Annotated in this window: 53 protein-coding genes, 11 tRNA genes, 1 pseudogene and 2 riboswitches (1 of these 67 running past the window's edge); of the genes and pseudogenes, 51 read left to right on the top strand and 14 right to left on the bottom strand. The window is 27.8% G+C overall.

All coding sequences use genetic code 11. The annotated features are described in order from the left end of the window. Nucleotides 1-228: the 3' portion of a pyridoxamine 5'-phosphate oxidase family protein gene (locus tag BN6774_RS17650; protein WP_066896157.1), read on the top strand. 306 nt of this gene lie to the left of the window's left edge; 228 of the gene's 534 nt are visible here — the last part of the coding sequence; its start codon lies beyond the left edge, outside the window; the stop codon is at nucleotides 226-228. A 53-nt stretch (nucleotides 229-281) separates the two neighbouring features. Here the strand turns inward: BN6774_RS17650 and BN6774_RS17645 are convergent, their stop codons facing one another. Then, complete coding sequence (locus tag BN6774_RS17645; protein WP_066896154.1) at nucleotides 282-752, bottom strand: MarR family winged helix-turn-helix transcriptional regulator; 471 nt, start codon at nucleotides 750-752, stop codon at nucleotides 282-284. A gap of 165 nt (nucleotides 753-917) precedes the next feature. Here BN6774_RS17645 and bilR point away from each other — a divergent pair, with 165 nt between their 5' ends. The 4 genes from bilR to BN6774_RS17625 all read left to right on the top strand — a co-directional run bounded on the left by bilR (nucleotide 918) and on the right by BN6774_RS17625 (nucleotide 6,542). Further along, a complete protein-coding gene (gene bilR, locus BN6774_RS17640; RefSeq protein ID WP_066896151.1) occupies nucleotides 918-2,837 on the top strand; it encodes a bilirubin reductase, long form in 1,920 nt (639 codons plus the stop codon). A gap of 46 nt (nucleotides 2,838-2,883) precedes the next feature. Continuing rightward, a riboswitch (Fluoride riboswitch) is annotated at nucleotides 2,884-2,959 on the top strand. A gap of 69 nt (nucleotides 2,960-3,028) precedes the next feature. Further along, nucleotides 3,029-4,210, top strand: a complete 1,182-nt coding sequence (locus tag BN6774_RS17635; RefSeq protein ID WP_066896148.1) for a cation:proton antiporter domain-containing protein — start codon at nucleotides 3,029-3,031, stop codon at nucleotides 4,208-4,210. Between the two features lie 123 nt (nucleotides 4,211-4,333). Continuing rightward, nucleotides 4,334-5,848 carry a methyl-accepting chemotaxis protein gene (locus tag BN6774_RS17630; RefSeq protein ID WP_066896145.1) on the top strand — a complete coding sequence of 505 codons (1,515 nt, stop codon included), beginning with the start codon at nucleotides 4,334-4,336 and terminating at the stop codon, nucleotides 5,846-5,848. Nucleotides 5,849-6,134: 286 nt separating this feature from the next. Continuing rightward, nucleotides 6,135-6,542, top strand: coding sequence for a bacteriohemerythrin (locus tag BN6774_RS17625; protein ID WP_066896142.1), 408 nt, complete (start codon nucleotides 6,135-6,137; stop codon nucleotides 6,540-6,542). 122 nt (nucleotides 6,543-6,664) lie between these two features. Here BN6774_RS17625 and BN6774_RS17620 read toward each other — a convergent pair whose 3' ends face one another. Next, entirely contained in the window at nucleotides 6,665-6,874 is a 210-nt protein-coding gene (locus BN6774_RS17620; protein ID WP_066896139.1) for a cold-shock protein, read from the bottom strand. A 253-nt stretch (nucleotides 6,875-7,127) separates the two neighbouring features. Here BN6774_RS17620 and BN6774_RS17615 point away from each other — a divergent pair, with 253 nt between their 5' ends. The 10 genes from BN6774_RS17615 (at nucleotide 7,128) to BN6774_RS17570 (ending at nucleotide 19,829) form a co-directional block, all read left to right on the top strand. Next, complete coding sequence (locus tag BN6774_RS17615) at nucleotides 7,128-8,729, top strand: N-acyl-D-amino-acid deacylase family protein (protein WP_084767097.1); 1,602 nt, start codon at nucleotides 7,128-7,130, stop codon at nucleotides 8,727-8,729. 125 nt (nucleotides 8,730-8,854) lie between these two features. After that, nucleotides 8,855-9,038: riboswitch (Lysine riboswitch) on the top strand. Nucleotides 9,039-9,199: 161 nt separating this feature from the next. Continuing rightward, a complete protein-coding gene (locus tag BN6774_RS17610; protein ID WP_066896133.1) occupies nucleotides 9,200-10,030 on the top strand; it encodes a transporter substrate-binding domain-containing protein in 831 nt (276 codons plus the stop codon). A gap of 172 nt (nucleotides 10,031-10,202) precedes the next feature. Continuing rightward, entirely contained in the window at nucleotides 10,203-10,964 is a 762-nt protein-coding gene (locus BN6774_RS17605; protein ID WP_066896130.1) for an amino acid ABC transporter permease, read from the top strand. 20 nt (nucleotides 10,965-10,984) lie between these two features. Beyond that, complete coding sequence (locus BN6774_RS17600; RefSeq protein WP_066896127.1) at nucleotides 10,985-11,725, top strand: amino acid ABC transporter ATP-binding protein; 741 nt, start codon at nucleotides 10,985-10,987, stop codon at nucleotides 11,723-11,725. Nucleotides 11,726-11,891: 166 nt separating this feature from the next. Continuing rightward, nucleotides 11,892-13,910, top strand: coding sequence for a methyl-accepting chemotaxis protein (locus BN6774_RS17595; RefSeq protein ID WP_066896123.1), 2,019 nt, complete (start codon nucleotides 11,892-11,894; stop codon nucleotides 13,908-13,910). Nucleotides 13,911-14,056: 146 nt separating this feature from the next. Continuing rightward, the gene (dhaS, locus tag BN6774_RS17590) at nucleotides 14,057-14,623 is read left to right on the top strand and encodes a dihydroxyacetone kinase transcriptional activator DhaS (RefSeq protein WP_066896120.1); all 567 of its coding nucleotides are present in this window, start codon (nucleotides 14,057-14,059) and stop codon (nucleotides 14,621-14,623) included. A 166-nt stretch (nucleotides 14,624-14,789) separates the two neighbouring features. After that, nucleotides 14,790-15,242 (top strand): metal-dependent transcriptional regulator, encoded by a 453-nt coding sequence (locus BN6774_RS17585; protein WP_066896117.1) that lies wholly within the window; start codon nucleotides 14,790-14,792, stop codon nucleotides 15,240-15,242. A 33-nt stretch (nucleotides 15,243-15,275) separates the two neighbouring features. Next, the gene (locus BN6774_RS17580) at nucleotides 15,276-16,718 is read left to right on the top strand and encodes an FAD-dependent oxidoreductase (RefSeq protein ID WP_066896113.1); all 1,443 of its coding nucleotides are present in this window, start codon (nucleotides 15,276-15,278) and stop codon (nucleotides 16,716-16,718) included. After that, nucleotides 16,708-17,595, top strand: coding sequence for a tocopherol cyclase family protein (locus BN6774_RS17575; RefSeq protein WP_066896109.1), 888 nt, complete (start codon nucleotides 16,708-16,710; stop codon nucleotides 17,593-17,595). Before BN6774_RS17580 ends, BN6774_RS17575 begins: the two co-directional genes overlap by 11 nt. A gap of 227 nt (nucleotides 17,596-17,822) precedes the next feature. After that, a complete protein-coding gene (locus tag BN6774_RS17570) occupies nucleotides 17,823-19,829 on the top strand; it encodes a methyl-accepting chemotaxis protein (RefSeq protein ID WP_066896106.1) in 2,007 nt (668 codons plus the stop codon). Between the two features lie 44 nt (nucleotides 19,830-19,873). On the opposite strand, the gene pflB is transcribed toward BN6774_RS17570, so the two are convergent. Beyond that, nucleotides 19,874-22,105 carry a formate C-acetyltransferase gene (gene pflB, locus BN6774_RS17565; protein ID WP_066896104.1) on the bottom strand — a complete coding sequence of 744 codons (2,232 nt, stop codon included), beginning with the start codon at nucleotides 22,103-22,105 and terminating at the stop codon, nucleotides 19,874-19,876. Nucleotides 22,106-22,326: 221 nt separating this feature from the next. Here pflB and BN6774_RS17560 point away from each other — a divergent pair, with 221 nt between their 5' ends. The 7 genes from BN6774_RS17560 (at nucleotide 22,327) to BN6774_RS18690 (ending at nucleotide 27,346) form a co-directional block, all read left to right on the top strand. After that, entirely contained in the window at nucleotides 22,327-22,647 is a 321-nt protein-coding gene (locus tag BN6774_RS17560) for a (2Fe-2S)-binding protein (protein WP_066896101.1), read from the top strand. Nucleotides 22,648-22,956: 309 nt separating this feature from the next. Next, on the top strand, nucleotides 22,957-23,544 hold the full coding sequence (rbr, locus tag BN6774_RS17555) for a rubrerythrin (RefSeq protein ID WP_066896098.1): 588 nt from the start codon (nucleotides 22,957-22,959) through the stop codon (nucleotides 23,542-23,544). A gap of 150 nt (nucleotides 23,545-23,694) precedes the next feature. Further along, nucleotides 23,695-25,335 (top strand): sensor histidine kinase, encoded by a 1,641-nt coding sequence (locus BN6774_RS17550; protein WP_066896095.1) that lies wholly within the window; start codon nucleotides 23,695-23,697, stop codon nucleotides 25,333-25,335. Nucleotides 25,336-25,353: 18 nt separating this feature from the next. Beyond that, the gene (locus tag BN6774_RS17545; RefSeq protein WP_066896092.1) at nucleotides 25,354-25,941 is read left to right on the top strand and encodes a response regulator; all 588 of its coding nucleotides are present in this window, start codon (nucleotides 25,354-25,356) and stop codon (nucleotides 25,939-25,941) included. Nucleotides 25,942-26,029: 88 nt separating this feature from the next. Continuing rightward, nucleotides 26,030-26,470 carry a TerB family tellurite resistance protein gene (locus tag BN6774_RS17540; RefSeq protein WP_066896089.1) on the top strand — a complete coding sequence of 147 codons (441 nt, stop codon included), beginning with the start codon at nucleotides 26,030-26,032 and terminating at the stop codon, nucleotides 26,468-26,470. A 150-nt stretch (nucleotides 26,471-26,620) separates the two neighbouring features. Beyond that, nucleotides 26,621-26,899, top strand: a complete 279-nt coding sequence (locus BN6774_RS17535; RefSeq protein WP_066896789.1) for a DUF3892 domain-containing protein — start codon at nucleotides 26,621-26,623, stop codon at nucleotides 26,897-26,899. A 279-nt stretch (nucleotides 26,900-27,178) separates the two neighbouring features. Then, nucleotides 27,179-27,346: a hypothetical protein gene (locus tag BN6774_RS18690; protein ID WP_167349608.1), complete on the top strand. Its 168-nt coding sequence runs from the start codon at nucleotides 27,179-27,181 to the stop codon at nucleotides 27,344-27,346. Between the two features lie 92 nt (nucleotides 27,347-27,438). Here BN6774_RS18690 and BN6774_RS17530 read toward each other — a convergent pair whose 3' ends face one another. Both BN6774_RS17530 and BN6774_RS17525 read right to left on the bottom strand, forming a co-directional pair. Next, the gene (locus BN6774_RS17530) at nucleotides 27,439-28,407 is read right to left on the bottom strand and encodes a DUF4097 family beta strand repeat-containing protein (protein WP_066896086.1); all 969 of its coding nucleotides are present in this window, start codon (nucleotides 28,405-28,407) and stop codon (nucleotides 27,439-27,441) included. Between the two features lie 2 nt (nucleotides 28,408-28,409). Then, nucleotides 28,410-29,072, bottom strand: coding sequence for a DUF1700 domain-containing protein (locus BN6774_RS17525; RefSeq protein ID WP_066896082.1), 663 nt, complete (start codon nucleotides 29,070-29,072; stop codon nucleotides 28,410-28,412). 526 nt (nucleotides 29,073-29,598) lie between these two features. Between BN6774_RS17525 and sfsA the strand changes: the two genes are divergently transcribed. Together sfsA and BN6774_RS17515 are read left to right on the top strand one after the other, a co-directional pair. Then, the gene (gene sfsA / locus BN6774_RS17520; RefSeq protein WP_066896079.1) at nucleotides 29,599-30,294 is read left to right on the top strand and encodes a DNA/RNA nuclease SfsA; all 696 of its coding nucleotides are present in this window, start codon (nucleotides 29,599-29,601) and stop codon (nucleotides 30,292-30,294) included. 31 nt (nucleotides 30,295-30,325) lie between these two features. Further along, nucleotides 30,326-30,826: an NAD(+) diphosphatase gene (locus BN6774_RS17515; protein WP_066896076.1), complete on the top strand. Its 501-nt coding sequence runs from the start codon at nucleotides 30,326-30,328 to the stop codon at nucleotides 30,824-30,826. A 47-nt stretch (nucleotides 30,827-30,873) separates the two neighbouring features. Here the strand turns inward: BN6774_RS17515 and BN6774_RS17510 are convergent, their stop codons facing one another. Further along, nucleotides 30,874-31,218: a hypothetical protein gene (locus BN6774_RS17510; RefSeq protein WP_066896072.1), complete on the bottom strand. Its 345-nt coding sequence runs from the start codon at nucleotides 31,216-31,218 to the stop codon at nucleotides 30,874-30,876. A gap of 1 nt (nucleotide 31,219) precedes the next feature. After that, nucleotides 31,220-32,422, bottom strand: a complete 1,203-nt coding sequence (locus BN6774_RS17505; protein WP_066896069.1) for a DUF1576 domain-containing protein — start codon at nucleotides 32,420-32,422, stop codon at nucleotides 31,220-31,222. Between the two features lie 306 nt (nucleotides 32,423-32,728). On the opposite strand from BN6774_RS17505, the gene BN6774_RS17500 reads away from it, so the two are divergent. The 9 genes and pseudogenes from BN6774_RS17500 to BN6774_RS17460 all read left to right on the top strand — a co-directional run bounded on the left by BN6774_RS17500 (nucleotide 32,729) and on the right by BN6774_RS17460 (nucleotide 42,984). Then, on the top strand, nucleotides 32,729-33,406 hold the full coding sequence (locus BN6774_RS17500; protein WP_066896066.1) for a beta/alpha barrel domain-containing protein: 678 nt from the start codon (nucleotides 32,729-32,731) through the stop codon (nucleotides 33,404-33,406). 138 nt (nucleotides 33,407-33,544) lie between these two features. Next, the gene (gene lysA / locus BN6774_RS17495; protein ID WP_066896064.1) at nucleotides 33,545-34,837 is read left to right on the top strand and encodes a diaminopimelate decarboxylase; all 1,293 of its coding nucleotides are present in this window, start codon (nucleotides 33,545-33,547) and stop codon (nucleotides 34,835-34,837) included. A gap of 236 nt (nucleotides 34,838-35,073) precedes the next feature. Continuing rightward, nucleotides 35,074-35,298 carry a DUF3006 domain-containing protein gene (locus tag BN6774_RS17490; RefSeq protein WP_066896061.1) on the top strand — a complete coding sequence of 75 codons (225 nt, stop codon included), beginning with the start codon at nucleotides 35,074-35,076 and terminating at the stop codon, nucleotides 35,296-35,298. Further along, on the top strand, nucleotides 35,286-35,843 hold the full coding sequence (gene lepB, locus BN6774_RS17485; protein WP_407922094.1) for a signal peptidase I: 558 nt from the start codon (nucleotides 35,286-35,288) through the stop codon (nucleotides 35,841-35,843). Before BN6774_RS17490 ends, lepB begins: the two co-directional genes overlap by 13 nt. Before the next feature lie 21 nt (nucleotides 35,844-35,864). Continuing rightward, nucleotides 35,865-37,754 carry an ATP-dependent zinc metalloprotease FtsH gene (gene ftsH, locus BN6774_RS17480; protein ID WP_066896058.1) on the top strand — a complete coding sequence of 630 codons (1,890 nt, stop codon included), beginning with the start codon at nucleotides 35,865-35,867 and terminating at the stop codon, nucleotides 37,752-37,754. A gap of 710 nt (nucleotides 37,755-38,464) precedes the next feature. After that, nucleotides 38,465-38,836 (top strand): annotated as a pseudogene (gene arr / locus BN6774_RS19115) (NAD(+)--rifampin ADP-ribosyltransferase); the annotation flags it as partial. Between the two features lie 165 nt (nucleotides 38,837-39,001). Continuing rightward, on the top strand, nucleotides 39,002-41,101 hold the full coding sequence (locus BN6774_RS17470; protein WP_066896056.1) for a HelD family protein: 2,100 nt from the start codon (nucleotides 39,002-39,004) through the stop codon (nucleotides 41,099-41,101). Nucleotides 41,102-41,380: 279 nt separating this feature from the next. Then, nucleotides 41,381-41,854, top strand: coding sequence for a hypothetical protein (locus BN6774_RS17465; protein ID WP_066896054.1), 474 nt, complete (start codon nucleotides 41,381-41,383; stop codon nucleotides 41,852-41,854). 20 nt (nucleotides 41,855-41,874) lie between these two features. Then, nucleotides 41,875-42,984 carry an ABC transporter ATP-binding protein gene (locus BN6774_RS17460; protein ID WP_066896051.1) on the top strand — a complete coding sequence of 370 codons (1,110 nt, stop codon included), beginning with the start codon at nucleotides 41,875-41,877 and terminating at the stop codon, nucleotides 42,982-42,984. Nucleotides 42,985-43,022: 38 nt separating this feature from the next. Here BN6774_RS17460 and BN6774_RS17455 read toward each other — a convergent pair whose 3' ends face one another. Both BN6774_RS17455 and BN6774_RS17450 read right to left on the bottom strand, forming a co-directional pair. After that, the gene (locus BN6774_RS17455) at nucleotides 43,023-43,631 is read right to left on the bottom strand and encodes a superoxide dismutase (protein ID WP_066896048.1); all 609 of its coding nucleotides are present in this window, start codon (nucleotides 43,629-43,631) and stop codon (nucleotides 43,023-43,025) included. Between the two features lie 187 nt (nucleotides 43,632-43,818). Then, nucleotides 43,819-44,526 carry a superoxide dismutase gene (locus tag BN6774_RS17450; protein ID WP_084767093.1) on the bottom strand — a complete coding sequence of 236 codons (708 nt, stop codon included), beginning with the start codon at nucleotides 44,524-44,526 and terminating at the stop codon, nucleotides 43,819-43,821. Between the two features lie 101 nt (nucleotides 44,527-44,627). Here BN6774_RS17450 and BN6774_RS17445 point away from each other — a divergent pair, with 101 nt between their 5' ends. From BN6774_RS17445 to BN6774_RS17435, 3 genes are all read left to right on the top strand, one after another. Then, the gene (locus BN6774_RS17445; protein ID WP_066896045.1) at nucleotides 44,628-44,939 is read left to right on the top strand and encodes a thioredoxin family protein; all 312 of its coding nucleotides are present in this window, start codon (nucleotides 44,628-44,630) and stop codon (nucleotides 44,937-44,939) included. A 104-nt stretch (nucleotides 44,940-45,043) separates the two neighbouring features. Further along, on the top strand, nucleotides 45,044-45,742 hold the full coding sequence (locus BN6774_RS17440) for a response regulator transcription factor (protein ID WP_066896044.1): 699 nt from the start codon (nucleotides 45,044-45,046) through the stop codon (nucleotides 45,740-45,742). Then, nucleotides 45,717-47,870, top strand: a complete 2,154-nt coding sequence (locus tag BN6774_RS17435) for a sensor histidine kinase (RefSeq protein ID WP_066896041.1) — start codon at nucleotides 45,717-45,719, stop codon at nucleotides 47,868-47,870. Before BN6774_RS17440 ends, BN6774_RS17435 begins: the two co-directional genes overlap by 26 nt. 54 nt (nucleotides 47,871-47,924) lie before the next feature. Here BN6774_RS17435 and BN6774_RS17430 read toward each other — a convergent pair whose 3' ends face one another. After that, nucleotides 47,925-48,182 carry a Vpu gene (locus BN6774_RS17430; RefSeq protein ID WP_066896037.1) on the bottom strand — a complete coding sequence of 86 codons (258 nt, stop codon included), beginning with the start codon at nucleotides 48,180-48,182 and terminating at the stop codon, nucleotides 47,925-47,927. A 146-nt stretch (nucleotides 48,183-48,328) separates the two neighbouring features. Between BN6774_RS17430 and BN6774_RS17425 the strand changes: the two genes are divergently transcribed. Further along, the gene (locus tag BN6774_RS17425) at nucleotides 48,329-49,843 is read left to right on the top strand and encodes an ABC transporter substrate-binding protein (protein ID WP_066896032.1); all 1,515 of its coding nucleotides are present in this window, start codon (nucleotides 48,329-48,331) and stop codon (nucleotides 49,841-49,843) included. 118 nt (nucleotides 49,844-49,961) lie between these two features. Here BN6774_RS17425 and BN6774_RS17420 read toward each other — a convergent pair whose 3' ends face one another. The 4 genes from BN6774_RS17420 to BN6774_RS17410 all read right to left on the bottom strand — a co-directional run bounded on the left by BN6774_RS17420 (nucleotide 49,962) and on the right by BN6774_RS17410 (nucleotide 54,528). After that, entirely contained in the window at nucleotides 49,962-51,182 is a 1,221-nt protein-coding gene (locus BN6774_RS17420) for an IS256 family transposase (RefSeq protein WP_066894422.1), read from the bottom strand. A 124-nt stretch (nucleotides 51,183-51,306) separates the two neighbouring features. Further along, entirely contained in the window at nucleotides 51,307-51,477 is a 171-nt protein-coding gene (locus BN6774_RS18580) for a hypothetical protein (RefSeq protein WP_159426852.1), read from the bottom strand. A 182-nt stretch (nucleotides 51,478-51,659) separates the two neighbouring features. Continuing rightward, nucleotides 51,660-52,880: an IS256 family transposase gene (locus BN6774_RS17415; RefSeq protein WP_066894422.1), complete on the bottom strand. Its 1,221-nt coding sequence runs from the start codon at nucleotides 52,878-52,880 to the stop codon at nucleotides 51,660-51,662. Between the two features lie 124 nt (nucleotides 52,881-53,004). Next, the gene (locus tag BN6774_RS17410; RefSeq protein WP_235829617.1) at nucleotides 53,005-54,528 is read right to left on the bottom strand and encodes a hypothetical protein; all 1,524 of its coding nucleotides are present in this window, start codon (nucleotides 54,526-54,528) and stop codon (nucleotides 53,005-53,007) included. Nucleotides 54,529-54,652: 124 nt separating this feature from the next. On the opposite strand from BN6774_RS17410, the gene rph reads away from it, so the two are divergent. The 14 genes from rph (at nucleotide 54,653) to BN6774_RS17340 (ending at nucleotide 57,648) form a co-directional block, all read left to right on the top strand. After that, nucleotides 54,653-55,399 (top strand): ribonuclease PH, encoded by a 747-nt coding sequence (gene rph / locus BN6774_RS17405; RefSeq protein ID WP_066896028.1) that lies wholly within the window; start codon nucleotides 54,653-54,655, stop codon nucleotides 55,397-55,399. A 3-nt stretch (nucleotides 55,400-55,402) separates the two neighbouring features. Next, complete coding sequence (locus BN6774_RS17400; RefSeq protein ID WP_066896025.1) at nucleotides 55,403-56,014, top strand: XTP/dITP diphosphatase; 612 nt, start codon at nucleotides 55,403-55,405, stop codon at nucleotides 56,012-56,014. A 9-nt stretch (nucleotides 56,015-56,023) separates the two neighbouring features. Next, entirely contained in the window at nucleotides 56,024-56,500 is a 477-nt protein-coding gene (locus BN6774_RS17395; protein ID WP_066896022.1) for a YfcE family phosphodiesterase, read from the top strand. A gap of 152 nt (nucleotides 56,501-56,652) precedes the next feature. Beyond that, nucleotides 56,653-56,728, top strand: a tRNA-Pro gene (locus BN6774_RS17390). 16 nt (nucleotides 56,729-56,744) lie between these two features. Continuing rightward, nucleotides 56,745-56,818, top strand: a tRNA-Gly gene (locus tag BN6774_RS17385). Nucleotides 56,819-56,893: 75 nt separating this feature from the next. Further along, a tRNA-Arg gene (locus tag BN6774_RS17380) sits at nucleotides 56,894-56,970 on the top strand. Nucleotides 56,971-56,976: 6 nt separating this feature from the next. After that, nucleotides 56,977-57,052: transfer RNA gene (locus tag BN6774_RS17375), tRNA-Pro, on the top strand. A gap of 16 nt (nucleotides 57,053-57,068) precedes the next feature. Next, nucleotides 57,069-57,142 (top strand) — tRNA-Gly (locus BN6774_RS17370). Between the two features lie 13 nt (nucleotides 57,143-57,155). Then, nucleotides 57,156-57,232 (top strand) — tRNA-Arg (locus BN6774_RS17365). A 4-nt stretch (nucleotides 57,233-57,236) separates the two neighbouring features. Continuing rightward, nucleotides 57,237-57,312: transfer RNA gene (locus BN6774_RS17360), tRNA-Lys, on the top strand. A 5-nt stretch (nucleotides 57,313-57,317) separates the two neighbouring features. Next, nucleotides 57,318-57,393 (top strand) — tRNA-His (locus BN6774_RS17355). Nucleotides 57,394-57,401: 8 nt separating this feature from the next. After that, a tRNA-Gln gene (locus tag BN6774_RS17350) sits at nucleotides 57,402-57,476 on the top strand. 3 nt (nucleotides 57,477-57,479) lie between these two features. Beyond that, nucleotides 57,480-57,555 (top strand) — tRNA-Lys (locus BN6774_RS17345). A gap of 9 nt (nucleotides 57,556-57,564) precedes the next feature. Beyond that, nucleotides 57,565-57,648: transfer RNA gene (locus tag BN6774_RS17340), tRNA-Leu, on the top strand. Nucleotides 57,649-57,671 lie beyond the last annotated feature (23 nt).

The raw sequence follows: 57,671 nt of genomic DNA, 5'->3' as shown, positions 1-57,671 counted from the left end.
GAAAATCAAACTTTACAAAATTTAAAAAGAAATAAGATAGCAGTAGTTTCATTCTATCAATATGATGCAACAGCAACAGATAAATTTGAAAGAAATAAGGGTGCTAGGTTAGTTATAAAATTAGTTGAAGATAAAGATAAAATAGATGAATTAAAGAAAAAGACAGAAGGAAAATCAAATGAGAATACAACTTTCTTTGAAATAGTAGAAGTTAAACCATTAGGATAATAAGAAAGCTATCAATTAGAATTTATTTTAGATTCAGTTGATAGCTTTTTTTGTTAAATCTTTTCAATTGAGCAGTTAATTTTAGTTACTAATTTATCTAAAATGTTTTGCTCTTCCATAGTAAGTTCATCTATTAAGTTATCACATAATATTGGTAATATATCTGATACAATTTTTAAGGACATTTTTTCTAAATGATCCATTAACAAGATAAGTAAGTCGTGACCTTTTGAAGTTAAATTTATTAGTCTAACTCTATTATCATTTTTAGATGGATTTATATAAACTAAATCTTTTGATTCTAAACTTTTTACAACATAATTTGTTGTACTATGAGCAAATTCAAATGAAGAAGTAATATCTCCCATAGTACTTTCTCCATATTTATATAGATAGTATAAAACTATTTTTTCTTCTTTTTTTAAGGATATAATCTGATCATTAATATTAAAAGGTTTTCCAAACCAATCTTTATATTTTTTATTTTCATCAAAGTTCATGTCTATTAATCTATTTACTAGCATAATTACCCCTCCATAATGGATTTAAATATTTTATAAAAATTATAGCATAAAAGAATAATAAAAGATTAATAAATTTATTTCAATTATTGAAATAAATTTATTAAGGTGATATAATGATATTAATATTTCAGTTTTTGAAATAAAAGTTGAATAGGAGAGTGCTTTATGAATATTTTTACACCTATTAAAATTGGAAATGTGGAAATAAAAAATAGAATTATGTTTCCACCATTAACTACTTCTTTTGAAGAAAGAGGAGGTATTATTACTCCTAAAGCAATAGAATTTTATAGAGAAATAGCAAAGGGTGGAACTGGATTAATTGTAATTGGAGATGTTTCAGCAGTTGCAGCTTTTTCAAAAACTCCAACACTTCATCATGATGGATTAATAGAAGGACATAAAAGTTTAACAGATGCTGTGCATAAAGAAGGAAGTAAAATAGCAGCACAAATATTTTATCCAGAAGTAGATCCAGATATAATAATGAATGAAGCAAAAGTAAATGGAATGCCTTCAGCAATGAAGCTTCATCATAGATTATTTAATGAATTTGTAAATGAAGTTGATAAAGCTGGAATAGAAAAAATACAAAATTTAATTGTTGATGTAGCAGTAAGAGCTCAAAAGGCTGGATATGATATGTTACAACTACATGGAGATAGATTAATAGGTATGTTCTGTTCACCTATTTTAAATAAGAGAACAGATGAATATGGTGGTTCTTTTGAAAATAGAGCAAGATTTGTATTAGAAGTTATGGACAAGATAAGAGCTGTATTACCTGATATGGCAATAGATTATAAAATGTCTATTATTAGAATGAATCCAAGAAAAGGTTTTGGTGGTCCAACATTAGAAGAAGCTAAAATATTAGTTAAGTGGTTAGAAGAAAAGGGTGTTAATTCATTCCATGTAGCTCTTGCAAATCATGGAGCATTAATAAATACAATACCTTCAATGGGATTAGAACCTTATGGATGTTTCTTAGATTTAGCAGAAGAAATAAAATCAGTTGCAACAGTTCCAGTAAGTTGTGTTGGTAGAATATTAAGACCAGAAATGGTTAGAGATATATTAGATACTAATAAGGCTGATATAGTTGCGTTAGGAAGACAATTAATTGCAGATCCTAATTGGCCAATAAAGGTTTTAGAAGGAAAAGAAGATGAAATAAGATACTGTATTATGTGTAATAGAGGGTGTGCAGATAAATTACTTGCACATGGAAGTATAGCATGTTCAATTAATCCTATTAATGGTTTAGAAGAAGAAATTCTAATAACAGAAGCAGAAAAGAAAAAGAATATATTAGTAGTTGGTGCAGGGGTAGCAGGACTTGAAGCAGCATGCGTAGCAGCTGAAAGAGGACATAAGGTTACAGTATTAGAAAAAGAAGATAAACTATTTGGACAATTAAACATAGCTATGGCTCCTCCAAATAAATCTGAAATGGAAAGATTAATGGAATACTATTCAAAGCAAATAAAACGTCTTAATGTAGAAATTAAAACAGGTGTAGAAGCAACAGTAGAACTTATAAAAGAGTTTAATTGTGATGAAGTAATAATTGCTACAGGAGCAACTAGCATAGTTCCTAAATTTGATGGAATTGAAAATATGAGAGTTGTATCAGCTTGGGATGTTCTAAATGGAAGTGAAGAATTAGAAGGTAAAATTGCAATTATAGGAGCTGGATTTGTAGGTATTGAAACTGCAGAGTATATAGCAGAAAAGAATAAGGAAGCTTTTGTAGTTGAGCTAAGTGATAAAGTTTTAGGTGGCGAAAAAGCAACTAACATGGACATTATGTTTAAGAATCTTGCAGATCATAATGTAGAAATTTTTAAATCACATAAGCTTGTGTCAATAGAAAAAGATCATATAAAGGTTGAGCATGCTGATGAAATTAAAGAAATGTCATGTGATATGGTAGTAGTTGCAATTGGAGCAAAACCAGAAAATGAATTATCAAATAAATTAAATGAAGCAGGAATAGTACATCATTTAATAGGAGATTGTAAAACTGTAAGATTAATAGGAGATGCAGTAAGAGATGGATTTAATTTAGCTGTAACACTATAGCTAAAAAACTTGAATTAAAAATTTAAGTATGATAATATAAAGAAAATTATATGTAGGGAATGAAGTACTCCCTAAGTTTAAAACTTAAACCGCTTATTTAAGCTAATGACTTCTGTAATTATATTACGGAGTTATTAGCTTTTTATTATTTAGGAGTAGATTATTTTATATTTATTAAAAGGAGGATGAAGATGTTAACAAGTTTATCACTTATTTTTTTATTAGGTTTATTATTAGGATCTATTTTTAATAAACTGAAGTTACCTAGTTTGTTAGGAATGATATTCACTGGAATTATTTTAGGCCCTCATGTCTTAAATTTATTAGATGATTCTATTATAAGTATTTCTGCAGATTTAAGACAATTAGCATTAGTAATTATTCTAACCAGGGCTGGATTATCCTTAGATATTACAGATTTAAAAAAGGTAGGAAGACCAGCAATTTTAATGTGTTTTGTTCCAGCTTGTTTTGAAATCGTAGGAGTAATTTTAATAGCCCCTAAATTATTAGGTGTTACTTTACTTGAAGCGGCAATAATGGGATCAGTTATTGCAGCTGTATCTCCAGCAGTAATAGTTCCAAGAATGATAAAAATTATGGAAGAAGGATATGGTAAAGAAAAGAGCATTCCTCAATTAATTTTAGCCGGAGCATCTGTAGATGATATATTTGTGATTGTAATTTTTACTGCTTTAACAGGATTAGCAAGTGGAGAGTCGGTTTCAGGATTTAGATTATTAGAAATACCAATTTCAATATTATTAGGAATTATAATAGGTATAATTTGTGGTGCTTTGTTAATAAGGTTTTTTAAAAAGATTCATATGAGAGATTCTATAAAAATAATTATTTTATTAAGTATATCATTTTTATTAATTGAATTTGAACATAGGTTAGATGGTATTATACCAATATCAGGACTATTAGCAATAATGAGTATGGGTATTTTTATGAAACAAAGTTACTCTATATTAGCAAGTAGACTTTCAATAAAATATAATAAGCTTTGGGTTGCAGCAGAATTATTATTGTTCGTATTAGTAGGAGCTACCGTTGATATAAGCTATGCTTTATTAATGGGGGTATCAGCAATTATAATAGTTATATTAGCTTTAATTATTCGAATGATAGGGGTATTTATTTGTATGTTAAAAACAAATTTAAATATGAAAGAAAGATTTTTTTGTATGATAGCATATATGCCTAAGGCAACAGTTCAAGCTGCTATTGGTGGGATTCCATTAGCCATGGGATTAGCTTGTGGAGAAAAAGTATTAACAGTTGCAGTTCTTGCAATTTTAATAACTGCTCCTTTGGGTGCTTTCTTTGTAGATGGAATGTATAAAAGGTTACTGGTTAAGAATGAATAATATAATTAATTGTTTATTAAAAATATAAGTTTATTGACAAAGGTGCATTTCAAATATAATATTTTAATATGAAAATAATTCCATAAGAACAATTTAATTGATAAAAGATAGGGGAAGAGATTTATGGGGGAAGAAAAATTATACTTATATTCAAGTAAAGAAGAGCAAGTAAAAAAGGCAAATAAGTTTATTATACAAGGATATATGTTCTTTTACTTATTTGTAGCAATTATTGTAGTTGTTTCATTTTTAAGAGGAATACGTACACTACAGTACACCTTAGCTTTTTTATTTATTATATTTTTGATTACATTAATAACTAATATAATGTATAAGAGAAACCAGACAGATGGTAGAATAAAGTATATATCAAGTATAGGAGTTTTAATTTTAACATTTTTAGTTTCAATAGCTTTTAATAACTACTATTTAAGATTTATGGCGGCCATACCTTTTATAGCGAACATAGTTTTTTATGATAAGAAGTTCGCTAGAATTTCAGGATTATCTGTAGGTATTTTAAATATAATTACTACTAGTATTAAAGTTTTTGGAATGAAATCATATTTAGGCGAGGAAATAGTTGATCATTGGTGTGCAACACTAGGAATAATAGTTCTTATGGCATTTATATATTTTACTGTTGGTGTAGTAAAAAGATTTAATGAAGATGCTATGGGTAGTTTAGAGGAAGAAAAGAAGTATCAAGGAAATATATTAGATGATGTAATATCTGTAGCAAATGAGGTTAGAAAAGAAACGGAAAATGCCATGAATATTGTTAATGATCTTAATGAATCCACTAATGTTGTAAATTTATCAGTTAAAGATATTTCTAGTAGCACTAAGGTTACATCAGAAAATATTCAAACTCAAACTATAATGACAACAGATATTCAAAATTCAATTGAGAATACTCTTGAAAGATCAGAGAATATTGTACAAGCCACAAATAAGTCGGAAAAATTAAGTGTTGAAAATCTTAAGTTAATGAATGAATTAAAACATCACTCAGAAATAATAGGAGACATAAATTCAAAAGTAGTTGAATCAGTAAATAAACTTAAAGAAAGAACGAATGCAGTTAAAAGTATTGTGGATACAATTTTTGAAATATCAAATCAAACTAATCTTCTTGCATTAAACGCATCCATTGAAAGTGCTAGAGCTGGAGAGGCTGGGAGAGGTTTTGCAGTAGTAGCAGAAGAAATAAGGAAATTGGCAGAAAAAACAAATAATGAAACTAAAAATATTAGTATAATCCTTTCTGAATTATCAGAGGAAACTGAAGAAGTTGCAAATGAAGTTAATATATCTATTAATGCAACAGAAACCCAAAGTAAAATAATAAACAAATCATCAAATAGCTTTGACAATATGAGTAAAAATGTGAGTTATCTTATAGAGGATATTGCTGAAATTGATAAAATGTTAAATAAGCTTTCAGATGCTAATAATAGTATTGTTGAGAATATAATACAATTATCAGCAACAACAGAGGAAGTTACAGCATCAGCTATGGAATCAGAAGAAATTAGTGGTAGAAACCTAAAAAATGCAGATGAGGCTAGAAAAATCTTAAGTAATGTTTTAGAGGTTTCTTATAGGTTAGATAAATATTTAAACAAAAATTCTTAGTTTAAAGAAGAAAGTAGAAGATGCCGTATATTCTATTTTCTTCTTTTTTTAATATTATTTGTAAATAATAAGATTAGGCTATTGATATAAATATTATTGAACCGTATAATAATAAGGAATAAATTCTGGGGAGATTTTAAATAGATATAATCACTAAATATATTGGGGGATTTAAAATTAATATTTGGATCAAGGTTTGCTAGCGTAAGTTTTTATCTAACACTATTAAAGGGTAATAATATAAATAGGTTGGGTTATTTATAATTCTAAGAGGGGATTTGTAAATATGATTGAATGGAGCGATAAATATAAAACAGGAATAGCAATAATAGATAATCAACATAAAGAATTATTTAGATTATTTAATAGAATATATGATTTATATAATAATGAATTTTTAATAGACAAATATGATCATATAATAGAAGCTATAGAAGAACTTAAGGATTATACAAAGTATCATTTTAAAGCAGAAGAAGAATATATGCTTTCGATAAGATACAATAAATTTTTTGAACATAAATTAAAACATAAAGATTTCATCAATAAAATTGAGACTGTAGACTATAATCTAATTGATGATAATCAACAAACTTATTTACTTGATTTATTAAAGTTTGTAACTAACTGGCTAATAAATCATGTTATAACTGTAGACAAGCAGTTACCTGTAGATAATAAGCTAGATAAATAATATAAAATGTGACTTTTGTATACCTTTTATATCGGGATTTCCTCAGAGTTTAAATGTATATATTAATATAATTGAAAAAAAGTCTGTACTAGAAAGTGTTTAATCTTTCTAGTACAGGCTTTTTACATTTTTTGTACATTTATAGCCATTGGGCCTTTGTTACCTTCTTGAATATCAAAAGATATATTCTCTCCTTCATGTAAATCTTTTTCAGGACCCTTTTCTTTAATTTGAGAATGATGAACAAAAACATCATTGCCTTCATTGCATGAAATAAATCCATAACCCTTTTCCATACTATACCATTTAACTACTCCAGTATATTTAGACATAATGACCTCCATTAATTTAATTATCACTAGATAGTATTTATAAAAAAATAAATTTTACTCTTAAAAATCAAATATTTCTTTATATTAAGAGAAATATAGATTATTTAATATCTATATTCGAAATAAGGGAAAGTTTCCTAATTTATAGTGGAATATGAAGGGTAAATAAAATGAAGAATTATAAATAAAGGAATATAATAATAAGTGGATTTATAGTAAAATATTGAGAATTAGTTATAGGGAGATGTTAAAAGTGTTAGATATCTTAATAAAAAATGGATTGATAGTAGATGGTACTGGGAATCCAGCTAATAAAATGGATTTAGGAATCAAGGAAGGGAAAATAGTTAAAATTAAAGTAAATATAACTGAAAATGCAAATAAAGTTATAGATGCAGAGGGGCTTGTAGTTTCGCCAGGATTTATAGATGTTCACAGCCATAATGATTTAGTTCCTTTTATGGATGAAGATATACAAAATCTTAAAATAAGACAAGGTGTTACTACAGAGTTAGTTGGACAATGTGGATTAGGAGTAGTACCGTGTATAGAAGATGAAACAAAGCTTTGGAAAAATTACATAAAGGGAGTTGTAGGCTGTCCTAATATAAAATTTAATTTTAAGGATGTTAATAATTACTTTAAAAAGATAAAAGAAGATAAGATTAAAAATAATTACGCAGTACTTATTTCTCATGGTGCAATTAGAGCTAAGATAATGGGATTTAATCCATCAGAAGCATCAAATGATGAAATTAAAGAAATGTGTAATTTAGCTGAAGATGCCATGAAGCAAGGGGCTATAGGTATGTCATTGGGTCTTCAATATATGCCTGGGATTTATAGTAAGGGAAAAGAATTAATAGAGTTATGCAAGGTTATTAAAAAATATAATGGGATTGTTATGGTTCATGTAAGAAATCATGATAGAAATATAGTAAAAGCTATAAAGGAAGTAATTGATGTAGCAAGAGTTTCAGGGGCAAAGATTCATATATCTCATATGAGATCTTATGATTCAAAGGAGCTTGGATGTACAGCAGATAAATTAATTAATTTAGTTGATGAAGCTATAAAAGATGGAATAAATATTACTTTTGATGAGCATCTATATCTTTCAGGAAGTACTTTAATGACTCAACTTTTACCGCCTTGGATAACTGAAAAAGGAAATGAAGCTATGTTAAATATGCTTAAAGATAATAAGGTTATAGAAAGGGTAAAGAAGGAGCTTGAAGATCTAAATACTAATTATGTTGGATGGGACAACTATAGTTATATTGCTACTTGGGATGGAATATTAATAACATCATTAAACAAGGAAGAAAATTCAAAATATATAGGTAGAACAGTTGGTGAAATAGCTAAAGAAAAAAATATTCATCCATTAAATTTTGTTGCTGATTTACTAGTTTCTGAAGAAACTGGAGTTGGAATAGTAACTTTAAATATTTTTTCAGAAGAAGACACAATAAAGCTTATAAAGCATCCATTTCAAATGGTTGGATCAGATAGCATACCAGCTGGAGATCCACATCCAAGACTATATGGAAACTATCCATTATTTATAGGTAAATATGTTAGAGATAAAAAAGCATTAACTTTAGAAGAGTGTATTTATAAATGCACCTTATTACCAGCAAAAACTTTAGGACTAAAAGATATAGGGATTTTAAAAGAAGGAAAAAATGCAGATGTAACTATATTTGATTTAAAAGATATAGTAGGGTATGAGGACTATATTAATAAATCTAAGAGTCCTAAGGGCATAAAGTACGTAATAATTAATGGAAATATATCTATGGATAATGGAATAATAGTAGATAGTAAAAATGGTAATATAATAAAAAAATAGCTTGAAGTTTAATAGCGTATAATTTGAAATTTTAATATTCTGTGAATAAATTTAAGTATTTTCTATTGACATGTTAAGGTAAAAGTTGTAAGCTATATATAAAATTAAATAAATACCTCACTAACTTGTGAGGTAGAGGCGCAAAATTTAACAGTCTTTAGTGGAGCTTGAGAGTGCTGTGAAACTAAGGAGAAGGAAATTTTGCCGAAGCTTGTAATATTTCTCAATATTGCTTGCTGGGTCTGCAGTTAAGAACTGCAGGACTGTCTTAATAAACTTCCCGGTTTATTAAGTTGTGCTATCTCAAATGGGAAAGATGAGGGTAAAGTAACTATGAATATAACCTGAGCCCAACCGCTCAGTTATTTTTTTATAGTATCTTATCTGAATTATTTAGGATAGCACCAACCAAAATTAGGTTGGTATTTTTTATTTCAAAAATTATTTATAAGAAAGAGAGGATATGTACTATGAAGAAAAAACTATCATTATTAATTTTAGCTGTAGTAACAGCAGCATTAACTTTAACAGGTTGTGGATCAGCAAAAGATAAGGAGGCTGCAGCTGAAGATGTGTTTAGGGTAGGTATGGAAGCAGGCTATGCTCCTTTTAACTGGACTCAAACAGATGATTCAAATGGAGCAGTAAAGATAAATGGGGGAGCAGAATATGCAGGTGGATACGATGTTGAAATTGCTAAAAAGATAGCAGATTCATTAGGTAAGAAGTTAGTAATTGTTAAAACTGAATGGGACGGGCTAGTTCCGGCTTTAACATCTGGAAAGATAGATGCTATTATAGCAGGGATGTCTCCAACAGCAGAGCGTAAAGAAACTATAGATTTTACAGATATTTATTATAAGTCAGATTTAGTTATGCTTGTTAAAAAAGGTGGAGCTTATGAAAATGCAGAAACTTTAAAAGATTTTTCAGGAGCTAAGATAACAGGTCAATTAAATACATTCCACTATTCAGTAATAGATCAAATTCCTAATGTAAAGAAACAAACAGCAATGGACAACTTCCCAGCTATGAGAGTTGCATTAGAATCAGGAGTTATAGATGGATATGTAACAGAAAGACCAGAGGCTCTTAGTGCACAAATGGCAAATGAAAACTTTAAAATGGTAGAGTTTAAAGAAGGATTTGAAACTTCAGAAGAAGATACAGCTATTGCAGTTGGAGTTAAAAAAGATAGTGAATTAAAAGATAAGATAAATGAAATTCTAAAGGGAATTTCTGATACTGAAAGACTAGAAATAATGGATACTGCTATTAAAAATCAACCAGCAGCACAATAAATTAAATAAGAGTGAAGAAATTAAAATGAAGAATTAATGAAAAACTTATTTTAGAGTTTTGATAAAATAAAGTTTTTAGTAATTTGGGGCACATTACTTCTATGATTATTCATTCTTTATTATTAATTTTAATTTGACTATCATTATGATAGTCATGTAAGGAGAGTAGATTATGAGTTTAGATTGGATAATAACAATAGTTTCAAATAACTGGCAAATGTTTTTACGTGGGGCAGGGATTACGTTATTAATTTCAATAATAGGTACATTAATAGGAACATTTATTGGTCTTATAATAGGAGTTATTAGAACAATACCAGTACCAGAAAAGGGTATAAAAAGAATAATTTTAAAAGTAGTTAATATAATTTTATCTGCATATATAGAATTTTTCAGAGGAACTCCTATGATTGTTCAAGCCATGGTAATCTATTATGGTTCAGCAGCAGCTTTTGGTATAGATATTAATGCAATAGTTGCAGGTTTATTTATAGTTTCAATAAATACTGGAGCTTATATGGCGGAAATAGTAAGAGGGGGCATAGTTTCTATAGATAAAGGACAATTCGAAGCAGCTCAAGCTATTGGTATGAACCACTTTCAAACTATGGTTAATGTAGTATTACCACAAGTAATTAGAAATATATTACCAGCTACAGGAAATGAATTTGTTATTAATATTAAGGATACTTCAGTATTAAATGTAATTTCAGTATCTGAATTATTCTTCCAAACTAAATCAATAGCAGGAAATAACTTTAGATATTTCGAATCATTCTCAGTAGCATGTGTTCTTTATTTTGTAATGACATTTACTGTTACAAGAATATTAAGATATCTAGAAAAGAAGATAGATGGTCCAGAAAACTATATAATAGCTGGAAATCAAATGCAAGTTGCTAGACCAGAAGATATGGTTAATAAATCTGTGTAATGGCCTAAGGAGGAATTAATATGAAAAAAGTAATAGAAGTTAAACATTTAAGTAAAGCCTTTGGAAGTCATGAAGTTTTAAAGGACATAGACTTTTCAGTAAAAAAAGGAGAAGTTGTTTGTATAATAGGATCTTCTGGTTCTGGTAAATCTACATTATTAAGATGTATAAATCTTTTAGAAAAGCCATCAGGTGGAGAAATTATATATAATGGGGAAAATATTTTAGATGATAATCATGATATATACCAATATAGAACTAAGTTAGGAATGGTTTTCCAACAATTTAATTTGTTTAATAATCATAATGTTTTAAGCAATTGTGTTGTAGGACAAGTAAAAGTACTAGGAAGATCAAAAGAAGAAGCAGAAAAAGTTGCTATGAAGTATTTAGATATAGTAGGTATGGGGAACTATATAAATGCTAAACCAAAGCAATTGTCAGGTGGACAAAAGCAAAGAGTAGCTATAGCAAGAGCTTTATCAATGGAACCAGATGTTATATTATTTGATGAGCCAACCTCTGCTTTGGACCCTGAAATGGTAGGGGAAGTATTAAAGGTAATGAAGGAACTAGCAGAAACAGGACTTACTATGTTAGTTGTTACACATGAAATGGGATTTGCAAAAGAAGTTTCAGATAGAGTGGTATTTATGAACAATGGTGTTATTGAAGAAGAAGGCACTCCTGAGGAAATATTCAACAATCCTAAAAAAGAACGTACTCGTGAATTCTTAAAACGTACATTTAAATCTATATAAAAAATGGTACTATCATTAATTTGATAGTACCATTTTTTATATAAACTTAAAATAAAGCAAAGTGTAAATAAAAAGTAGTTTACGTCGAAAAATATGTTAATTATATTCTAATATATTCGATAAATATAATAGGATTATATTTTATACCATACATAAGGAGGGAAAAATGAAAAATAAAGAAACTAAAAAGAAAAAAATATCCTTGAAAAGAGAAATAGTTCAATTATTAGTTATTACTTCAATAATACCAATAATATTGATTGCAGTAGTAAATTTCTTTTCACTTAATAAAAATATTAATAAAGTGAATAACTCTGTAATTAAGGGGAATATGAGTCTAATAAAAGAAGCTTTGGCAGATGAACATTTAAGTAGTGATAAAGATGTTGAATATTTATCAAGAGATGAAAATGCAAAAGGTCTTAAGGAAAATAAGAATAATGAAAAAGCTTGGTTAGAAAAGTCATTAAATAATTATATCCAGTCGAATTTTAATGTTACTCACGCTTATATGGCAAGTGAAGATGGTAAACTTGTAATAGCTCCTTATGAAAATATGGGTAGTGATTTTGATGCTAAGGAAAGTAATTGGTATAAGGGTGCAATAAACAATCCTAATGAAGTTTTTGTATCAGAACCATATAAGGATACTGTAAATAACAAGGTCATAGTTACTTATTCTAAAGCTGTGTTTAATGATAAGGGAGATCTTCAAGGGGTAATTGCAATAGATAAAGATTTAGAAAAAATATCTACAATTGTGAAAAAAATAGATAAAAATAATAATGCATATGCAATTATTTTTAATAAAGATGGTAATATTATAGCAAGTGAAGATACGACTTTAATAGGAAAAAGTGTAAATGACTTACCATGGATTAAGGAAGTAGTTAATATTAATAATGATGGGAGCGAGCATTTACAAATAGAAGGCAAAAAGCTTTTAGTTAATAAGTCAAAAGAACAAAACAGTGGATATATAACTTGCGTATTCATACCAACAAATGACCTTATAATGTCATATATAAAAGATATAATATTTCCTATAATAATATTAATACTTGTAGTTATAATGGTTACTATTTCTTCTAAGATGTTTACATCTAAGCTAACAAATCCTATAAAAGAAATTATAAGAATATTAGATAAAATAAAAAATGGTGACTTTACAGAAAATGTAGATATAAAATTTTATTATAATGAAGAAGTTACTACTATGTTGGATGGATTAAACTCCCTTCTTCATGATATGAGAATACTTTTATCTGGTGTAAAGGAGGCTTCTGAAAAAGTTAATGAAGGAAGTAGTACACTATTTGAAATAATAACAGAGTCAAGTAATGTTGGAGAAGAAATAGCAAAATCAGTTCAAGAAATAGCTCAAGGAGCAACTAATCAAGCAGCACAATTAGATGATGGTGTGAAAATAGTTAGTGAATTAGAACAAGAAATAAATAAATCAATAGTAAGTTCCGATAAAATGATGAAGACCTCAAGTGAAGTGAAGGTTTCTTCAGGAGATGGTAGAAGAGCTATGGAAGTACTAAGTGAAAAATACTCTGTAAATAAAGAAGCAAATGATAATATAGTTAATAAGGTTAATATATTATCAGATAAATCAAATGAAATAGGAATTATTATAGAGGCAATTAAGTCAATTACTGAACAGACTAATTTATTAGCATTAAATGCAAGTATAGAAGCAGCAAGAGTGGGGGAAGCTGGTAAAGGGTTTGCAGTAGTTGCTGACGAAGTAAGAAAATTAGCAGAGGAATCAGCGAAATCAGCTACAGAAATAAATAGTGTTATAGATGAAGTGAATAGTAGTATCAGTGAACTTTATAGAGATATATTAAAAACTAGTGAGCTAAATGATGAAACAGGAAAAAGTCTTACTACAACTAAAGAAAAATTTGAGGTAATAGATAATATAATAAATGAATTAGAAGATGATATTAAAGATGTAACAAATTCTTTAGATAAAATAGCACTTGGTAAAGATAATGTAGTATTAAAAATATCTGAAGTTGCTGCAGTTGGCGAAGAAACTGCTGCAATTACTGAAGAAGTTAGTGCTGCATCAGAAGAGCAGTCTTCTGGCTTACAAGAAATGGCTAATCAGGCTGAAGGTTTAAAGGATAATGCAAGGAACTTAAATAATTTAATAAACAAATTTAAGATTTAATATAAAAGAATGGGCTGTTTTTAACAGCTCATTTTCTTGTATTAAGAAGATTACTTACCAAAAGTTGAAGGCAAATTAATACAATGTTATAATTTAAAAATATATAAGTAAGAATAATTATAAAGCTTTGGAGGGATTTAGATTTAATGTCAAGTTCCATTACAACTAAAAGATTATTGGCGGAATCATTAAAAAAAATAATGAAAACAAGACCATTAAGTAAAGTTTCAGTTAAGGATATAGTTAATGATTGTAATTTAAATAGGCAGACATTTTATTATCATTTTAAGGATATTTATGATCTTGTAGAATGGATATATAAAACAGAAGCAGTTGAAGGAATAGAAAATTACAAAAGCTATGAGACCTGGGCTGATGGATTTTATAAAATATTTTTATATATAGAAAATAATAAAGAGTTTTGTTATAATACATTAAATTCTTTGAGTAGAACTCATTTAGATATGTATTTATTTTCAGTTATAAACAATTTACTCATGGAAGTTATAGAGGAAATATCTATAAATATAAATGTTAAAGAATGTGATAAGAAATTTATAGCAGATTTTTATACTCATGCTTTTGCAGGTCTTGTAATACAATGGATGAAAGATGGCATGAAGGAGGAGCCGGAAGTATTAATAGAAAAATTAAAGTATTTGATAGAGGGAAGTTTTATAAGAGCATTAAATAAATATGAAACAATGACTTGATATTATATCAAGTCATTGTTTTTTATTATGAGTATATAGTGAGGATGTTATAAAATAAATAGTTATTCTTAATTTGGATACAAAATATAAAAGTGTAATGAATTTAATTACATAGAATTAAGTATAAATATAAGAGTAGAGTTTTTTAGTATAAGGGGAGGGAGTTATGCCAAAAGGATTTTATACTTTTAATAATTACTTAAAAATAAATTCAGGACTTATTACAGCATCTATGGAAGATTATATAGAAATGATTTATAGGATATCTAATGAAATAGGGTTTACTAGAGTTGGTGACTTATCTAGGGCATTAAATGTAAAGCCTGCTTCAATAACTAAAATGATAAAAAAACTAGATGAACTAAGCTTGGTTTCTTATGAAAAATATGGATATATAAAATTAACTGAAGATGGAAGAAGTTATGGTGAGTATTTATTATATAGGCATAATACTATAGAAAAGTTTTTAAAGATTATAGGAGTTACAAACAATATATTAGAAGAAACAGAGAAAATAGAACATGTACTAAATAAAGAAACTTTTCAAAGAATAGAAAAATTTATAGAAATTATTGATAATCACTCAATAATAAAAGAAGAATTAGGTAATAATAAATAATAATATTACTTATAGAAAAGGTGGAGTGGTTATATGAAATCAATTTGGAGTGAAAGTTATAATATAAAAAGTAAGGGAGAGTTACAAAATGTACAAGAAGCAGAAGTTGTTATTATAGGTGGGGGTATAGCTGGATTACTTACAGCTTATATGCTTAAAGAAAAAGGGTTAGATGCAGTAGTAATAGATCGAGGAAAAGTTTTACAAGGTAATACAATTAATACTACTGCGAAGATAACAATACAACATAATATTATATATGATAAATTAATTAAAGAATTTGGGAAAGAAAATGCAAGGAGATATGCATTAGCTAATAAACTGGCATTAGAAAATTATGAAGAAATAGTAAGAAAAAACAATATTGATTGCGAATTTGAAGTAGAAGATGCTTATATATACACTTTAGATAATCCAGAAAAAATAGAAAATGAATATAAAGCAGCTATAAGTATAGGTATAGATGCTGAATTAGTTGATGAAGTAGAACTTCCTTTTAGTATAAAAAAAGCAGTGAAGTTTAAGAATCAAGCTAATTTTAATCCTATTAAATTTTTAAACTTTATAGCTAAAGATTTGAATATATATGAAAATACAAAGGCTATAAATATTGAGAAAAATACAGTGATTACTGATAAAGGAAGGATTAAAGCTAATAGTATAGTAGTAGCAACACATTTTCCTATTATAAATGTCCCAGGCTATTATTTCTTAAGAATGCATCAAGAAAGAGAGTATGTTATTGCATTAAAAAATGCTGCAATTTTAAATGGAATGTATATAGATGAAAAAGATGGAGGCTACTCCTTTAGAAGGTATAAGGATTACTTAATTTTAGGTGGAGCAGCAGGAAGGACAGGAAGCAATGAGGAAGGTGGTTCATGGGATAAGCTGAGAGATTTAGCTAAAAAGCTTTATCCTGAAGCAGTAGAGGAGTATCATTGGTCAGCTCAAGATTGTATTACATCAGATGGAATTCCTTATATAGGGGTTTATTCTAAAGACATGCCAAATGTTTATGTAGCTACTGGATTTAATAAGTGGGGAATGACATCATCTATGGTTTCAGCAATTATAATTAGTGGAATGATTACAGGTAAGGAATATGATTTTAATGAAATTTTTTCTCCAAGTAGATTCGACATGACAGCATCTATAAAGAATCTAGTTAAAGATGGATTTGAAACTACATATAATTTTATAGCTGAAAAAATAAGATTACCTATGGAAACAATAGAAAATATAAAAAATGGTGAAGCTGGTATAGTTACATATGAAGGTAAGAAAGTTGGAGTATATAAGACTAAGGATGGAAAATCATATACAGTATCTACTAAATGCCCTCATTTAGGTTGTGAATTAAAGTGGAATGCTGATGATTTATCTTGGGATTGTCCTTGTCATGGATCTAGATTTGATTATCGCGGAAACTTTTTAGATTCTCCAGCTATAAAAGAGTTAAAATATGAAAAATAGAGATTTTTATAGTAAGAAAAAAGGATATTTTGAAGGGTGGTATTTTAAAAATCAATTTAAAGATAATATTATATCCTTCATACCAGGGATAAATATAAAGTCAGATGGACAGAAGTGTTCTTTTATTCAAATTATAACAAAAAATAAATCATATAATATTAATTACGATTTTAAAGATTTTTCTGTAAGTGAGGATAAATTAACCATAAAGATAAAGGATAATATATTTTCTACTAAAGGGATAATATTAAATATAAGAAATAAAGATATACACATTAAAGGAAGGCTTATTTATAGTAATATAACCTTAGTTAAAAATGATATAATGGGACCTTTTGCATATTTTCCATTTATGGAGTGTGTTCATGGTGTTTTAAGTTTAAATCATATAGTTAATGGAAGTATATATATAAATAATGAAGAAATGAAATTTATAGATGGAAAAGGATATATAGAAAAAGATTCTGGGAAATCATTTCCAAAAACATATTTATGGGTTCAAAGTAATGATTTTAATATAGAAGATACTAGTATAATGGTTTCAATAGCAGATATACCTTTCTTAGGATATGAGTTTAAGGGATGTATCGCAACAGTTTACTACAATGGAAAAGAGTATAGATTAGCCACTTATAATGGAGTTAAAATAGTTTCATGTAATGAAAAGGGATTGGTTATAAAGAAAGGAAAATACAAATTAGAAATAAACATAGATGCATTATCAGGTCAAAAATTATTAGCTCCTAATGGTGGAGAAATGATAAGAACTGTATATGAAAATATAAGTTGTAGTGCTAGATTTAAATTTTATAAAAAGAAAGAATTAATATTTGATTTAGTTAGTAATACAACTAGCTTTGAATATGTTAATAATTAAAAGGAAGCTAATTATTTTTAGCTTCTTTTTAATTGTATAATTATAGAAGTTTTGTACTTTTATAATATAATAATGAGGTTTTAAAACAATTTTAAAGTAAATTTTAGAAAAATTCCTAATTTTATGTTTGTTTTAGAATATTTTGCAAAAAATATCGAAATTAGTATTAATTTAAAGATAGCATTAACGATAAATTAAATGTAACTAATATTATAAAGGAGTATGAAATGAAAAAAGTACATAATAAAAAGAAAACCTTAAGAGATGATATAAGAAAATTGCTATTAAGAACATCTATAATCCCAATAGTATTAATTGCTACTCTTAATACTGTATCCTCAAATACAAAGAATGATAAAATTAATAAGGAAAGAAATACAGGAACTATTAATTTAGTAAAAGAAAAAATAGCAAGTGATGGTAGCAATATAGAAAAAGATATTGATTTCTTATTATTAAACAATAATATTAAGACAGTTAATAAAGATAAAGAAGATAAAGTTGTACAAGGTATATTGGATGATTATGTAAAAGTGAATAAAGATATAATATCTATATATGTGGGAACTGAAGAAGGGAAGTTTCTTTTATCCCCTTATGAGGAAATGGATAGTAGCTATGATGCAAGAAATAGAGATTGGTATAAGGAAGCAATAAAAAGTTCAGGGAAAATAGCTGTATCAAAGCCGTATAAGGATGCAACTAATAATAAAATACTTATTACATACTCTAAGGCAATCTTTAATGAAAATGGAGAACTTCAAGGAGTAATAGGAATAGATAAAAACTTTGATGGAATATTTAAAGAAGTATTAGGTTCAGATGACAAAAATGATTCATTTATATCAATAGTTAGTGAAGATGGTATTATAATATCTGATTCTAATTCTGACCTCATAGGAAAAAAAGCAGAAGATTTAAATTGGATAAAAAAGTCTATTGACAATAAAGAAAACAAAACTATTTATATGAAAGTTGATAATAGATATTATTCTATGACTAGATCCTTTGATGAAAATAATAAATTAAATATTATTCTATTTAAGCATGCAAAGGAAGTGTTTTTAGAATATGCTGTACAAGTATTACTTCCAGTAGTTATATTTACAATAATGCTTATAGTTATAATTAAAATGTCAAAGAAATTCACAAAGACATTAACAGAACCAATAAATAATGTAGTTAGGATTTTAAAGAAATTAGAATCTGGCGATTTTACAGAAAGTATAGAAGTTAAAAATACTTATAATGAAGAAGTAAATAGTATGATTAATGGAGTAAGATCTCTTATAGAGGATATGAGTATTTTATTATCAGGTGTTAAGGAGTCTTCTGAAAAAGTTAAAGATGGTGCAGTAACATTATTTGATATAATATCAGAATCAAGTAATGTTGGAGAAGAAATAGCTAAGTCTGTGCAAGAAATAGCAGGGGGAGCTACAAACCAGGCAGGGCAATTAGATGATGGAGTAAGAATAGTATCAGAATTAGAAGAAGAAATAAATAAATCTATAGATAGTTCAAATAGCATGTTAGATTCTTCAAGGGAAGTTAAAAAATCTTCAGAAGAAGGGTCATTAGCTATAGAGAACTTAAGTATAAAATATAATGAAAATATAGAAGCTAGTGATAATATAGCTAGAAAGGTTGATATATTAACAGAAAAATCTAATGAAGTTGGAACTATAATTGGTGCAATAAAATCAATTACAGAGCAAACAAATCTATTAGCATTAAATGCTAGTATAGAAGCTGCCAGAGCAGGAGAAGTTGGTAGAGGATTTGCTGTAGTAGCAGATGAAGTAAGAAAATTAGCAGAAGAATCATCTAAGTCTGCAATCCAAATAAATGAAGTATTAAACGAGATTAAGAGTAGCATAAACGAATTATACGAAGATACAATGATAACCAATAAAATAAACAAGGAAACTGGAGATAGTTTAAAAGTAACTAAAGAGAAATTTGAAGTTATAGATAATACTATTAGTTACCTTGAAGAAAGTATTAGGGAAGTAACTATATCATTAGATAGAATTAACGAAAGTAAAGATAAGGTTGTTAATAAGATTTCAGATGTAGCAGCAGTATCACAAGAAACAGCTGCAATTACTGAAGAAGTAAGTGCTGCATCTGAAGAGCAATCATCAGGATTACAAGAAATGTCATGTCAAGCAGAAACTCTTAAAGAGTATTCTGAAATACTAAATAAGTTAATTCAAAAATTTAAAGTTTAAATATAATAATAAAAGGTGCATACATATTGTATGCACCTTAATTATTACATTGATTTATGGAATGTTCTATTTATAACATCTAATTGTTGTTCTCTAGTTAACTTTATGAAGTTTACAGCATAACCTGAAACTCTTATAGTTAATTGAGGATATAATTCTGGATGTTCCATAGCATCTAATAAAGTTTCTCTGTCAAATACATTTACATTTAAGTGATGAGCATTTTGACCAAAATATCCATCCATTAATGAGCTTAAGTTCTTAATTCTATCTTCAGGATTTTTTCCTAAAGCATCTGGAATTATTGAGAAGGTATTTGAGATACCATCTTGTGAATGCTCATATGGTAATTTAGCAACTGAATTTAATGATGCTAATGAACCACTATTATCTCTTCCATGCATTGGGTTAGCACCTGGAGCAAATGGTTCTCCTGCTTTTCTTCCATCAGGAGTAGTACCAGTTTTCTTACCATAAACAACGTTTGAAGTTATAGTTAAAACTGATTGAGTGTGATATGCATTTCTATAAGTCTTGTTCTTTCTGATCTTGTTCATCATGTTTTCAACAAGATAAACAGCTATATCATCAACTCTGTCATCATCATTACCGTATTTAGGGAAGTCTCCTTCAATTTCGAAGTCGATAGCAATTCCTTCTTCATTTCTTATTGGCTTAACCTTAGCATACTTAATAGCTGAAAGTGAGTCAGCACAAACTGAAAGTCCAGCTATACCACAAGCCATTGTTCTGAATACATCTCTATCATGTAAAGCCATTTGTAATTTTTCATAAGAATATTTATCATGCATGTAGTGAATAACATTTAAAGTGTTAACATAAAGGTTAGCTAACCAATCTGTCATTATTTCAAATTTGTCCATTACTTCATCATAATTTAAATATTCGCTAGTAATTGGAGCTAGTTTTGGTCCAACTTGCATTCCATACTTTTCATCTTTACCTCCGTTTATAGCGTAAAGTAAAGTTTTAGCTAAGTTTACTCTAGCACCGAAGAATTGCATTTGCTTACCAACTCTCATAGCAGATACACAACAAGCAATTGCATAATCATCTCCCCAATATGGAGCCATTAAATCATCATTTTCGTATTGAACTGAGCTTGTATCAATAGAAACCTTTGAACAGAAATCTTTAAATCCTTGAGGTAATCTAGTTGACCAAAGAACAGTTAGGTTTGGTTCTGGTGATGGTCCTAAAGTATATAAAGTGTTAAGAATTCTAAATGAGTTCTTAGTAACTAAAGTTCTTCCATCTAATCCCATACCACCAATTGATTCAGTAACCCAAGTAGGGTCTCCAGAGAATAAATCATTATATTCTGGAGTTCTTAAGAATTTAACAAGTCTTAACTTCATAACGAAGTGATCAACTAATTCTTGAGCTTCTTCTTCAGTTATTAAACCAGCTTTTAAATCTCTTTCGATGTATATATCTAAGAATGTAGATGTTCTACCAAGAGACATAGCAGCACCGTTTTGGTCTTTTATAGCTCCTAAGAAACCAAAATACAACCATTGTATAGCTTCTTTAGCATTTTTAGCTGGACCAGATATATCAAGTCCGTAAGTTTCAGCTAATCCCTTTAATTCTTTTAATGCAACTATTTGATCAGAAATTTCTTCTCGTAATCTAATTACATCTTCATCTATACATCTAACTTCTAAGCTTTTCTTTTGATAGATTTTATCTTCTATTAATCTATCTACACCATATAGAGCAACTCTTCTGTAGTCACCTATTATTCTTCCTCTACCATAAGCATCTGGAAGACCAGTGATAACCCCAGATTTTCTAGCAAGTCTCATTTCATCTGTATAGGCATCGAAAACACCTTGATTATGAGTTTTTCTATATTTACTAAATATTTCAGAAATTTTAGGGCTTACTTCATAACCATAAGCTTTAGCTGCGTTTTCAGCCATTCTAATTCCACCAAAAGGCATTACAGCTCTTTTTAATGGAGCATCAGTTTGAACACCAACTATTTTTTCAAAAGCTTCATCTATATAGCCAGCTTTATATTCATTGATACCTGAAATAGTTTCAGTATCAACATCTAAAACACCGCCGTTTTCTCTTTCTTGCTTAAATAATTCGCTTACTTCTTCCCATAGCTTTTTAGTTGCTTCTGTAGCACCAGCTAAAAAACTATCATCGCCAGTGTATGGAGTATAATTTAGTTGAATAAAGTTTCTAACATCAATAGATTTAACCCATTGACCTTCTTTGAAGTTGTTCCATTCTTGCTTCATACATTGCACCCCTTTTTAATATTTTAACAAACATTATTATTATTGGAAATTATTATCAATAAAGAATATTTATCATTTACATTTTATCATTGAATAAGAATAATTGCAAGAAAAATGTTTAAAATTTAACAAAGTCTTCTATTAAATGAAATTTGTTGATTATAAAAATTAAGGTACTTATAATTATAAGGGATAATTATAAAAAATAGGAGGGTTTTTTTATGGCTGGGGATAGAAAAATTTGCAGATGTAGAAATGTTAGCTATTTAGAAATAAGGCATGCAATGAAAGTTGGAGCTAGAGATATAGAAGATATAATGGAAAGTACGGGAGCAGCAACTTGTTGCGGGGGATGTACTAGTGAAGTTATATCCATATTAGAATCTGTTTGTAGTTGCAATACTGTGTCTATAAAGGAAGTAGTTGATGCTGTTAACAATGGGGCAGATACAATAGATAAAGTAGGGGAAGTTACTAAAGCAGGAACTACTTGTGGTAGATGTAAATCTTTAATCGAAAATGTTATTGAGTTAAAAAGATAGACTAATTTAATATTTACATAAGAAAATAGATCTTATTTAGGAGTTAAATCTCTATTTTTTTATTTATTTTGATTGAAGGGAATTAATTATAAAATAGCCATAATATTATCTTATGGCTATTTTATAGTATATAGGGGAATTATTGGGGAGAAAATCGAAGAAAAATGAAGAATATCCATAATAGAAAGAGAATTAAATAAATAATAATTATTATTTACAAATGAAGTATTTGAATAAAAAAATTATATGTAATATAATATATACATAGGTAAATAAAGACAAAAAACTATATATAGGAGTGTGGTAAAAATGAAGAGTTTAAAAGGAACAAAAACAGCTGAAAATTTAATGAAATCTTTTGCTGGAGAATGTCAAGCTAGAACAAGATATACTTATTATGCAAGTGTTGCTAAAAAGGAAGGATATGTTCAAATTTCAAACATATTTATGGAAACAGCAGAACAAGAAAAGGAACATGCTAAGAGATTTTACAAATTCTTAAAAGAAGAATTTGCTGGTGAAGCTATTGAAATTAATGCAGGATATCCAGTAGCTTTATATGATGATACAGCTAGTAATTTAAAAGCAGCTGCAGCTGGAGAACATGAAGAATGGTCTAAAGACTATCCAGAGTTTGCAAGAGTTGCTAGAGAAGAAGGATTCCCAGCAGTTGCTGTAGCATATGAAAGAATTATTGAAGTAGAAAATATGCATGAAAGAAGATATAATAAACTACTTAAAAATGTAGAAGAAGGAAAAGTATTCAAGAAAGATGAAGTAGTTTTATGGAAATGTGGAAACTGCGGATATATATTTGAAGGAGAAGAAGCTCCAGAAGTATGTCCAGCATGCTTACATCCAAAAGCATACTTTGAAGTATTCTCTGAAAATTATTAATATACAAGCAGTAGTGCTGTAGAACAATTAAAAATTAATCATGTAAATTTAAGGAGCTGTCTTTGACAGCTCTTTTTTTATAAAATTAACTATTAGTTATTGTTATTTAATGTATAATTAATATATTAATAAGGCTGAGAGGGTAGTAATATGTTTAATTCCTTAAAGAAAAAATTTAAATTCATATATGTTTTTTTAGTGTTAATTATTTTATTTGTAGGAGGAATATCCACATTAAATACATATAGATTGAAAAATTCTATAAATGGATTACTTAGTAACAACTATAAAAGTATAAACTCAATAAATGAAATGATTAATTGTGTTAATAATCAGGATAAAGCAATATTGATTTATCTTCAGGGAAATAAAGAAGAAGCATTAGATATTTTTCATACAAATGATGATGAGTTTTATAAATGGTTTTATATAGAAAAAAGTAATATAACTGAGATTGGTGAGTCAGAGCTTGTAGATGAGATTAATTTCCAATATATAGAGTTTAGCAAGTTATTTTCATCACTTCAAGATACAAGTAATGGTCAGAATCATAGTGAGTTAGTTAAAATTTATCAGGAAAAAATATATCCACAAGTAAAAATTGTAATAGAAGATTTAAAAAAATTAAGTGAATTAAATGAAGATATGATGTTTAATAAAAAGGAATTACTTAGGAGCGAAACTGAGAATGCGATATATTTAATATTTTCACTGTCTTTATTAGGTGCTTTTATTGGTGGTGTGATAGCAATGATCTTAAGTAATAGATTTTTTAAGCCTATCAATTTATTGATAGATTCAATATCTGATCCAATTTTATTTTTAGATAAGAATTACAAAATTAAGTTTATAAATAATAATGGAAAAAGGTACTTTAATATAAGTGATAATTCATATGAAAATAGAAAACTTATAGATATTATAAAATTAGATGAAGTATATGAATTTATACAAGATTCAATTAATAAGAATATGACTTCAAAGGTTATAGAAATTTTATATAATGAAAAACGGTGTTATTTTAATTTAAATACATCTATAATTAAAGCTAAGGATGGTAGTCTAGAGGGTATAGTATTAGTGTTTAAGGATATAACAAATTTAAAAGAAGTAGAAACAGTAAAAAGAAATTTTATTGGAACTATTTCTCATGAGTTAAAAACTCCATTAACATCGATAATGATGGGGATAGGACTTATTAATAATGAAAATATAGGTATATTAAATAAAAGACAAAAGAACATAGTTGAGACTATATCTGAAGATGTTCAAAATTTAAGTGAATTAGTTTCTAATTTATTAAAAATATCAGAAATTCAAGCAAATAAGGATAATTTTAACATTAAGGCTAATGACATAAGTGAGATTATGAAAGAGGTTATAACTAATTTTGCTCCATTAGCAAAAGAAAAATGTATTTCATTAGAATTATGTATAGAAGAAAAATTACCTTATGCAATGATAGATAAAGAAAAGATAAAATGGGTTTTAAATAATTTAATGTCAAATGCAATAAGGTATACTGAAAAAGGGCTAGTTAAGATTCAAGGAAGTTTTGATAAAGAAAAAATTTATATATCTGTCATTGATACAGGAAGGGGAATCCCTAGAGAGTATTTAAATAAAGTATTTGAGAAGTTTGTAAGGGTAGAAGGCTTTGAGATACCAGAAGAAAGTACAGGATTAGGACTAGCAATAGCAAAGGAAATAGTAGAAATACATGGAGGTAAAATTTGGTGCGAAAGTAAGGTTGGTAGCGGAAGTAAATTTATATTTACTATACCATTATAATAATATGGAGTTGATACTATGAAGAAAGTTTTAGTTATAGATGATACAAAAAATATAAGAATTTTATTAAGTACTTGCTTAGAACTTAGAGGATATGATGTTATTACAGCTGATAATGGAATAGAAGCTCTAAAAATGATTCAAGATAAGGAAATTGATATAGATTTAATATTTTTAGATATTAGAATGCCTGGAATTAGTGGAACTGAAGTTTTAAAAGTTATTAAAGCTACAAGAAGTAGTTGTCCTGTTGTTATAATGACTGCTTTTGCTACAGTAAAAAATGCAATTGAGTGCACTAAATTGGGAGCTTTAGTATATTTACAAAAACCATTTTCTCCAGAGAGAATAAATTTAGTTTTAGATGAAATAGAGAGAAAAGTAGAATTAAAAAGTGCTAATAATATAAAAAAAGATATATTGGATGAAATAAGAGAATTATTATATGAAAATAAAAATACTATTGAAGCTCATGAACTTTTAAAAAAGGCTATTAGTATAAATCCTTATGATAAGGAAGTATATTTACTTATTAGTGAGGTTAATAAAGTTATGGGGAATGTTGATGAAGCTATTAGATTTGAAAGAATTTATAAACTTTTTTAAATAATAGTTAACATATATGAAATTAAGGATAGTTAAATAATATAATTTATATATAGATAAAATTTAGTATTGGGAAGGTGAGAATATAATGTTTTTAAATGAGTTAAATAAAGATGAAGCAATGTGTTTTTTAAATCTAGTATCTACGTTTGCTAAAGTAGATAATAAATTTGCAGAAGAAGAAAAAAGATTGTTAGCGGATTATAAAGAGGAACTAGGAATTACAGATGAGGAAATGAAATTTATAGAATTTAACGATATAATATCTTTACTAAAGAAATCTAGTTATAGAGCTAGATCTATAATATATTTTGAATTAGTTGGTGTAGCTTTAGTGGATGGAGAATATGAAGTTGAAGAAATAGATTTTCTAGAAAAAGTTTCTAGTGAATTTGATGTATCTAGATCAAAAAAAATAGCCATAGCAAATTATTTTTATAATTTTACAGATGTATATAAATTTGCAACAGTAGATGCTGAGAATAATATAGAATTATTAAGAGAGCAGGCAGAAAGTATATTAAATTAATTAAAGGACTTATTATAGAGTTTTATTAACATGGAAGTAAAATATAAGAATGTAAAATACAAAAGTATTATACTGTATTAAAGAAATTATCGTGGGCAAAATAACATTATAAGAATAGGAGGTGTTATTTTGCAAAATAAAAATGATAATATGCTTGGAGGATTACCTATAAATATAAATAAAGAGGTGCCAATACCAAAGGATAATGCACAATCAATTACAGCTCTTATTAAAAAATCTGGAGATGTAGTTGGATACGAACTTTCAAATGGAGAAAGAGTATCAAAGGAGCAAGGTGTACAGCTTGCTAAGGAAGGACAAATTTCTGGAGTGGCAGTTGGAATATCCAAAAAGGGTGAAGAATATTTAAGAAGTTTACCAGATCAAAATGAAAATAATAATTTAAGCTCTTTGCCAACAGTAGAGTAAGATATTGAATACTATTAATTAAAATAAAAAGTCAATAATTTTAAAATTTTAAATTAAGGATAGTACGAATAGTTTAATATACTTGTACTGTCCTTTAGTATTTTATATAAATAAGTTTTAAATCATAAAAAATAATTATAACATTTGAATTATTTGTTAAGTTGTAACGTAAAATTTACTGTTTTACCATTATAGTTTTATTGAAAAACAAGAGCCCATTATGTAGAATTAACTTAGGGTAAGGAATTAATAAAAATATAAGGGAGATAAGAATAAATTATGTTAATATTATTACTAGCAGTATCAGCATTTGCATCATATAAATTAGCAGAAGAAAAGGGACAAAATAAGATTCTATGGACAGTAGTTACAGCTCTTGTAGGACCAATAGTTGTAGCAATTCAATATCTAATATCTTGGTATCAATATAAAAATTCAGTAAGGTAAAAATTTATATAACATAAATAAAATATAATGATATTTCTTCTTATATAAAGATATAAGAAGTGAAAAAACGACGACTTTAAAGCCGTCGTTTTTTAATTTTCTAATATTAAATTTCCATTAACTGTTTTAATATTAACCTTTTTAGAGCCATCACCAAAAGTTAAAGAAATATTTTTACCATAGTTATTACTATTATCATTAGATTTATAGAAGTCTCCGCTTATAGTTGAATAATTTAACGAAATATTACTGTTTTCAGATACTGAAAAATGAACATTACCAGAGTTAGAATCAATATCTAAGGTATTTAAATTTGTTGATGCTAATATGGAAACATTCCCTGATATTGTAGAAATAGTAGCATCTCCTATTATACTAGTAGAAGAAATATTTCCTGATACATTATGTAATGAAATTTTATTTGTATTAAATTTATTAGTTATTATATAGCCTGATGTAGAGGAAATATTAGCATTGTCTGAATTTAAATTATTAATATATATATTAGCACTTGAAGTTTTTATATTTAGGTTTTTTAAATTTAAATTATTAATGTTAATATTTCCTGAACCAATATTAATATTAGTATTGTTTAAAAAAGAATATGGAATTTTTATTAAAAAACTTATGCTATTTTTAAATTCGCTTGAGTTATTTAAATCAGTAGTAGTAGATAAATTTAAGATTTTATTATCTATTGAATTAGATATAATGTCCATTGTTTCTGTTATTGCTTTTGAATAATATGTGGAATAAGCTGTTATATTTAATTTATCTCCTGGATAAGTTTCTATTACTGTATAATTATTATTAAAATTTATATCTATAGTATCTATATCAGTTAAGTTAATATCTTTTGAAAGAACTTCATCACCACTTAGTGTAGTGTTGGTATTGAGATTCCAATTTGTAAAATTGTATTCATTTAAATTAAAATAATTACTAAGCTTAAAGCTACTATTATTAAGTTGAATTAAAGCTGTTGTATAACATAGTATAGAAGTTACTAAAAGAAAAGTCATAAAAATTTTAATTTTAGTAGAAATTAGCTTTTTCTTCATAATTACTTTTCCTCCTTTACTTTAGAAGAAGTCCAATTAAATATTCTTCTTATTAATCTAACAATAAATTTAATTAAACAATATAAAAGTAATATTGTAAAAATAAATAAACATATGCTTCCTAAAACGGAAAAAGCTATAACTGAATTAGGAAAATCTAAAATAAATGTTGGGAATAATAATATTCCTATAGTATTTGTAAAAACTTTACCTAAAAGAATTACTGTTCCCAGTATAGATATACCTAATGTACTAGCTAAAATTACAATAAATATAGTAGACATAACACCAAGTATTCCTAATGCTATTGGACCTAATACTACACAGGAAAGTACTAAAATTATTAATGAAATAATAAAGTTATTTGAAGTTTTTTTTGAGGTAACTTTATCATTAATTATATAATCTTCTTTGCTAGGGTTTTCTTTTACTTTATCATAACTATTTTCAGATTCATTAGTTATAGAGCTATTTTTTTCTTTTAGATATTTCTCAACTATTTCATAAGGATTCCCAAGTTCTTTAATTATATCATCCGAATTTTTACCGGAAGCATAAGATGAGTCAAAAAAGTCTTTATAGAAAAATAATATTTCACTTAATTCTCCTTCAGGGAAGTCTTTTAATCCATCTTTTAAGATATTAATAAATTCATCTTTATTCATTTTAAGTCTTTACCTCCATATATAATATTGAAAAAATAAACATTTCATTAATTGATTTAAGTATATGTAATGAAATGTTTTAATACAAGGGACTTAAAATTCCTTTAAGGAAATTTTAAGATGTAGATAAGTAAATATTAATATGTTAAAATTGTGGAAAGTTATCCACAAAATGTGGACAACTAACAAAAACTGTTGAAAACTTTTAAAAAGGTATTGACACAATATATATGGATTGAATGTATGTTTGTAACAATATGATGATATTTGAAGAACTATAGTAGTATGTGCTATATAGAGTAAAATAATAAAATTTGTAAAAATATCTATATGAACAAAGTTATTAACAGTTTGTACAGATTGTGGATAAAAACTGTGGATAATGTTACAATTATATTGAAAATATAGAGATAATGTAATATATTTTTGAGTTACTTGTGGAAAACTTTTTTATTATTGGTGGATAAGTATAAAAAAAATTGAGAAAAATGTAGAAATATTAATAAATTACTTAAGGAGATATAAAATGAAGTTTGAAAAGAATATTTTTGAAGGTATATTTTTAAATAGACCTAATAGATTTAATGCAAAAGTAATATTAAATAATGAAGAAATGGTAGTTCATGTACCAAATACAGGGAGATGTAGAGAAATTTTAAAAGAAGGAACAAAGATATTTTTAAGGGAAGAATTAAATCCAAACAGAAAAACTAAGTATGATTTAATTGCAGCTATGAAGGGAGATATATTAATTAATATTGATTCCCAAATACCAAATAAGGTAGTTAATGAAGCTCTACAAAATAAAAAAATTGAAACTTTACATAAATATAGTAAAATAAACAGAGAAAAGACTTTTGGAAAAAGTAGATTTGATTTTAAATTATCCACAGAAGATGAGGAAGAAGTTTATTACTTGGAAGTTAAAGGAGTAACATTAGAGGATAATGGGCATTGTAAATTTCCAGATGCACCAACAGAAAGAGGGGCAAGGCATATACTAGAACTTATAGAAGCAAAGAATCAAGGATATGGTGCAGGAATATTATTTTTAATTCAGTTAGATAATGTTAAGACTTTTTCTCCTAATGATGATACTGATCCGGAATTTAGTAATGCTTTAAGATTAGCTAAAGAAAGAGGCGTAGATATACTAGCATATAATTGTACTGTTGATAAAAATTCAATTGAGTTAAATAATAAAGTTGATATAATATTATAATCAAGGTGTTTTTACTAGTAAGAGGTGTAATATGAAATATAAGTTTTGCCCTATGTGCGGCAGAGGATTAGAAGAGAAGTTTAGTTGGGATGAGGGAGGAGTACCTTATTGTTCACATGACGATATTATGTTTTTTGATACTCCTAAGCCATGTATAATGGTTGCAATAATAAAAGAAGATGAAATACTATTATTAAAACAAAGCTATATATATGAGAATTCTAAGGTTTTATTATCAGGATATGTAGGACATGATGAGACAGCTGAGGATGCAGTATATAGAGAGGTAAAGGAAGAGGCTGGAATTGAAATTGAAAATATTAGATATTTAGGTTCGGATTATGTAAAGGGCAAAGAAATCTTAATGATAACTTTTGTTGCAGATTTTGTTTCTGGAGAAATTAATAAGTCTACAGAGGTTGAAGGTATGGGGTGGACAAAACTTTCTAATGCTTTAGAAGAAATGAAGGAAGACATCATAGGAACGAAGGTTGTAAAGAAGGTTTTACAAATAGAAGAATTGAAAAAATAGTGTATGGGGCTTTTATAAGAAGCCCCTTTTTAACTTATTATTTTAAATTAAAAATCATTTCTTTGAATTTCTAGTTTTAATATATCATTATTATAGTATATATCTACATTATCTATCATCATTCCAACTAAGGAAAGTTCTCCTTCAGCATCACTTTCTCCACCTAAATGCCAATAGTATTCTTCAACTTCATGCTGTCTTTGAGTATTTAATATAGCTTTTAGCCTATTTAATTCAGTATCATCTATATTTGGTACTTCTCCGGATATAAGAAAAGAAGTTTTGGCTTCATCCCTATGTAAATTAACTTGAATATTTTTTGACCCTAGTTTATATAAGTATGTCATCAATTCATTAATTATTTTCAAATTTTTCTCAAAGTAGTACTTCATTTTACAAGCTCTCCTTTTCAAATACATTTATTATAGGTATTAAGAGCATTGCCACAAAACCAGCTGCTAAACCATTATTATATAAATTAAGTCCTCCATGAAGATATCCCACATTAGTTACCATATTTACATGTAGAAATCCTGCTAATATTCCCATTATAGGCCCAAATCTACCCGCAATAGGAGCCAATGCAGTTGAAAATAGAATAGATAATATTAATGAAGGTGAATTAATAGGATTAATATTAAAGAATGCACCTAATATAGCTCCTATGATAATTGGTGTAACATTTTTAATATGTTTACCAAAAGCTCCAAATCCAACAATAGTAAATATTCCAGCAATAGTTGGTCCATTTAGATGAGATTTTAAAACTAATACAAGGATTGTTGAGAAGAGGCATAATATACCCATATTTACATAGCACGTATTTCCAAATAGTATATAATAATCGCTAACTAATCTACCAGGTTGCTTTATTAAAGATAAAAAATTTTCTTTTATTGAAGGGTTATTAAATACTCCAACAATAATTAAATATAAAGAAACTATAAATAATATAATAGCAAAGATATAGTTTGAATCTGTATCCCATAATGATCTAGTTTCAAAGTCTATTCCAACAGCTCTTAATATTGACATCAATAATGTGGCAAATAATCCACCTGCAAAACCTATATTATATAGATTATACCCATTATGAGCTTTAATGCAATGAGAAGCAATAGGAGCTAATATAAACCCAGTCAAGATACCGATTACATAACCTAGAACAATTCCTAAAGAGGTTGAAAAGTAACTTGTAAAACTAAGCTGGCTAACAGTTGGAGCTAAGGTAGTTGAAAGTAATGCAACTAAGCTATAATTAAGAAAAGGTTCTTTTTGATATCGTGAATAAAGAAAAACTCCTATGATAATTGGCCATATATTTAAAATATTTTTACCGAAAAAAGCAAATCCGGTCATTAGCCATAAAGACATAATAGTTGCTCCATTAGGTTTTACACCAATAAAGACTAAAAGAAAAAGTGAAAGCATACTAGTTAAAGCAGAATTTAGAAGAGAAGCACTGATTCCACCAATTTCTACATAATCAGAAATTAATATATCAGGGCTTAGAATTATTTGTTTTAAACCTTGAAAAATTTCCTTTGGCGAATCTAAAAGGAAGGCTACAAAAATAAAAAAACTGTAAAGAATCATTAAAATAATATAGGGTGGGTAAAATTTTCTCTTTCTTATATAAATCACCTCTTATAAAAATTATAAACATCCATTATAATAAAATATAATGTTGATTAAATAGTTATTATTTTATAAAATAATCTAGTTGCATATATCTTAATATATGCAAAAGGTAGTATAATATAATTATATATAAATTTTAGTAAAGATTCTATATTTAACTAAATATATTTCAATTTAATAGTGTTTAAGCAAAAATTAGTATTTTGTAAACTTATATAATTAAAATTAATAGAGAGAAAGACAAAATAGGAGGAGTTTTATATGGATGTGAAAAAAATAAAGCAGGTACCAGAGATAAAAGGAACATTAAGAAGCCATGTAATTGAGGTTCCTTCTTGTATTAGAGAATGCAGTGGAATAAAAATATTTGGAAAAAGGATAAAATCTTTATTATTTACAACAGATGTAGCTATTATTAAAAATACAAATGCAGATGCAATAATAGCAGTATATCCATTTACTCCTCAACCAATAATAACCCAAGCTCTAGTAATGGCAGCCGATGTACCAGTTTTTTGTGGAGTCGGTGGTGGAATCACTCAAGGAAAGAGAGTGGTGAATTTAGCATTAGATGCTGAATTTAAAGGAGCTATGGGAGTAGTTGTAAATGCACCTACTGCCAATGAAATAATAAAAAAGGTAAGAGAATCAATTGATATACCTGTAATAGTAACTATAGTTTCTGAGTGTGAAAATGTAGCTGAAAGAATAGAAGCTGGGGCAACTATACTAAACGTATCTGGCGGTAAAAATACTCCTAGGATAGTGAGTAAAATAAGAGAAGAATTCCCTAACTTTCCGATAATAGCAACAGGTGGTCCTTCTGAAGAAAGTATTATGAGAACTATAGAGGCAGGTGCTAATGCAATAACATACACACCACCACCATCAGGAGATGTAATGGGAAGTTTAATGGATAAATATAGAGGTGAAAATTAATAAAAATTACTTTGATTAAAATGTATAATTATAGAATATTTATGAAAAAAGTGTATAATAATATATAGGATGATATAGCCACTATGGAATACCATGGTGGTTTTATTATAATAAAATAAAAGTTTTTGGAGGGAAAATATGAGATTATTTGGGGCAAGCAAAATTAAAGAAAATGATTTGATTATTGGTGGTATAAAAGCTAGTAAATTAGTTGAAAACTATGGAACACCATTATATGTAATGGATGAGCAACTGTTAATGGATAAATGTAGGGGCTATATAAAAGCATTTAGAGTTAATGAAGATAATAATAGGGTTGCTTTTGCTGGAAAGGCATTTTTAAATATTGAAATGTGTAGACTAATCAATAATGAAGGGCTATATCTAGATGTAGTATCAGGAGGAGAACTATACACAGCTTATAAGGCTGGATTTCCAATGGGAAAAGTGTATTTTCATGGTAATAATAAAACATTAGATGAAATAGAACTAGGAATAAGATTAGGGGTAGGGAGATTCATAGTAGATAATCTTTGGGAAATGGCTAAGATTAATGAGATAGCAGAAAAATATAATAAAAAACAAGAAATTTACTTAAGGTTAACACCAGGAATAGAAGCACATACCCATGAGTATATAAAAACAGGACAAATAGATTCTAAGTTTGGTTTTGCTCCCGTTGAAAATATAATAATTGATGCAGTTAAAAAAGCTCTTTCATTAGATAATGTTAATTTAATAGGACTTCATTGTCATATAGGTTCTCAAATATTTGAAACGGAGCCTTTTAAAGATGCTGCTGAAGTTATGTTAAATTTTATAAATGAAATAAAACAAGAAACGGGACATATAATTGAGGAATTAGATTTGGGTGGAGGTTTTGGAATTTACTATTCTGAAGGAGATTTGCCAAGGGAAATAGATGAATATTGTAATGTTATTTTAGATAGTGTTGATAATGTATGTAGTAAATTAGGACTTAAAAAGCCTATTTTAACTATTGAACCAGGTAGATCAATAGTAGCTAATGCTGGAACTACTTTATATACTATAGGTTCTATAAAGGAGATACCTAATGTTAGAAAATATATAGCAGTAGACGGTGGAATGACTGATAATATTAGACCAGCTTTATATGGTGCAAGATATGAGGCTTTAGTTGCAAATAGGGCTGGAGAAGTAATAGACAATAAAGTTACAATTGCAGGTAAATGCTGTGAGTCAGGAGACATATTAATTCATGATATAGATATTCAAAAAGCTGAAAGTGGAGATATTTTAGCTGTTTTATCTACAGGAGCATATGGATTTTCTATGGCAAATGGATATAATAAAATACTTAGACCGGCAGTTGTTTTTGTTAGAAATGGAGAAGCTAAACTAGTAGTTAAAAGACAAAGTTACGATGATTTAATTAAAGAAGAAATATAAACTTTTAAGCTTTATGGATTTATAAAAAGTTTGCTATTATCAACTATTTGTAATTTTCTACATTTAGCATTTAAGTGTGATATATAAGGTTACTATGACTTTGACTGAAGGTGAAATCATAAGGAAACTTATATACCACACTTTTTTATTGGAGAGTAAAGCTATTTAAATTTATAATAAATATGATATACTAAAATATAAGCTAAAAAAGAAAGGGGAGTGATTAAAAAATAATTATGGATGAAAAGGGATATATAGTGGATAGAATAGAAGGAAACTATGTAATATTAGAAGGTAAAGAAGGTAATATATTTAATGTTAGAAAAAGTGATATAATGGGAGATGTAAAAGAAGGAGATATACTTTATATAAAAAATAACATTTATTATATAGATGAAAAAGCTACTAAACTTAGGAAAGGTGAAATTGATAATTTAATGAAAGGATTATGGGAAGAATAATGGAAAATCATATTGAAGATGACGGTAAAGAAAAAAATTCAATAAAAAATTTTATTTATGAGTGGGGAGTTCCAGTAATTTCAGCTGTTATAATAGCTGTTTTAATAAATAAGTTTTTATTATTTAAGGTATTAATTCCATCAGAGTCTATGGTACCTACTTTAAATGTTAATGATAGATTATTTGTAACAAGAGTCTATAATCTAGATAAGTTAAAAAGAGGAGATATAGTAGTTTTTTACTCAGAAGAACTACAAGAGGATTTAATTAAAAGATTAATAGGATTACCAGGGGACAAAATAGAGATAAGAAATGGTGTAGTTTTTGTTAATGGGGAAGTTTTAAAGGAAGATTACATTGGAGCAAATGATAACTTTAATGGAGAATATGAAGTTCCAGAAGGAAAATACTTCTTTTTAGGGGATAATAGGCTTTATTCTAAAGATTCAAGATATTGGATTAATCCTTATATTGATGGGGAAGACATTGCTGGTAAGGCACAAATTAAGGTATATCCTTTTGATGAAATTGGAAAAGTAAAATAAGGTTATTAGAAAGGAAATATTATGGATAATAAGAATACTGAAGACAATAATAGCAATAACAAGAAACAGCATACCATATTATATGCGATTTTAGCATTTTTATTTTTATATGCATTTACATCAACTAAGAATTTTATGACTACAGACCAAATTAGTTATAATAAATTCTTAAGTATGATAGAAAATCAAGAAGTTGAAAGTGTTATTATTTCATCAAGTGAAATAAAAATTCTACCTAAGGAAAATGAAGAATCTGGTTCAAGAAGAAAAATACTATACACAGGTAATGTGGATGACCCAAATTTAATAAATATATTAAATGAATCAGGTGTAGAATATAGAGCAGAATCAATTCAAGAAAATTATTTTGCGGATTTTATATTTAGTTGGGTTATAATGCCAATAATACTTTTCAGCATTTTTAGATTTTTAGCCGGAAGAATAGGAAAAAGAATGGGCGCTGGTCCTATGATGGGATTAGGAAAAAGTAATGCTAAAGTATATAAGGAAAATGATATAAAAATTACTTTTGATGATGTAGCAGGCCAAGATGAGGCAAAGGAATCATTAAAAGAAATAATAGATTATTTAAATAATGCTACAAAATATACTGAAATAGGAGCTAAGCTTCCTAAGGGAGCACTTTTAGTTGGGCCTCCAGGAACGGGTAAGACTTTACTTGCAAAGGCTGTAGCTGGCGAAGCAAATGTACCTTTTTTATCAATTTCAGGCTCAAACTTTGTTGAAATGTTTGCTGGAATGGGAGCTGCAAAGGTAAGAGATTTATTCCAAGAAGCAGAAAAAAATGCTCCATGTATAATATTTATAGATGAAGTAGACTCAATAGGTAAGAGTAGGGATTCACAACTTCAAACTAATGATGAAAGAGAACAAACATTAAATCAATTATTAACTCAAATGGATGGGTTTGATTCTACTAAGGCTATAGTAGTTTTAGCAGCTACAAATAGACCGGAAATACTAGATAAGGCTTTATTAAGACCAGGAAGATTTGATAGAAGAGTTATAGTAGATAGACCTGATCTTAAAGGAAGAGTAGATATATTAAAGGTTCATTCAAAGGGTGTAAAGCTCGGAGATGATGTTGATTTAGAAGAAATAGCAAAAAGTACGCCTGGTGCTGTAGGGGCAGATTTAGCCAACATAGTAAATGAAGCTGCTTTAGCTGCAGTTAAAAATGGTAGAGAATTTGTTATGCAAGAAGACTTAAGAGAAGCTGTAGAAGTAATTATAGCAGGCAAAGAGAAGAAAGATAGAATTCTTTCACCGATGGAAAAACGAATAGTTGCTTTCCATGAAGTAGGTCACGCTTTAGTAGCAGCACTTTTAGAAAATACAGATCCAGTACATAAGATAACTATAGTTCCAAGAACTATGGGAGCGTTAGGATATACTATGCAGTTACCAGAAGAAGAAAAGTATTTAGTTTCTAAAGAAGAATTAACAAATCAGATTATGGTTATGTTAGGTGGTAGATCTGCTGAAGAAGAGGTGTTCAATTTAGTTTCGACTGGAGCATCAAATGATATAGAGAGGGCCACAAAAACTGCAAGAAGCATGGTAACTGTTTATGGAATGACTGATAAGTTTGATATGATGGCTTTAGAATCTGTTCAAAATAGATATTTAGATGGTAGAGCTGCAAGAGAATGTAGTGAAGAAACTTCAACTTTAATAGATCAAGAAGTTTTAAGTATAATAAGAACATGTCATGAGAATACTAGAAAGCTTTTAAATGAAAATAGAGATTTACTAGATAAAATTTCTGAATATCTATTAGAAAAAGAAACTATATTTGGTGATGAGTTTATGGAATTTGTTTATGAAAAATATCCAGAACTTAAAGAGAAAAAAGCTAAAAAAATAGCAGATAAAAAACAAAATGAATAAATTGAGCTTAATAATAAGATTAAATAGTGAATACAGTAGAATAAATATATAATAATATAATTGTATTTTAATGGATAACTCTTAAAGCAGTAATAAAAAGTGTTAAAGTATTATATCTAGGTTATGTCATAAGTTCCAAAATACCTTGATAGTTATACTTTAACACTTATAAACTTAAAGAAGGAAATTATAAAAAAAGAGAGTATCATTTAATATAATACCTCTCCACAATTTAATTATATCATATAAAAAATAAAAATATAAGTATACATTTATCATTATATATATGTTAATATGATTGAACTATAATAATTAAGAGGAGATGATATTAAATGAGCACTAAATTTAATCCTCAAAATGAAATTATTAGATTATGTATATTAGCAATGGAGAATGAAGATAAAGGTAATTTTGAAGAACGAAATAAATTGTTTTTTCAAGCTTTTAATGAGTCAGTAAATGATTTTGAAAGGTTTATTACATCTTATCACATAGCTAAAAGAGAAAAAAATATTTTAAATAAATTAAAATGGTTTGAAAAATCTTTACAATATGCTATAAAATCAGATGATAATGGTGTTAAGAGTGCTTTTCCTACAATATATTTAAGTATTTCAAAATGTTATGAAGAATTAGGTGATTTTAATAAAGCAAAAGTAAATTATGAATTATCAAATTCATTTAGGGATAAATTATATGATAAAGGACCTTTTTATCATGGAACTAGAGCAGATTTGAAGGTTGGGGATTTACTTGTAGCAGGTAAAAACTCAAATTATAATTGTGAAATTAAGATGAATCATATTTATTTTACATCTAATGTTAATGGAGCAGGACTTGCAGCTGGCTTAGCAAAAGGAGAAGGTAGAGAACGAGTTTATGTGGTGGAGCCAACAGGAACTTTTGAAAATGATCCAAATTTAACGGATAAGAAATTTCCAGGAAATTTGACATGTTCTTATCGTTCACAATATCCTTTAAGAATTATAGGTGAGGAAAAGGATTGGAAGAAACAGACATATGAAGAAATTAGTGAATGGCGTGAAAAAGTAGATAATAACAAAGGTGAAATTATTAATTAAAATTTTTTTAATTAATTGATTTTATAGTTTAGGAAAATTAATTTTTTATAGTAAAGTTGATATTTTACTATTTAGTTTTTTTATTTTTACAGATAGAATTTAAAGAGAGAGTGTACAGATGTTTAGTACACTCTTTCTTAGTAAAAATCAAAGGGGGAATTTCTCTTGGATAAGATAGAATTATTTAAAGAAGAAGAAAATTTACAAAATACATTAAGAATTCTTAGTGAAGAAACCTTAAATTACATTGAAAAAAGAAAAGCAATTTCAGATTATATACTTGATTATAGAAAAAAATATATTGAAGAATATAGAGATGATGAAGATAAATTAATAGAATATTTTGATCATGAAAGATATATAAAAGAAGAAAGCTATAAAGCAATAGATAGAAAGTTATCAGAGTTTGTTAAATTAAAGGAATCTCCTTACTTTGGGAAAATAAATTTTGTTGATGATGGGTTTAGTGAAGAATTATATATTGGAAGATATGGATTAACACCAGAAGGAAGTTATGAACCAGTTATAGTAGATTGGAGAGCTCCTGTTGCATCTTTATTTTATAAGGGGATGTTAGGAAAAACTAGCTATACTAGTCCTCAAGGAGAAATTCCTATAGATATTTTAGGAAGAAGACAGCTAATAGTAAAAAAAGCTAAATTAGAAGGGTATTTTGATTCAGATATTAATATACAAGATGAAATATTACAAATGGTTTTATCATCAAAATCTGGCGAAAAGTTAAAAGATATAGTAAATACTATACAAAAAGAGCAAGATGAAATTATAAGAGCAGATAGAAATAAAGTAGTTGTAGTTAATGGGGTAGCGGGTTCTGGTAAAACAACTATTGCACTTCATAGAGTTGCATATTTGCTTTATAACTATAGGCAACAACTAACGGATAAGGTATTAATTTTAGGACCTAATGATATATTTATGGATTATATATCAGAAGTTTTACCTAATTTAGGAGAAACTGCAGTTAGAAATGAGACTTTCTTATCATTTGCATACAAAGAGCTAGGTCTTAAGGAGGAAGTTTTAGATATAACATCTTACTTAGAAGAGGTTTTAAGAGGAAACAAAGCTATAATTGATGAAATAAAATACAAATCTTCTAAGGAATTTATTGAACTATTAGATAAAAAGATAAGTGAAATAGAAGAAAATTACTTTGATATTAAGGCAGTTAAATTCTTAGATAAAGAAGTGGTTTCAGTAGAAGAAATAAAAGAACTTTTTGAAGTACATTATAAATATATGCCTATATTTAGAAGAAGCCAAAAAGTAAAAAGAATATTATTTTCTAAATTAAAAGATATAAGAGATGAAAAGGTTAGGGAAATAAATAACAAGGCTAAGGAAGAAAAAGCTAAATTATCCTCTGATGAAATAATAATTGAAGAAAATAATATAGAATTTAGAAGAAGAATTGCTATAAGAGATGTAATTAGAGAAGTAATGAATTCTAAAGCTTATATTGAATCCTGGATAGATAATGATGAAGTAGTAAATATTTATAAGAGTTTTATGAAGAGTGAAAATCTATCTTATTTAGATTTATCAGCAATTTTATATTTAATGATAAAATTAGATGGAAAGAAATCAAGCTATGAAATTAAACATGTAGTTATTGATGAAGCACAAGATTATAATATGCTTCAATTTATAGTTTTAAAAGAATTAACAGGATGCAGAAGTTATACAATAGTTGGAGACTCGAATCAAAGATTAGTTAAAGCAGAAGAAGTTCCAGCCATGCTAAGATTAAAAGAAGTTTTTGGCGGGTTCTTCAATTTATATGAATTAAATAAAAGTTATAGATCAACATATCAAATTATGGAGTATGCAAGTAAGTTGCTTGATGAAAATGCAGTAGTACCTTTTGTAAGAAAAGGAGAATTTGATGTTCTTGAAACAACTGTACCAAAAGATGATATGGAAGATTTAATAGATGTACTTTTAAATTTACTAGAAGATTATCAAGAAGAAAAATATGAAAATATAGCAGTTATCACTAAGGATAAGGAAGAGTTAAATATTATAGCTCCAGAGATTAAAAAGCATACAAATATGTTAGCTTTTAATAAGTCTGATATTATATATAGAGGGGGAAAAGTATTAGTTCCTTCTTATTATGCTAAGGGATTAGAGTTTGATGCCGTAATAATAGTAGATTTTGATGAAAATACAGATAATCTAATTAAATATATTATGAGTACAAGAGCCTTACACAGATTATCTGTAATTAAGGTAAGATAGAGAGAGCATTGCTTAAAATTAATAATTACCAGTAAGAGGAATTATTACCTTCAGTGTATAAAGAGATAAACATTTTATTAGGTTGACTTGGAGCGAAGCGACGGTGCAAGGAATAAATGTTTATCTCTTTTTTATTTGTGAAATTTCACAATATAAATTTAATTTTTTTAGTCATAATTTAATATTATATATTTATAGAGCTAATAAAATTGAAATTATATAAAAAGAGAATATAATTAAATCATAAACTATTTGTAAACGATATAGGGGGTGCGGAGAATGGATTGCTTCTATGAGCAATTTCAGACTAAGGATTACACCAAAATAGAAAAGATAATGAATACACTATCAAAGGTAGCAATAGTAATGGCAGTATTATTTGCAGCAACCCTTAATGTATTTGGTACAGTAGCTTTTATATTGATATATGTAATAATTTTTATAATATCTAGAAAGTTAATAGTTGAATATGAGTATGAGTTAACAGAATATGAACTTTCTATTTATAAAATAATGAATAAAAGTAAAAGAAAAGAAATTGGAAGTATCAATATAAGAGAAATATCAAGTGTAAAAACCTTAGATAAAGTTAGTAGCAATACTAAAGTAGTAAAAGCATATTTAGAAGAGTCGGGAATTAAGCCAATGGTTTATTTAACAAAGAGAGCCAATGGACTTGTAGGATTTCAATTAGCAATGGATGAAAAATTATTAAGTTTAATTAAAAAAGTTAACCCATTAGCATTTTATTAATATATTTGGAGGAGAAAAAAATGGCAGGTTTAAAATTAAAACATATTCAAAAAGTATATGAAAATGGATTTGAAGCAGTTAAGGACTTTAATTTAGATATTGAAGATAGGGAGTTCATAGTTTTCGTTGGACCATCTGGATGTGGTAAGTCAACTACTTTAAGAATGATTGCAGGATTAGAAGAAATATCAGGTGGAGAGTTATACATTGATGATAAATTAGTTAATGATGTAGCACCAAAGGATAGAGATATAGCAATGGTTTTCCAAAACTATGCATTATATCCTCATATGACCGTATATGAAAATATGGCATTTGGATTAAAGCTTAGAAAATTACCAAAGGATGAAATTGATAAGAAGGTTAGAGAAGCAGCTAAAATATTAGATATTGAGCATTTATTAGATAGAAAACCAAAGGCTTTATCTGGTGGACAAAGACAAAGAGTTGCTATGGGAAGAGCTATTGTTAGAAGTCCAAAGGTATTCTTAATGGACGAACCTTTATCAAACTTAGATGCTAAGTTAAGAGTTCAAATGAGAATAGAAATATCTAAATTATATAATGAATTAAATACTACATTTATATATGTAACACATGACCAAACAGAAGCTATGACTTTAGGAACTAGAATAGTAGTTATGCAAGATGGAATTGTTCAACAAGTTGCATCACCAAACGAAATATATAATCATCCAGCAAATCTTTTCGTTGCAGGATTTATAGGAAGTCCTCAAATGAATATGACATATGGACAAACTTTAGTTCAAGATGGAAAGCAATATGTTAAAGTATTCGATAAATTAATGGAAATTCCAGCTGATAAGGTTAAGATTGTAAAAGAAAAGAATTCTGAAAATATCGAAGTTATTGTTGGTATAAGACCAGAAAATATTTATCATACTGAGGAAGAATTATCAAAACCAGGTGTTGCTACATTTAATGGAACAGTAGACTTAATGGAAAACTTAGGATCTGAAACATATATCCATATTAAAAAGGATGGAGCAAACTTTATTATTAAATCAAGATCAGCTGCAAGCTATAAAATTGGAGATCCAATTGAATTTGGATTTGATGCTGATAAGATTCATATATTTGATAAGGAAGAACAAAATACAATATTCTAATAAAAGGGGATACACTAAAGTGTATCCCCTTAAAGTTATTATTTATTAAAATTTTCTTCAGCTTGCTTCCAGTTAACAACAGACCACCAATTTTGTATATATGCTGGACGTTTATTTTGATAATTTAGATAGTAAGCATGTTCCCATACATCCAATCCTAATATTAATTTATATCCTTCTGAAATTGGATTATCTTGGTTAGCTGTACTCATAACTTTTAAATCTCCATTAGAATCTTTAACTAACCATGCCCAACCAGAACCAAATCTTGTTGTAGCAGCAGCAGCAAATTTTTCTTTGAAATCATCAAATGAACCGAAAGTTTTTTCAATAGCAGCTAATAATTCACCAGAAGGTTTTTGATTATGATTTTCTGACATTATACTCCAGAAGAAATCATGGTTATAAGCTCCACCAGCGTTATTTATAACAGCTTGCTTTATATCATTAGGTACTGAATCTAAGTTTGTTAGAATTTCTTCTAATGACTTTTCAAAGAACTCAGGATATTTTGATAATGCATTATTTAAATTATCAACATAAGCTTGATGGTGCCTATCGTGATGTATTTCCATTGTAAGTGCGTCTATATAAGGAGCCAAGGCATCAAATGCATATGGCAATGGTTTTAATGTAAATTTATTCATATCTAATCACCTCATTATATTTTTTGTAAATATCAATTTAAATTATTTACTGATAATTATTATTAATTGATATTGTTTCTTATATTATAATCTACTTAGAATAATATGTCTATACCTAAATTTTATAAAAATAAGAAATATTAACATATGAGATAAAAAATAAAAGTAGGGATAAGACCCTACTTTTTTAACTGTTAAAATAAGTTTCAGCTTGTTTCCAATTAATTAAATGCCACCAGTTATCTATGTATTCGCCTCTTCTATTTTGATATTTTAAATAATAGGCATGTTCCCATACATCTATGCCTAAAATTGGTATTAGGCCTTTAGAAATTGGTGAATCTTGATTAGGAGTTGAAATTACAGAAAGATTTCCCTTAGTATCTTTAACTAACCATGCCCAACCAGAGCCAAATCTTCCTAGTGCAGCTTCAGTAAATTTTGTTTTGAAACTATCTAAGGAGCCAAAATCTTTATTAATAGCTTTTAGCAATTCTTCACTTGGTATTTGATCTTTTTCAGGAGACATTATTGACCAAAAGAAGTCATGATTATAAACTCCACCAGCATTGTTTTTTATTGTTTCCCTAACTTCTTCTGGAATAGAGTTTAAATCCTTTAAAATACCTTCTAAGCCTTTTTTATATAGTTCAGGATATTTTGATATGGCTTTATTTAAGTTATCTAAATAAGCCTTTTCGTGTTTATCATGATGAAGCATCATAGTTTCCTTATCTATATAAGGTTCTAATGCATCATAAGCATAAGGCAATGGTTTAAGCTCAAATTGAGTATCTCCTAAATTATTACTTTTAGCAGAAATAGTAGGGATTAAACTAATAAAGGAAATAATAGATAATGTTACTAGTAAAAGTACAGTATATTTTTTCTTCAAATTAAACACCTCCTATTTTAGTATTTACAAAGGAAAGTGAATTTATAAATAATTAATATAAATGATATAATAAATATAAATTTAATTTATATGGAGGAATTATGAGAGATTTTGAAGTAGAAGAATTTATAAAGGAAAATTTGATTAGTATAATATATTTTAGTGGATCCACCTGTGGAGCTTGTGATGCTATAAAGGAAAAGGTATTACATATTATTAAAGATTATGAGAAAATTGAATTTATGGAGATAAATGCAGTTGAAAACAAAGAATTAGCTGCATCATATAATATATTTTCTTTACCTATCTTATTATTATTTGTTAATGGGAAAGAAACATTACGAGTAGGAAGATATTTTGATTTATTAGATTTTAAAAACTCAATAGATAGATACTATAATTTAGTATTTTAAGAATTCCTTAATAATTTTGATAGTAACTTTGTAATTTATTGATATTACCATTATTAACATAGGCGGTTACTTAAACTACATTTTATATAAACTTAGGGGGAAATATGAGCAAATACAATATTTTAGTAGTAGATGACGATAAGGAAATTACAGAGGCTATAGAGATATATCTTTTAAATGAAGGATATAATGTTTTTACAGCCTATGATGGGATTCAAGCATTAAAAGTTGCAAGGGAAGAAGATATTCATTTGATAATTATGGATATAATGATGCCTAATCTTAATGGAACTAGAGCTACTATTGAATTAAGAAAGGAAAAAGAAATTCCAATAATAATGCTTTCAGCTAAAAGTGAAGACTCAGATATAATATTGGGTCTTAATCTTGGAGCAGATGATTATTTAACTAAGCCTTTCAATCCATTAGAACTTATTGCAAGGGTAAATTCACAGATAAGAAGATATACAAGATTTTCTTCATTAATTAAAAGTGATAATCAAGATTTAATTATAGTAGGTGGGCTAGAGTTAAATAAAGTAAGTAAGCTTGTAACTGTAAACGGAAAGGAAGCTAAGTTAACTCCACTAGAGTTTAAAATTTTAAATCTTCTTATGAGTAATTTAGGTAGGGTATTTTCAATAGAAGAAATTTATGAAAGAGTTTGGAATGAGGCTCCCTATAATGTAGATACTGTAACTGTCCATATAAGGAGGATAAGGGAGAAGATAGAAGTAGATCCTAGAAATCCTCAATATGTAAAGGTGGTGTGGGGAGTTGGATACAAAGTCGACAGAAAATAAATTTTTAAAGGATGTAGAAAAATATATAATAATTATATTATTAATATTTTTTTCTATTTCATTATTTGGAACGCTAAGAGAATATAAAAATTTTAGTTTATATTTTGGAGAGGGTTTTTATAATAATAATTTAGTAAAAAGCCGTTTTTCAATATTAGATAGTAATTTAAATGATTATGCAAAGCTATTTTTAGATCTAGATGGAAATAAAAAAGAAGATGTTTATAAACAGAAAGTAGAAGAAAATAAGGTAGAAAAAGAAAAAAGCTTACAAGAAGCTGAAAACAATATAAGAGAAAAGGCTAAAGAAAGCAATTTATCTGAAGAAGAAGCTAAAAAACAAATAGAAGAAGCAAAAAAGGTAATTATGGAAGTAGATACTTCTGTAGATGATTATTTTAATTATGTTAGAGAATTTACAAATAATATTCTTTATAATAATGTAAATATAGAATTTTTCTTTAAAGATGAGACAGGAGCAAAAATAACCAATATTGAAGAGGTTGATATTGAAGAAGTAATAGAGAAAAATAGCTTTATAAATAATGAAAATTATTACTATATGTATTTTCCTAGTTCTAAAGTAAAAGAAAATAACAATCTTTATTCAGATGAGTTAGAAAGTATATATAAATCTATTGATTATAGTAGTGATGATTTAGTTAGGTTCTATAGAATTCCAAAAGAGTTAAAAGAAGGAGATATATTATATGATGAATTTTTACAAAGAAAAGAAGCAGCAGAAACTTTAAATAAGAATTTGACTATAACATCTGTAATTGGAATTTTGATTTTAGTATTTGCTTTTTTAATTTATAAGAAGAGGAAAAATAATTATACTAATTATTTAGAAGACCTATTAATGCGAATTCCTATAGATTTAAGATTATTAATTTTTATGTATAGCTTTATTTCAATAAATTCTTTAATATTCAATGTGATACCTTATTATAAGAATAGCTATTATTGTAATGGTATAATTTTAAAAGCAGCTATTTTTATTATATTAGATTACTATTTCTTAAAGGATATAGCATTAATTTTAAATAAGAAAAGAGATAAAGGAAAAATATTAATACTTAAATTATATAAATTTATTGTAAAGTTAATAAAAAGTAGTACGTTTATAAAAACTAATAAGTTTAAATTTCTATCTATTATTTTAATATCAATATTAGCTTTATTTTGTCTATGGTTAGAATTATTTATTTATCTACCTTATAATATTATGCTATTTACTAGAGGATATTTATGTTTATATATGATAATAGTATCTATTCTATCAGTTATAATATTTAGAGAAATAAGTATATTAGAATTAAAAACATTAGAAGTAGCTAGAGGAAACTATAAATATGATTTAAAAGATAATAAAATAATAGTTTTGAAAAATATAGAAAGCAATCTTAATACTATTGAGGATGGTCTTAAGGAAGCCTTAAATAAAGCTATAACTAGTGAAAAAATGAAAAGTGAATTAATTACGAATGTTTCTCATGATTTAAAAACACCTCTTACATCTATAATTAACTATATAGATTTGTTAAAAGAAGATGATATAAATGATGAAAAGAGAAATAGATATTTAGAAGTATTAGATATGAAATCTAAAAGGTTAAAAATATTAATTGAGGATTTATTTGAAGCCTCTAAGGCGGTTTCAGGGAATATGGTTTTTGAAAAAGAAGATTTAAATATAGTATCGTTATTAAGACAAGTTATAGGGGAATTAGAAGAAAAAATTGCGCAAGCTAATTTGAATATAATAACTAAATGGCCAGAAGAGAAAGTAATACTTTACTTAGACGGAAGAAAGACTTTTAGAGTTTATGAAAATCTAATAAATAATATAATAAAATATTCTATGAAAAACTCAAGAGTATATATTGATGTAATTAATAGTGAAAATGAAGTCATAGTAATAATGAAGAATATTTCTGCTTATCAAATTGATTTTACGTCAGAAGAAATTATCGAAAGATTTAAAAGAGGAGATAAAGCAAGAAGTACCGAAGGTTCGGGGTTAGGACTATCAATAGCAAAAAGTATAGTTGAATTACAAGATGGAGAGTTCTCAATAGAAATAGATGGAGATTTATTTAAAGTGTTAACCAGATTTAAAAAATAATAATAGTAAGTTTTAAAAACTATAATAAATTAAGGAGCTGTCTTGGACAGCTCCTTAATTTTCATCATCTAGTAAAGTATCAATTTCCATTAATTCATCATCAGAATTTTCATTAAGTGAACTATTATTTTTATAAGTAAGCTGGTTTATAGCTTGATAAATTTTTTCAAGTAAGTAATTTTCTATTCGTTTAGTTTTATGGTACTTAGTAAAGATAATAAATGCCCAAATACCTATAATGGCAAATGTTATCATAAATAAAGCTCCAATACCGTAAAAAACTATTTGAAAAATTTGCACTGCTAAATCCATATATACAATCCTCCACAATTTATCTATCAACATTATATCATACAGAAAAGTAAAATTTACAGATATAATATTTTAATTATTTCTGATTACATACCAATCTATATGGATATAATTCTAGAAGACACTAACTTTAAGGAGAAATATAAATGAAGAAATTATTAATAACTCTAGTAACACTGGGAATAGTAGTTATATTTTTAATTGGGTTTATAGATGTTTCTAATCCTAAAATTCAAAATACTGATAATGAAATTATATATTCAGTTGCTAGTATTCCAACTAATTTTAAAGTTGTTGGAAGTTTAGATAAAAGAGTTCAAGATATTGTTACAGCAACTAGTAGAGGATTAGTGGAGCTAGATGAAAATAATGAAATAAGACCATCGTTATCTGAAAGCGTTGATGTTAGAGATGATGGATTAGAATATGATTTTAAAATAAGAAATGATATATATTGGAGTGATGGAAATAGAATTACTCCAAGAGATATTGCTACGTTTTTTAGAGAAATATTAACAGAAGAAAAAGAAGAAAATATAGCTGCATTACTTAATGTATATGGAGCTAAAAAATTTAGAGATGGTGAGGGATCATTTACAGAAGATGTTGGAATAACTTATGGAGAAGAAAATATAGTTTTTAGATTGAATTCAAAAGATGATAAGTTTGTTCAGGAGCTTACTACTCCTCAATACAGATTAAGAAAAAATGTATTATTATGGGATAATCTAAAAAAAAATTATAGTGAATTAATTTATTCAGGCTATTATAGCATTGAAGAAATAACAATGTCTGAAATAAGCTTAAAGAAAAATGACAAAGTTGGAGCTGATATAGCAGATAAAATTAAGATTACTTCTGATGATGGTGAAGAAGTAGCTATGGCATCCTTTGAAGTTGGGGGAAGAGATATTGTAGTAAATCCTCCTAAAAGTCAATTAAGTAGGTTAAAGTCCGAGGGAAGGTTAATTAATCTAAAATCAAATAGAGGTATGTATCTGGCGTTTAATCCAAAGGATGATATTTTGCAAATGCAAGGAAGAAAAGAAGTATATAAGTTGGTTAATAAGGCATTAGAGGAGTATCAATTAGAAAATACTATGTATGTTGAGTTAGCTGAAGGTAGTTATTTTAGGCAGGATAAAGAAGATTTAGAAAAACTTCAGGCAAGAAAAGTGATGAGTAGTGAAAGTCAAGAGTGGGTTAAGCCTAAGGTTTTACATATGATTGCTGAAGAGGGTAGCGAAAATAAAGAAATATGTGATTATTTAGTTAGTTGGTTTGAAAAAAATACGGATATTTATTTAATATATGATTTAATAGATGAAAATGAGTTAAGGTCTATTGAAAAAGTAAATTATTATGATATGGCTATAATTCAGGGAAGTTTAATATTATCAAATGAAGATTCTATATATAATAATTTAGTAAGTTTTTTAGATGAGAAAAATAAGGGGAATTTACAATTGGCAAAAACTGAAGGAGAAAGACAAGAAAATTTTTTGAAAATAGAAGAAGATTTATATAATAATTATAGGATTTTGCCATTAGTTTTTTATAATGATAATATTGCAATAAATAAAAAGGTTAAAAATCTCATTTTAGATGGTAATGGAAATATTAATTTCAGGAGTATGTCAATAATTTTGTGTAAACTTTAGAAAAAATATTTTTTTATTGTAGGTTGGAAGTATACTTTATACATCCAACCTTATTTTTATATTTATAGAAAATATATGAAATGATATCTGTGATTTAATAAGAGTTCCCAATTTTAATTTAAAACAATTGGTCGTCTAAACGCCCTTCGAAGAAGATAGAAAGCTGTGCTAATATTTGAGCCCATCCTCGAATAGATTGAGTCCATTTTTTACTAATATCAATTGTAGCTAGATATAAGATTTTCATTAATGATTCATCATTTGGAAATATCGACTTAGTTTTAGTTACTTTTCTCAATTGGCGATTATAACTTTCCATCGCATTGGTAGTATAGATAATCTTTCTTATTTCAGGTGGATACTTAAAAAATGTAGCTAGCTCATCCCAATTATTTCTCCAGGATTTTATAGCAATCAAGTATTTTTCTCCCCATTTATCTTCTAACTTATCTAGCTGCGCTAACGCCTGTTCTTCAGTGCTGGCAGTATATACAAGTTTCAAGTCTGCATTAAATGCCTTTAAATCCTTATATGATAGATATCTACTTGAGTTTCTTATTTGATGGATTATACATTTTTGAATTTCAGTATTAGGATATACTGCTTTAATAGCTTCAGTAAATCCATTTAATCCATCTACAGATGTTATTAAAATATCTTTTACTCCTCGATTTTTTAATTCGTTAAGAACTAAAAGCCAATACTTTGATGACTCTGATGCACCTATCCAAATCCCAAGTACTTCTTTCTTACCTTGTATATTCACACCGATTGCTGCATAAGCAGCCTTAGAAACTACTGCATTATCTTTTCTAACCTTAAAGTGAATAGCATCCATAAATATAATAGGATATACTTCATCAAGAGGCCTATTTTGCCATTCCTTAATCATAGGAATTACTTTGTCAGTTATATTAGATATAAGTGTCGGTGAAACATCCATACCGTAAATCTCATTAACTTGTGCTGCAATATCTCTTGTGCTCATTCCTTTAGCATACATGCCTATTATAGAGTTTTCTAAGTGTGATACATCCGTTTGATGTTTCTTAACAATTTCAGGTTCAAATGAACCTTCTCGATCCCTTGGAACGTCTAAGTCAAAATAACCTAGATTAGATTTCATAGTCTTACTACTTTTTCCGTTACGACTGTTAGTAGTATTTTTGTTTTGATAATCATATTTAGAGTAACCAAGATGGTTATCCATCTCCGCTTCAAGCATTTGCTGAAGCAATTCTCCAAAGAGATCCTTTAAAACATTCTGAACATCATCAGCTGTTTTCATATTTGGATTTGCTGCTATAATCCTTTTAATTTCTTCTTTTGAAAATGACATAGTCTGTGTCCTCCTCGTATAGATAATTTATTATACATTATCTTCTGAAGTTTACACAGACTATTTTACACTCTCAATTTCAGCAAAATACAAAAATCATAAAGACTGAGTTTATCCTCAGTCTTTATGATTTTATATTTGAAGTATCTTCTAAAATATCTTTTTTACATTCATTATCAACTTCTCTTTCTAAGTCATCAGTATCATCTAACTCTGATTCTTCAATAGTATCATCGTTAATATCATCTAACTGTCTAAAGGACATTGACTTATTAGGTAAACATGTTTCTATCATGAAATCATCCTTAAACAAAAATATAATTAATTNGAGTATGTCAATAATTTTGTGTAAACTTTAGAAAAAATATTTTTTTATTGTAGGTTGGAAGTATACTTTATACATCCAACCTTATTTTTATATTTATAGAAAATATATGAAATGATATCTGTGATTTAATAAGAGTTCCCAATTTTAATTTAAAACAATTGGTCGTCTAAACGCCCTTCGAAGAAGATAGAAAGCTGTGCTAATATTTGAGCCCATCCTCGAATAGATTGAGTCCATTTTTTACTAATATCAATTGTAGCTAGATATAAGATTTTCATTAATGATTCATCATTTGGAAATATCGACTTAGTTTTAGTTACTTTTCTCAATTGGCGATTATAACTTTCCATCGCATTGGTAGTATAGATAATCTTTCTTATTTCAGGTGGATACTTAAAAAATGTAGCTAGCTCATCCCAATTATTTCTCCAGGATTTTATAGCAATCAAGTATTTTTCTCCCCATTTATCTTCTAACTTATCTAGCTGCGCTAACGCCTGTTCTTCAGTGCTGGCAGTATATACAAGTTTCAAGTCTGCATTAAATGCCTTTAAATCCTTATATGATAGATATCTACTTGAGTTTCTTATTTGATGGATTATACATTTTTGAATTTCAGTATTAGGATATACTGCTTTAATAGCTTCAGTAAATCCATTTAATCCATCTACAGATGTTATTAAAATATCTTTTACTCCTCGATTTTTTAATTCGTTAAGAACTAAAAGCCAATACTTTGATGACTCTGATGCACCTATCCAAATCCCAAGTACTTCTTTCTTACCTTGTATATTCACACCGATTGCTGCATAAGCAGCCTTAGAAACTACTGCATTATCTTTTCTAACCTTAAAGTGAATAGCATCCATAAATATAATAGGATATACTTCATCAAGAGGCCTATTTTGCCATTCCTTAATCATAGGAATTACTTTGTCAGTTATATTAGATATAAGTGTCGGTGAAACATCCATACCGTAAATCTCATTAACTTGTGCTGCAATATCTCTTGTGCTCATTCCTTTAGCATACATGCCTATTATAGAGTTTTCTAAGTGTGATACATCCGTTTGATGTTTCTTAACAATTTCAGGTTCAAATGAACCTTCTCGATCCCTTGGAACGTCTAAGTCAAAATAACCTAGATTAGATTTCATAGTCTTACTACTTTTTCCGTTACGACTGTTAGTAGTATTTTTGTTTTGATAATCATATTTAGAGTAACCAAGATGGTTATCCATCTCCGCTTCAAGCATTTGCTGAAGCAATTCTCCAAAGAGATCCTTTAAAACATTCTGAACATCATCAGCTGTTTTCATATTTGGATTTGCTGCTATAATCCTTTTAATTTCTTCTTTTGAAAATGACATAGTCTGTGTCCTCCTCGTATAGATAATTTATTATACATTATCTTCTGAAGTTTACACAGACTATTTTACACTCTCAATTTCAGCAAAATACAAAAATCATAAAGACTGAGTTTATCCTCAGTCTTTATGATTTTATATTTGAAGTATCTTCTAAAATATCTTTTTTACATTCATTATCAACTTCTCTTTCTAAGTCATCAGTATCATCTAACTCTGATTCTTCAATAGTATCATCGTTAATATCATCTAACTGTCTAAAGGACATTGACTTATTAGGTAAACATGTTTCTATCATGAAATCATCCTTAAACAAAAATATAATTAATTGATATATAAAAATATTTTTATAACTATCGAAGGATGAATTAGAGGAAGAAAATGAATCTTTCTTTTTTGAATAAGTAACATTTCGTCTAAATATCGGTGCTATTCCTAAACTAGAAGGTGTTGCTGTAGTAACCATTTTAAAGAAGTTTTCTTCTAACATATCAGAGGAATTAAAAGTTAATCCTCTATATCTTTCAGCATCATCTAACGTAGGAGCATCAGGCCAAGAAGTAATTATTCCTGAGTTAATAAAGTATTTTCTATATAATGAAGAAATTATATTCTTATATTCTTTTTCTCTATTATCTTCTTTGGAATACATAAATATAGCTAGGAAATAGAAAGCTATATCAAAACACGAGTATTTTAATTCTTTTTTACTAGATAGTTTAAGAAAAGCATCCTTTTCATTATCATATAAAGATATTAGTTTATTTAATATTTCTTTGGCTTTTTCATTGAAAGTAATCATTTGAGTATGTTTAAAAGATAGCATTAGATTTATTGCAAATAATGAAGCGAAGTCTAATTCATCAACATAATAGTCTTTTTCATCAAATTTATTAATTAAGAAATCTGTTAAATCTATAATTAGTATTTTGGCATCATTATTATTAGAATTGCTGTAAAATATATTTATTGCTAGGAGGATTTTGCATATTTCTTCAAAGGAGCAATCATATATTTTTTCTTTAAACTCAATTAGTGTATGAAGTATTTCAAGTGAAAACTTATTATAGTCTACTGAAATTTCATCTTCTGGATATAATATTGAATAAAGGTTATATGAAACCATCATAAAAGCTTGATCAGAAAATTTAAATTTATCATTTTTATCTACAAGATTAAATCCCTTGTAGTTATTTTCTGATAGGTTCTTTTTTTCAACAAAAATACCTTCATTATTTCTAAGATTTATTGAGTAAAATTCAAGTTGCTTTTTGGAAAGCTTCTTATAGGCTTTACTATAAGAATATAATTTTTCATCTACATCTTTAAATCTTGAATAATAAGTAGATAAATTAAGTATACTTGTAGTCAAAAGTGCATTAGTTGCTGGTGATATATCTTTTTTAAAAGATTCTTCATCAAATCCATTGTAATTCTTACTATGAATATAGTTAGGAGATGATTTTCTATATATACATAGTAGTGGAGAAAAATTGGTAGATGTGGTAATATCAATGGAGGACGATAATTTTTTATAATTTTTAATAGAATCAACTAATCCACATTTTGACTCTAGAACCAAGGTTCTTATGGCCTCTTTCGATAAGTGAAAAAGCTGGCCATTAATCTCTTTATGAGATAACTTATTCATTCTAAAATATGGTCCTATATATCGCAAATTCTTCACCTCTTCATTAATCCTCATATTAATAATATGAGATTAAATTTAAAATAGTGCATAAATTTTTATAATATTAAGAACTGGAGGTAATATCATGAGAATAGATGGAAGAAAAAATGACCAAGTGAGGGCTACTAAAATTACTAGAGGATATACAAAATATGCAGAAGGCTCTGTATTAATAGAAGTTGGAGATACTAAAGTAATTTGCACAGCTTCCATAGAAGATAAGGTTCCACCTTTTTTAAAAGGTCAAGGAGAAGGGTGGATAACAGCAGAGTACAATATGTTACCAAGATCAACAGGTACTAGAAAAATTAGAGATATTTCTAGGCTTAAAATAGATGGTAGAACTATGGAGATACAAAGGTTAATTGGTAGAGCTTTAAGATCTGTTATGGACCTAAAAGCACTAGGAGAAAAAACAATATGGATAGATTGTGATGTTATACAAGCTGACGGAGGAACTAGAACTACTTCAATAACTGGAGCTTTTGTTGCATTAGTAGATGCAGTTAATAAGTTGCATAAGGAAAAGCCTTTTGAAGTTTATCCTATAAGAAAATTTGTAAGTGCTACTAGCGTAGGAATTCTTAATGGAGAAAAGATTTTAGATTTATGTTATGAAGAAGACTCTAATGCAAAGGTAGATATGAATATTGTTGCAACTGATGAAGGTGAGTTTATTGAGGTACAAGGAACAGGAGAAGAATCACCTTTTAATAGAAGTGAACTAAATGAATTATTAGATTTAGCTCAAAAAGGTATTAAACAAATGGTTCAAATACAAAAGGATGCTTTAAAAATGGATGCACTATGGATAGGTACTGGGGGAAAATAATTTATGAAGAAATTAGTTATAGCTAGTAACAATGAAGGAAAAATAAAGGAAATAAAAAGAGTATTAGGGCATCTTCCTATTGAAGTATTGTCATTAAGGGATATGGGAATAGATATAGACGTAGAAGAAGATGGTCTTACATTTGAAGATAATGCGAAAAAAAAGAGTAGTGAAATATATAAAGAATTAATAAAAAGAGGAAATAAAGATTTTATAGTAATGTCAGATGATTCTGGATTAGAAGTAGATTACTTAAAGGGTGAACCAGGAGTTTTCTCTGCAAGATATGCTGGAGAGCATGGAAATGATAAGAAAAACAATGAAAAACTTCTTTTAAAATTAAAAGGAGTTAAATATGAAGATAGAAAAGCAAGATTTGTATGTCAATTAGCTCTTATAAATGAAAAGAATCAGTATAGGGGTATAAGAGGAACTGTAGATGGATATATACTTGAAGAAGAAAAGGGTAGTGATGGATTTGGATATGACCCACTTTTTCTATTTGAACCATTAAATAAAAGTTTTGGGGAAATCACTATGGAAGAAAAAAATAAAATATCTCATAGAGGTGTTGCTCTTGAAGAAGCTAAAGAGATTATAAAAGAATTATTATAGGAGGAGAAAATGAAAATTGCTGTAATAAGTGATTCCCATTATAGTTCTTCCTCTATAAATTCTGTAAAAAAACACCTTTATGATGTTGATATTCTTTTACACTGTGGAGATGGTGCACCAGATACTAAAATTCTAGATGTAGATTTTAAAGGTGAGATATATGCTGTAAGAGGAAATTGTGATACTTCTAATGAGTATCCATTGCAAAGAATTATAGATTTAATGGGAGTTAAAATATTTATGACCCATGGACATATGTACAATGTAAAATATGAATATAATACCATATTTTATAAAGGTAAAGAGATAGGGGCAGATATAATACTTTTTGGACACTCTCATAAAGCTTTAATTAGTGATTTTGATGGAGTAACTATAATGAATCCTGGAAGTATAACATTTCCATATGGAAGTACTAAAAAGACTATGGGATTTATAGAGTTAGATGGAGAGAATAAACCAAAGGTATATATAAAGGAAATATAGTGAAATAGGCAAGCAATCCGTATTTATATTGTATAATTATTATCTTTTATGTAATAAACAAATATTTATATAAATTTTATTTAAAAAAATCTATTGACGGATTGCTATTCCTATTGTAGAATAAACATTGTCGTTGAGAGATATTAGTTTCTCGGGGTGTGGCGCAGATGGGAGCGCGCGTGGTTTGGGACCATGAGGTCGCAGGTTCAATCCCTGTCACCCCGACCATTTTAAAACCTAATATGCGGGTGTAGCTCAATGGTAGAGCCCTTGCCTTCCAAGCAAGTTACGTGAGTTCGATTCTCATCACCCGCTCCAAAAAAAGGTTTTAAAAAATATATTGACAAGACGGCAGTAATGATATAAAATAATTTATGTTCTTTACGAGAGTATGCGTGTTTAGCTCAGCTGGATAGAGCAACGCCCTTCTAAGGCGTGGGCCAGGAGTTCGAATCTCTTAACACGCACCATGAACTCGGGGTGTGGCGCAGATGGGAGCGCGCGTGGTTTGGGACCATGAGGTCGCAGGTTCAATCCCTGTCACCCCGACCATTTTAAAATCTAATATGCGGGTGTAGCTCAATGGTAGAGCCCTTGCCTTCCAAGCAAGTTACGTGAGTTCGATTCTCATCACCCGCTCCATTTTAATGTATATGCGTGTTTAGCTCAGCTGGATAGAGCAACGCCCTTCTAAGGCGTGGGCCAGGAGTTCGAATCTCTTAACACGCACCAGCATGCGTCATTAGCTCAGTTGGTAGAGCACCTGACTCTTAATCAGGGTGTCCCGGGTTCGATCCCCTGATGACGCACCATTATGGTGAACGTAGTTCAGTTGGTAGAGCGCCAGTTTGTGGCACTGGTTGTCGTGGGTTCGAGTCCCATCGTTCACCCCATTAAATACTGGGATATCGCCAAGCGGTAAGGCACCGCACTTTGACTGCGGTATTCGTAGGTTCGAATCCTGCTATCCCAGCCATGTGGTTTACTAGCTCAATCGGTAGAGCACTTGACTTTTAATCAAGGTGTACCGGGTTCGATTCCCGGGTAAGCCACCAAATATATATGCAGATGTGGCGGAATTGGCAGACGCACTAGACTTAGGATCTAGCGCCATTGGCGTGGGGGTTCGACTCCCTTCATCTGCACCATATATATTTTAAAAATGAAAAAA

Source organism: Clostridium nigeriense, from assembly GCF_900086595.1.
Classification (GTDB): Bacteria; Bacillota; Clostridia; order Clostridiales; family Clostridiaceae; genus Clostridium; species Clostridium nigeriense.
This window is presented reverse-complemented; position numbering and strand designations above follow the sequence as displayed.

Coding starts and splice junctions, on each gene's coding strand:
- BN6774_RS17610 (WP_066896133.1), top strand. CDS start 9,200: ATGAAGAAAAAACTATCATTATTAATTTTAGCTGTAGTAACAGCAGCA.
- ftsH (WP_066896058.1), top strand. CDS start 35,865: ATGGATAATAAGAATACTGAAGACAATAATAGCAATAACAAGAAACAG.
- BN6774_RS17460 (WP_066896051.1), top strand. CDS start 41,875: ATGGCAGGTTTAAAATTAAAACATATTCAAAAAGTATATGAAAATGGA.
- BN6774_RS17410 (WP_235829617.1), bottom strand. CDS start 54,528: ATGAATAAGTTATCTCATAAAGAGATTAATGGCCAGCTTTTTCACTTA.
- BN6774_RS17515 (WP_066896076.1), top strand. CDS start 30,326: ATGAAATATAAGTTTTGCCCTATGTGCGGCAGAGGATTAGAAGAGAAG.
- bilR (WP_066896151.1), top strand. CDS start 918: ATGAATATTTTTACACCTATTAAAATTGGAAATGTGGAAATAAAAAAT.
- BN6774_RS18580 (WP_159426852.1), bottom strand. CDS start 51,477: ATGATAGAAACATGTTTACCTAATAAGTCAATGTCCTTTAGACAGTTA.
- BN6774_RS17455 (WP_066896048.1), bottom strand. CDS start 43,631: ATGAATAAATTTACATTAAAACCATTGCCATATGCATTTGATGCCTTG.
- BN6774_RS17595 (WP_066896123.1), top strand. CDS start 11,892: ATGAAAAATAAAGAAACTAAAAAGAAAAAAATATCCTTGAAAAGAGAA.
- BN6774_RS17575 (WP_066896109.1), top strand. CDS start 16,708: ATGAAAAATAGAGATTTTTATAGTAAGAAAAAAGGATATTTTGAAGGG.
- BN6774_RS17585 (WP_066896117.1), top strand. CDS start 14,790: ATGCCAAAAGGATTTTATACTTTTAATAATTACTTAAAAATAAATTCA.
- BN6774_RS17605 (WP_066896130.1), top strand. CDS start 10,203: ATGAGTTTAGATTGGATAATAACAATAGTTTCAAATAACTGGCAAATG.
- BN6774_RS17545 (WP_066896092.1), top strand. CDS start 25,354: ATGAAGAAAGTTTTAGTTATAGATGATACAAAAAATATAAGAATTTTA.
- BN6774_RS17530 (WP_066896086.1), bottom strand. CDS start 28,407: ATGAAGAAAAAGCTAATTTCTACTAAAATTAAAATTTTTATGACTTTT.
- BN6774_RS17445 (WP_066896045.1), top strand. CDS start 44,628: ATGAGAGATTTTGAAGTAGAAGAATTTATAAAGGAAAATTTGATTAGT.
- BN6774_RS17525 (WP_066896082.1), bottom strand. CDS start 29,072: ATGAATAAAGATGAATTTATTAATATCTTAAAAGATGGATTAAAAGAC.
- BN6774_RS17420 (WP_066894422.1), bottom strand. CDS start 51,182: ATGTCATTTTCAAAAGAAGAAATTAAAAGGATTATAGCAGCAAATCCA.
- BN6774_RS17400 (WP_066896025.1), top strand. CDS start 55,403: ATGAAGAAATTAGTTATAGCTAGTAACAATGAAGGAAAAATAAAGGAA.
- BN6774_RS17580 (WP_066896113.1), top strand. CDS start 15,276: ATGAAATCAATTTGGAGTGAAAGTTATAATATAAAAAGTAAGGGAGAG.
- rph (WP_066896028.1), top strand. CDS start 54,653: ATGAGAATAGATGGAAGAAAAAATGACCAAGTGAGGGCTACTAAAATT.
- BN6774_RS18690 (WP_167349608.1), top strand. CDS start 27,179: ATGTTAATATTATTACTAGCAGTATCAGCATTTGCATCATATAAATTA.
- BN6774_RS17630 (WP_066896145.1), top strand. CDS start 4,334: ATGGGGGAAGAAAAATTATACTTATATTCAAGTAAAGAAGAGCAAGTA.
- BN6774_RS17550 (WP_066896095.1), top strand. CDS start 23,695: ATGTTTAATTCCTTAAAGAAAAAATTTAAATTCATATATGTTTTTTTA.
- dhaS (WP_066896120.1), top strand. CDS start 14,057: ATGTCAAGTTCCATTACAACTAAAAGATTATTGGCGGAATCATTAAAA.
- BN6774_RS17510 (WP_066896072.1), bottom strand. CDS start 31,218: ATGAAGTACTACTTTGAGAAAAATTTGAAAATAATTAATGAATTGATG.
- BN6774_RS17600 (WP_066896127.1), top strand. CDS start 10,985: ATGAAAAAAGTAATAGAAGTTAAACATTTAAGTAAAGCCTTTGGAAGT.
- BN6774_RS17560 (WP_066896101.1), top strand. CDS start 22,327: ATGGCTGGGGATAGAAAAATTTGCAGATGTAGAAATGTTAGCTATTTA.
- BN6774_RS17540 (WP_066896089.1), top strand. CDS start 26,030: ATGTTTTTAAATGAGTTAAATAAAGATGAAGCAATGTGTTTTTTAAAT.
- BN6774_RS17645 (WP_066896154.1), bottom strand. CDS start 752: ATGCTAGTAAATAGATTAATAGACATGAACTTTGATGAAAATAAAAAA.
- lepB (WP_407922094.1), top strand. CDS start 35,286: ATGGGAAGAATAATGGAAAATCATATTGAAGATGACGGTAAAGAAAAA.
- BN6774_RS17620 (WP_066896139.1), bottom strand. CDS start 6,874: ATGTCTAAATATACTGGAGTAGTTAAATGGTATAGTATGGAAAAGGGT.
- lysA (WP_066896064.1), top strand. CDS start 33,545: ATGAGATTATTTGGGGCAAGCAAAATTAAAGAAAATGATTTGATTATT.
- BN6774_RS17440 (WP_066896044.1), top strand. CDS start 45,044: ATGAGCAAATACAATATTTTAGTAGTAGATGACGATAAGGAAATTACA.
- BN6774_RS17625 (WP_066896142.1), top strand. CDS start 6,135: ATGATTGAATGGAGCGATAAATATAAAACAGGAATAGCAATAATAGAT.
- BN6774_RS17425 (WP_066896032.1), top strand. CDS start 48,329: ATGAAGAAATTATTAATAACTCTAGTAACACTGGGAATAGTAGTTATA.
- BN6774_RS17415 (WP_066894422.1), bottom strand. CDS start 52,880: ATGTCATTTTCAAAAGAAGAAATTAAAAGGATTATAGCAGCAAATCCA.
- BN6774_RS17635 (WP_066896148.1), top strand. CDS start 3,029: ATGTTAACAAGTTTATCACTTATTTTTTTATTAGGTTTATTATTAGGA.
- BN6774_RS17430 (WP_066896037.1), bottom strand. CDS start 48,182: ATGGATTTAGCAGTGCAAATTTTTCAAATAGTTTTTTACGGTATTGGA.
- sfsA (WP_066896079.1), top strand. CDS start 29,599: ATGAAGTTTGAAAAGAATATTTTTGAAGGTATATTTTTAAATAGACCT.
- BN6774_RS17395 (WP_066896022.1), top strand. CDS start 56,024: ATGAAAATTGCTGTAATAAGTGATTCCCATTATAGTTCTTCCTCTATA.
- pflB (WP_066896104.1), bottom strand. CDS start 22,105: ATGAAGCAAGAATGGAACAACTTCAAAGAAGGTCAATGGGTTAAATCT.
- BN6774_RS17465 (WP_066896054.1), top strand. CDS start 41,381: ATGGATTGCTTCTATGAGCAATTTCAGACTAAGGATTACACCAAAATA.
- BN6774_RS17490 (WP_066896061.1), top strand. CDS start 35,074: ATGGATGAAAAGGGATATATAGTGGATAGAATAGAAGGAAACTATGTA.
- BN6774_RS17570 (WP_066896106.1), top strand. CDS start 17,823: ATGAAAAAAGTACATAATAAAAAGAAAACCTTAAGAGATGATATAAGA.
- BN6774_RS17505 (WP_066896069.1), bottom strand. CDS start 32,422: ATGATTCTTTACAGTTTTTTTATTTTTGTAGCCTTCCTTTTAGATTCG.
- BN6774_RS17500 (WP_066896066.1), top strand. CDS start 32,729: ATGGATGTGAAAAAAATAAAGCAGGTACCAGAGATAAAAGGAACATTA.
- rbr (WP_066896098.1), top strand. CDS start 22,957: ATGAAGAGTTTAAAAGGAACAAAAACAGCTGAAAATTTAATGAAATCT.
- BN6774_RS17535 (WP_066896789.1), top strand. CDS start 26,621: ATGCTTGGAGGATTACCTATAAATATAAATAAAGAGGTGCCAATACCA.